A 57,671-nucleotide genomic window follows, 5' to 3' on the forward strand; every position below is an offset into this window, starting at 1 on the left:
GGTATTATTTAAAACTCCTGTAAATACGTTTGATGACTGCCATGTCAATCCTCCGTCTATGGAAAATTCTAATGTTCCACCAGTAGGATTGCTTGCCGTAAGGGTAAGAATATGGTTATCATAAACAATATTCGTAAACTGTGGTAAATCAGGATTGATCAGCTGTGCAGAGAAAGTTTTTGAACAAACTCCGTTACTGATGATCACAGAATACGTTCCGGGAATATTAGTTGTTATCGTTTGAGTGGTTGCTCCTGTACTCCATACATAAGTATAGTTTGGTCCTGCCCCGGCATCCAGCGTTCCTTTATCTCCGGCGCAGACAAATACGTCTTTTAATGTAGAAACAATTGCAGGAACTACTTCAATGGTAACTTTAGCCGGATTCACAGAACTACATCCGTTTCCTCCCAATGCAAATACCGAATATTCTGTTGTTACTGTTGGAGTAACAACCTGTGTATTTCCATTACCGGTAAGCCCTATCCAGTTATAAGTAATTCCTCCTGTAGCTGTTAATGTTACAGATTCTCCTTCACAAATTTTTAATTTTGATGCGGTAAGTCCTGCTATAGGTGGACCTACCTGAACTGTTACTGTTGCTGGTGTTGCAGAAATACATCCGTTAGCTCCAACAGCAAATACGGTATACACAGTTGTTGTTGTAGGTGAAACAACCTGAGTATTTCCATTTCCGGTAAGGCCATTGCCCCAGTTATAAGTTACTCCTCCAGAAGCTGTCAATGTTACAGATTCTCCAACACAAATACGGGGTTGTGATGAAACAAGTGCAGCTATCGGCTGTACTTTATCTTCCTGTACTGTTACTGTTGCAGTATACGTACAGCTTAAGTTTCCTGGTTGTGATATATTAGTAACCGTTAAAGTATATGTTCCCCCAGCGCTTACAACTGGTGTAAGTGTATTGCCTCCTGATACGATAGTTCCTCCGGTTGTGGTCCATGCAATAGTAGATCCCGCAGGAACTACAGATGTTGAAGCATTGAGTGTAATCTGTGGAGTTGTACAGGTAATTGTTTGCGGCGCAGCAATGGTAAGAGTCGTTTGAGCTGTACTTAATAATTGCAGAGACACTACATAGCTACAACCTCCATTACTTGCTAATACATAAATAGTCTGGCTTCCTCCTGGAGGTGTATATGTTGTAGGTGTTACAATAAAGTTTCCGTTAGCAGCATTAGCATCAGCCTGATTGATATAGTAAGTAAAAGTAACTCCTGCAGCAGTTGTAATCTGAGTCTGAGCTTCAGTAAGATTATAAGTTAATCCTGGCTGATAACACTTATGTAATGTTGCGTTTTGGGCTGTAAAAGGTTCTGACACTTCAATTGTTAAAGTGGCAGGGTTTTGAGACACACAACCATTCGCTCCCACTGCTGTTACAGTATAGGTTGTTGTAACAGTAGGTGAAACAACCTGTGTGCTTCCGTTTCCGGTAAGGCCATTCCCCCAGTTATAGGTAGCACCTCCTGAAGCAGTAAGGGTTGCAGAATCTCCTTTACAGATTTTTATTTTGTTTGCCGTAAGCCCGGTAACTGGCGGAGCGCTGTTTCCTGTTACGGTTACAGTTCCTACAGCTGTACAGCTGATATTGCCAGGCTGATAAACTTTTGTAATGGTTAAAGTATAGGTTCCCGCAGCATTGATCACAGGATTTAAAGTAGTTCCTCCTGAAACAATATTTCCTCCGGTAGTCGTCCAGTTGAATGTAGCCCCAGCCGGATAAACAGAAGCTGAAGCATCCAGTGTCGTCTGAGAGCTAGCGCAGGTAAGCACTATCGGTGGAGCAATAGTAGGTACCATTTGTGGGGCTTTTACTAATTGCAGCTGCGCTACTTTTGCACAGAAACCGTTTGCCACTCTTACATACACCGTTCCGCCTGCACTCTGATGAGCTGTTGGATTAGGAACTGTATTTGTATTTCCTGCATTAGCATCTGCCAATGTGGTATAATATGAAAACACAGCTCCCGGAGTAGTGCTTATTGAGGCTTGTGCTGATGTTAAATTAAAAGTTGCATTCCCAGCGGCATAACAGGCCGTCAGTGTAGCATTCTGTACTGTAGGAGATGTTCCGCCAACCACAGTAATAGTAGCTTCTCCCGGACAGCTATTTCCCTGGATGAAAACCTTAACGGTATATACACCAGGCTGTGTTGCAGTATAACTTGCATTAGTAGCTCCTGGAATTGCATTGGTTCCCAAATACCACTGATAGGTTATGTTAGGTCCCTGAACCGAAGCTGTAAAAGTCTGTGGCGTATTATCACACATATTTACAGATGCAGGAAGTTGTACACCTGCCGGATCCAGGATTTTTACCCCGATATCGAATGATCCGGCTTCAAGAAATACGGCTGAATCAAAGTTGGGATCCTGATAATCTGCAAGCACAATTTTAAAATGGTAGGTTTGCCCAGGAATTACCGTTGCTTTTGCAGTAAGCGGAATAGTACGTCCATTGAAATTGGTTTCAACCTGAGCAGTATTGGTACCTCCGTAATAGGCTTCATTTTTAGGCCCGCAGTTTTGATATTGCGGGTGGATATTCGTTACACTTACAGGCCCTGCTCCTCCCGGAAGCACTGCAAGATTGGTATAAGTAGGATCAGATGCTTTTTTTAACAGTAAGGCAAAACCGTCTGTAATAGTACATGGAAAGTTTTGCTGATATTCTTTGGAAGCAAATAAATATCTGAAAGTAATTTCAGTAGAAGCAGCTACAAAGTCAAACTCTATAGATGTTGCATTGGTCAGGTTATTGTTAGCAATCCCTAAGGCATTCGCCAGATCTACATCTCCACCAGTTCCAAGGTCATCACTTAAAGTTCCCTGGAAAGTATTCCCGGCTTTATTGGCATACCCTGTTGAAAGTATAATCCCTTTACTGAAAGGAAAGTTTGTATTTGATTTATTAAAATATCCCCAGCTACGGTTCTGATTGGTGGCAGACAAGTTTGGAGATACTGTCACATTGCTTACCGTTGAACTGGTACAAGTGGTACCGCCCGATATAAGAACATCGTTTATCAGCTGAGTTATAGGATAGCCGGATTCCGGGTAGCTTGGTGCGTTTACATCGATAAAAACACCTGCTCTCAAGGAAGCAGCTTTAGGTTTTGCAGCAATTTCTACCCTTCCTTTATTTTGAGCCAAAACAAAGTTCCCCATGAAAGCTAAAAATAACGCTAAAAATAAATTTCCTCTCCTCCTATTTAACATTTTATATTATTTTGAACAAAAATACTATTTTTTTTGATTGAAATTCAAGTTAACACAATTTACATTATTACTAACGCAAATTTATTTATATTAGAATATCAACTCTGTTTATTTTAAAATAATAAAAAAAGACTGACAAAATAGTCAGTCTTTCAGTTAAAGTTTAAATTATTCTATATTTTTAAGTAATATCCATCCTGTTTTTACAGTAAGTTCTTTACTTGCAGGATCTTCGAAGGTTACCTGATACCAGTAGGTAGAAGTAGGAAGCTTTTTGCCCTGAAAATATCCGTCCCAATATGGATTGATCTTCGCAGCTTTGAACACTTCTCTTCCATATCGGTCGAAAACCTGTCCACTGAAATCTTTATAATTAACCACCCCGCTGAAATCAATGATATCATTAATATTATCACCGTTTGGAGTAATTACATTTTTCATCACGAATGTAAAGAATTCAAGGAAACCTACACAGCTTGTAAATTTAACCCTAACTCTGATCGAAATGATTTTATTTTTAGGGACATTATTAAATATATTCGAAGACTGCCATGTAACCCCGTTATCTACTGAATATTCAAGGATACCATTACTTGGATTACTTGCTGTGACAATCATTGTTCCGCTCTCATTATAATCCACTTTTATCACTTCAGGAATCACGGCTTTAATAACCTGAGTCTTGAACTCTTTTGAACAAACTCCGTTACTGATCATTACCGTATATTCTCCAGGAGTAGCTACTGTAATGCTCTGACTTGTTTCACCAGAACTCCACTGATAGGTATATCCAGGGCCTGAACCTGCATCCAGAACAATTTTATCACCCTGACAGATGTGGCCACCTTTTAAGTTTGAAACAATAGCCGGTACTACTTCAATGGTAATACGTGCCGGCTGAAGAGATTTACATCCCTGTGCTCCGATAGCATATACCGTATAGGTGGTAGTCTGAGTGGGGCTTACCGTTCTTATTCCTCCGGTAGTACTTGCAGAATCACTCCATTCATAGGTAACACCGCCAGAAGCTGTTAATAAAACAGATTCACCGGCACAAATTTTCAATCTCGGAGCGGTAAGTAAAGCTGTTGGTGTTTCTTCTTTTCTTAAGGTTAATGTTGCAATCTTGCTACAGAAAGCTCCATTGGAAACCAGAACATATAATATTTGTCCATCTGTTCCAGCATAGTTGGTCAGATTGGTGATATAACTGTTATTTTGAGCCTGTGCATCAGCCTGGTTGGCATAAAAACGGAATACTGCACCTGGTGTTGTACTGATCAATGGTTTTGCTGTTTCCAAGTTAAAACTGGTAATTGCAGGGCTTGTACAGAGTTTAAGTTCAGCATTCTGTACAGTAGGGCTCGTTCCTCCGACGATCGTAATGGTTGCCTCACTAGGACATTGATTTCCCGGAACCATTACTTTTACAGTATAAACTCCCGCCTGGGTAGCAATATAAATAGCGCTTGTTGCCCCAGGAATAGCGACTCCATCTTTATACCATTGATAAGTCATTCCCGGAATTGCTGCTACCTGAGCTTTCAACTGCCTTGGAGTATTATCACACATATTGATACTTCCCGGTAAAACCACTCCGGTTTCGTCTACAATTTTAATCCCCACATCAAAAGATCCTCCTTCTAAGAAAACCGCAGAGTCGTGGGAAGGGTCTTTTGCATCAGCCAATACCATTTTAAAATGATACGTCTGCCCTGGAATTACATCTGCAACAGCTGTTAGAGGTGTTGTTCTTCCAAAATAATTAATAACCAGATGCGGGTTTGCTAAAGCTCCAAAAAAGGTTGCATTGATAGGCCCGCAGCTGAATCCATTTCCTGCAGGAACAATATTGGTTGCACTTACAGGTCCTGCACCTCCGGGCAATACTGCCAGGTTCGTATAGGTAGGATCTCCAACTTTCTTTAATAAAAGGGCAAAGGCATCGGAATAGCCCAAGCAAGGATAATTGGAAGTATATTCATCAGAAACGAATATGTAATTAAATTTTACCTGGTTTGAATTCGGAACGAAATCAAATTCAAGGGCTACGGCATCCGTTAAGCTAACATTGGCTCCGGTAGCTGCTACAAGATCCGCATCACTTCCTGTTCCCACTGATTGTCCAACCGCTGATACATAATTATTACCTGCTTCGGAAGCATATCCAGTAGTCAGAACAATCCCGTCTGTAAAAGGAAAATTCGTTGTTCCTTTATGAAAATATCCCCAGAATCTGTTGCTGTTTGTCACTTCATGATCAGGAGATACCGTAACATTGGTAACATTGGCTGTTGTACAGTTGGTACCGCCATTGATCAAAATATTCTTTACCAACTGTTCCGGCGTATAGTTTGAAGGTGTATAGGGAGGTACATTCACATCAATGAATGCTCCAGCTCTAAGACTTGCCGCAGAAGGTTTTATCTTTTCTGATTTTCTGACAGGTCTCGTTTGAGAGAATGCAGAAGCAGAAATCAATAAAAAAGAAAAAAGGAAAAAATAGTTTTTTAGTCTATAAATTAACATTTTGTTTTCATTTGTTCAAATGTAGCAAAAATAATTATACTAATTCACCATTGTGTATTACTATTTTCTTATTCCACATCCACATTCACAATAATTTTTTCTTATCGTTACATTTTCCGTAAATTATTGAATATTAAAATTCAAGCATAAAAAAAACAGACCAATAGCATTGATCTGTTTTATATTTTTATTCTCAGTATTTCGGTTATTTATCGTCTTTTTTCAACTGATCAATTTCATTCTGCAGCTGAGAGATAATGTCTTTTAAAGCTTTTATTTCATACTTGTTCGAGCTTACATTACTCTTCAGTATTACATTTTTTGCTCTTTCACTGTGATCCTCTTCATCTTCTTCTTCATTAATTTCTTCAATATCCTCACTGATCTCCTCAATATCTTCCTGGATATCTTCTATATCTTCATTGATCTCTTCAATGTCTTCGCTGATTTCTTCAAGATCTTCCTGAATATCCTCAATGTCTTCACTGATCTCTTCAATATCTTCCTGAATATCTTCAATTTTCTCGTGGCTTTTATTCACTGACATCTGAATGAAGATGGCCAGATAAATAGCTTCCAGAGAAAGTACCGTAGTAAGAATAAGAAGCATTTTGTCAAAATCAACGATATTCAGCATTGGCAGCAAAAACGAGGTAAGGAACAGCAGCGTATGAACAATCAGGGACTGAATAGATCCAATCCATGAAGTAATACTGTCCGCTATTTTTTCAAGAACTTCTTTTTTTTCGTTATATTTTTTCATCCTTTATATTTTTACAACAGTTCTTTGGTTACCCCTAATCCAAACAAGGCAAAGTCATATTTTGCAGGATCTTTTTCATCAAATTTTCTAATGGCAACATCCAGCTCCTCTACCGTTTTCCAGTCATTCTGTGTTCTGGAAACCAATCCCAGTTTTCTGGAAATATTTCCGGTATGCACATCCAGAGGAATGGAAAGATGCTTCTGATCTATTTTTTCCCAAATTCCAAAATCTACTCCCCTTTTGTCTTTACGCACCATCCATCTCAAAAACATAATAATCCTTTTTGCAGAGGAGTTTTTGTAAGGAGAACTGACGTGTTTATGGCTTCTGTGTTTTTCTGTTTCCAGAAATCCGTTTCTGAATCGTTCTATGGCATGGAGAAAGTTATGCTCCGTTTTTTTTACGTCAAATAGACTTTCCAGGCTTTCATTTTCTTTATAAATTCTGTTGAACTGTCTTATAAAATAGGAAAAGTCCTGTCCGTTGAAAGTTCTGTGAATACTTTTATCCTGAATTTCCTTCAGATCCTTTTCAGAATAGTTCATCACAAAATCATAGGGAGAGTTTCCCATAATATCAAGCATTTTATCCGCAGAATTAATGATTGATTTTCTGTTTCCCCAGGAGATTGTAGCTGCCAGAAATCCTGCGATTTCAATATCCTGTTTTAAAGAAAAACGGTGTGGGATCTGGATGGGATCATTTTCAATAAAATCGGGGGCGTTATACTGATCTGCCTTTTCGTTGAGAAAGTCTCTAAGTTCTTCAAATTTCAGCATATTCATTCTAAATCTTTACACTTTCCAATGCTTTGGGCAAAAATGTATTCGGGAAAATTTCTCTGGCCTGATCGGTAAATACGGTTAAATCTCCATATCTGTTTGAAAAATGTCCTAAGATCAATTTTCCCACCTGAGCCTTCTTAGCAATTGTTGCGGCTTCCAATGCTGTGGTATGTCCTGTATAATCTGCCATTTCCTTCAGATCATGTAAAAATGTGGATTCATGATAGAGCACCGTTACATTTTTAATAATCGGAATAACACTTTCAAGATAGCGGGTATCACTGCAAAATGCATACGACACTGACGGAGCAGGCTCAAGAGTCAGAATTTCATTTTTAAGAACATAGCCGTCACTCAGTACAAAATCTTTTCCTGCTTTTATATTATGATAATCACAGGTTTCAATTTCACTGTATTTGGCAATTTCTTTCATGTTAAGATGCCTGTCTTTCTGCTTTTCTTTAAAAAGATAGCCATTACAGTAAATCCTGTGATCCAACGGAATAGTATATACCTCTATCCTGTTGTCCTCATATATTTTTTCAGAATAATCTTTGTCCAGCTCATGATAAACCACTTCAAAACCTCGATGGGTTTCTGTAATCTGGAAAATAGTTTCCAGCATCTTTTTTATTCCTTTCGGCCCGTAGACATGCAGCGGTGTATCTCTTCCCAGAAGACGGAAAGAAGCAATAAGTCCCGGAAGTCCAAAACAATGATCTCCGTGAAGATGAGAGATAAAAATATGATTGATCTTTGAAAATCTTGCTTTTGCTTTCCTAAGCTGTACTTGTGTACCTTCTCCACAATCAATCAGGAAGAGTCTTTCTTCCATTTCCAGCAGCTGTGCTGTAGGCGATGTGTTGATGGTTGGGATAGCAGAATTAAAACCTAATATTGTTAAATACGTACTCAAATCAATAATTTATGATAACAAATGTACAACAGAAAATCTAAATGGGTGGTTCACCCTGATATTTAAACTTAATCAGTTACTTTTAAAAAATCCATAAATAGGTCTAACGCCTGTTTACGGTGGCTGATTTTATTTTTGTCTTCAGGATTCATTTCAGCAAAGGTTCTTTCATAACCTTCAGGAACAAAAATCGGATCATATCCGAATCCTTTGAAACCTTTATTTTCAGTCAGTAAATTTCCGTGAACTCTGCCTTCAAAATATTGAGCCCCATTTTCATCATAGTAGCACAGAACCGTCACAAAATAAGCTTTTCTGTTTTCAACACCCTGCATTTCTTCCAATACCTTTTCGATATTTTTGGCAAAATCATGATCTCCCGCATAACGGGCTGAGAAAATCCCAGGTCTTCCGTCTAAAGATTCAACTACCAAACCGCTGTCGTCTCCCAGACTTGGAACTCCGGTTTTCTCAAAACAGTATTTGGCCTTGATCAGGGCATTGGCATGAAAAGAATCTCCGTCTTCTACAATTTCTTCGTGAATGTTGTAATCGGTAAGACTTTTCACAACACAATCACTTCCCAGGATTTGTTGGATTTCTTCTTTTTTATGTTCGTTGTGTGTAGCTACTAATAATTCCATTTCTATATTCATTTTCAATTTTACTTTTTTAGCCTGGTTACTTACATTTCAGCATAATGTACTTTATACTTTTTCATAAAGAGATAGTAGAATAAAGAGAAAAGTACAATTCCAACAGCCAGAATAAGCCATTCTGAAACATGCAGAACCTTTGCAAAACTCTCATCTTTACCGTAAAGCACCAATAGTGATAGGGTTAAATTATTAAATGCATGCAGCAATATCGGCATCAGTAAAGATTTTGTTTTATGATATACCAATCCCAGTACACAGCCCAGCATCACTGCACTGATAAACTGCCATGGATTTCCGTGAACCACCCCAAAAATAATGGAAGCATATAAAATTGCTTTCCATGGTTCTACTCCTTTATTAATCAATCCTTTCTGAATAATTCCCCTGAATATAATTTCCTCAAAAATGGGAGCCATAATTACCGTCATGATAATCATTACAACAGGATTATCCGTCAGTTGACTCATTAATTGGGTAAAATATTCATAAAAATCGCCAAAAAAAGGCCCGGTAGTCGGAATCTGAGCGGCAATAAATTCAGAAATAAACATCATTCCTGCCATCATGGGAAAGATCAGGAGATAGGTAGAGAAATTAACCGATGATAAATTGAAGTTAAGCCTCTTTTGAGTGGTGCGCCTTACAATGAAAAAGTCAAAAAAGGCAATAGCCGTAAGGAATCCTACAGAATTCGCTAGCATCAGAAACCAGTCTTTCAGTTCAAGATTTTCCCGGAAAACAACTTTCCAAAAAGTGCTGAATAAGGAAACAGCCATTGTTCCCACGAATAATCCAACCACCAAAACGACACCGCCAAACCATGTAAACGTAAACTTTGGATATTTGCTATTTTCCATCCTTTCTCTGTAAAAGTTTATGAGAAACAAAGATAATTTTTTTGACTGCTACAGGCAACTAAAAAAGGATTTTCTTATTTTCGTTCCTTTATCCATGAACATCACAAAATGAATACAGAATTTCCATTCCAAAGAATTGAGTCTACAAACAACAGATTAATGACTGTTGTTCTGAATGGGCTTTTCTTTGTGATCTTTATTCCTTTCACTATACTTTTCGTTCTGGGGCCTGTTTACGGAATTTATAAAAGAGGATTTGAAGCAATGATTTATCCCGCATTGGTAGGTTGGGGAATTTCGGCACTTATTTTAATCCCCACAGTCCGTTATTATAGTAGAAAAAGAAAGAAAATAGAAAGTAAAATTGTGGTTGATGAAACCGGACTTTTATTTTATAATGCAAAAGATGAAATTGCAGACCAGATTCTCTATACAGATCTTCGCCCTTCAAAACAAAACTTTGATATCTATATTGTAAATCCTGTAGGATCGGGTATTTCTCCTTTACTAGAACTTACGATCCAATCAGAGAAAAAAGAAGAAATTACAAAACGTATTGACATGAATCTCCCTTTAAAGGTGGTAAAAAATAAATATACTTTGTATGCACATTTCCTGCACGGCATTGTGACTTTCCGCCCTGACTTAACAGTAGATCCTTTTGTTTTTCGTAACTATTCTATTGATACGGAAACATGGAAGGTGAATAGCAAAGGGATTTCTTTGGGAGGCTGGCTTTTAATTCTGGCCACTCTTAGTATTACAGCACTTATATGCGGGCTTGTTTTTTTATTATCTGAAACTCACAATTAATATGACAGAAAAATTCCAGACCATAGAATCCAAAATCAATAAACCCATTACTTATTTTTTAATGGGGATTATCTGGATAGCTGTCATTTTGATTATGGTAGTAATCGGGGTCGTTTTCGATCTTATATACAATAATTTCAGACAATATTTAGAGAATGATCCTGGTATTTTTTTCACACTTCTTATTGCCCAGCTTCTTCTTATATTTTGCTGTATAGCCTTGATAGTGGCTTTAACGTACCGAAAAAAAGAAAAAGCAAGAAAAGTTCTTGTAGATGAGAGAGGAATTACTTTCTACAACAATCAAAATACCATTATTGAAACCATTCTATACATCGATCTTCAGCCAGCCAAAAATCCATCTGACGATGTATATGTCCGAAACACTCAGACTGTAAAATACGGCAAAACAACATTACAGATCTATGTGAAAAATAAAACAGGAGAAATTGTAGCTTCAAGTGTAGACTTTAATTTTGAATTGGTAATTCTAAGCAACCAATATGATTTGTACCGTCATTTTCTAAAAGGAATCCAACATTTTCGTCCTGATCTGAAAATAAGTATGCAGACTATTGAGCAGTATAACCTTAGTTCAGCACCGCAAAAAACTGAATTTGGAATATTTGAATACGTTATGTCTGCCTTTTTTATAATGATTACTGCCGGATTGATCTATGTCTTCATATTATTAATAAAAATGCTTGTTTGACAGATAAGCCCAACTATTCATGGGTTCGCAGCCACATGTATTATTCTCAAACGTGACTATCCATCTATTCTTCTGCTTAATTAACATTGTCTTAATTAAAATTTGAAAACCTCGCAAAAAATCCCGATTTTTGCAACTTCAAAATACGATATGTCAGACTTAATCAAAGAAATACAAAAAAGAAAGACCTTCGGGATCATTTCCCACCCGGATGCCGGAAAAACAACCCTTACAGAAAAGTTACTTCTTTTCGGGGGTGCGATTCAGGAAGCAGGTGCGGTAAAATCCAACAAAATAAAAAAAGGAGCTACCTCCGACTTTATGGAAATTGAAAGACAGAGAGGAATCTCTGTAGCGACTTCCGTATTGGCTTTTGAATATAGAGACCACAAAATCAACATTCTCGATACTCCGGGTCACAAAGACTTTGCTGAAGATACCTACAGAACATTAACGGCTGTAGATTCAGTAATCGTTGTGATTGACGTTGCAAAAGGGGTTGAGGAACAAACTGAAAAACTGGTTAAGGTTTGCAGAATGAGAAACATCCCAATGTTGGTTTTCATCAATAAACTTGACCGTGAAGGTAAAGATGCCTTCGATCTGTTAGACGAAGTAGAACAAAAATTAGGGTTAACAGTCTGCCCGCTTTCTTTGCCAATTGGTATGGGAAGTGACTTTCAGGGAATTTACAATATCTGGGAAAACAATATTCAGCTATTCTTAGAAGAGAAAAAACAGAAAGTTGGGGATTCTATTAAGTTTGACGACATTAATGATACTTCTATTGATGATGTTATTGGTGAAAAAGCAGCAAAAACTTTACGAGAAGAGCTTGATCTGATCCAGTCTGTTTACCCTGAGTTTAATCGTGAGGATTATATGAAAGGTGATCTTCAGCCGGTATTCTTCGGTTCGGCTTTAAATAACTTTGGAGTTCGTGAGTTACTGGATGCTTTCATTGATATTGCACCAATGCCACAGCCAAAAGAAAGTGATACCCGTCTGGTAAAGCCTGAAGAAAGCACTTTCACAGGATTCGTTTTCAAAATCCATGCGAATATGGATCCTAAACACAGAGACAGACTTGCCTTCGTAAAGATTGTTTCCGGAACCTTCAAAAGAAACGAAAATTATTTATTGGTAAGAGAAGGTAAAAAAATGAAATTCTCCTCTCCTAACGCATTCTTTGCTGACAAAAAAGAAGTAGTGGAAGAAAGTTTCCCTGGTGATATCGTGGGCTTACATGATACCGGAAGTTTCAGAATCGGAGATACATTAACTGGTGGAGAAAAATTAAGCTTCAAAGGAATTCCAAGCTTCTCTCCTGAACATTTCCGTTATATCAACAACAATGATCCGTTAAAAGCTAAGCAATTGGCAAAAGGTATTGATCAGTTGATGGATGAAGGGGTTGCACAGCTATTTACGCTTGAGATGAACGGAAGAAAGATCATCGGAACTGTGGGAGCGCTTCAGTACGAGGTTATTCAATACCGTCTGGAACATGAATATGGGGCAAAATGTACGTATGAACCTCTATCCATGCACAAAGCATGTTGGGTAGAAGCTGATGAAAAGTCTGAAGAATTCAAAGAATTTGCAAGATTAAAACAGAGATTCCTGGCAAGAGATAAATACAATCAATTGGTATTCCTTGCAGATTCTTCTTTCACGATTCATATGACCCAGGAAAAATTCCCGAATGTGAAGCTACACTTCATTAGTGAGTTCAGAGAAAATTAATCTGAAATAAAAGAGCAAAATCGCAAAAAGCCGAAATTGTTTTAAATATAGATCCGCAGAAATTTTCTGCGGATTTTTTTATGATAGGGTTTGAAACCACCCCGTCAAAAATTCGTTGAATTTTCGCCACCCCTCCGAAGGATGGGAATCTTCAGTTTCCCAAACTACTATTGAGTAAAAAGACAAAGCTTTAAAATCATTTCAATACCGCAAACTCGGAAAAACGCTTTGTAAATCTTTTGTAAATCAAATACAAAACACTGAAAATATAACAGTTACTATTTTACCAGTACAATACATTTCATTTACAATCTTTACAAGAACTTCCCTTCTAATTTTACTTCATCAAAAAAATTAAACTTATGAAAAAGTTCATCTTACTCGTTGCTATATCAAGCACTTTCATTATGTGTAAAAAAGGAGAAGTTGCACAGGATACAATACATGAAGCGATCCACTCAGCTGACAGCGCTGCTACAGTGGCAACGGAAGCTATTGATAATGCCAATAAAACAGCGGATAAAGTTCTGGACTCTGCCAGTATCAGAATAAAAGATTTTGAAAATACTAAGAACGATATTCAGCAAAAAATAGAAAATACCTCAAAGATGGTAGATTCTTTATCTGAAAAAATAGCAACAACAAAACTGGAATCCAAAATAGAGAAAAGGGATTCCACGGAGAAGAAACCTGAAAAAGTGGCTGCAAAAGCTCCGGCTCCAAAGATTATTAAGGAAACCAAGATCATCTATAAAGACAAACCTAAAAATGACAGTTATGAGCTGAATATGCCTAAAGATAATATGGTAAAATCAGGATATCTTACCATACAAGCAGAAAATACAGAAACAGTAAAGGAAATCATCAGAGAAGAAGCCCATAAAAATAACGGCTATATCAAAAGTGAAAATCTTTCTTACGTGGAATCTGCAAGTCCTCACGGAGAAGATCAAAAAGTCTACAGCCTGGATATCAAAGTTCCTCTCCAGCATTTTGATGGTTTAATGGATGCTATCAGCAGTAATATCGGGGATATTGATACGAAAGACATTCAGGTTTCAGGGCGAAACTATGCCGACAATACCATCTGTACGATCAATATAAATATCCGTGATCAAGAGAAAACAGAAACAGAACCTAAAACTTTCGGTGGAAAATCGTTAGCAGCCATCGAATCAGGCTGGGATGTGATTACTTCTATCTTCCTGTTTATTCTTCCGTTATGGCCTTTGTTTCTCATTGCCGGTATTGGATATTATTTTTATAAAAAGAGAAATAAAAACATTCCGAATAACGACTCTCATTAGATTTCAATCCGTCTTTGGATAGATTTTTAATATTTTTTTAATGAGGTTTAGAATTAAAGTTCGATTCTTATTTTTAATTTTATCAAACATTCAACGGAAGTATTTGTTTATTACAAAAATTCCTCTTAACTTTAAGTATAAGCAAAAGAGAATGAATCTTTGTTATCAAACAGGGTTCAAAAATAAAATTGGAAATTTTATTTCATATATTAATATTTTGTGATTTGGTGTAAAATAAGGCCCTCAGATTGAGAGCCTTATTTGTTTATTTCATATTCACTACTTTGTCTACGACAAACTTTGTGTTTCCTCTCCACGGAAGAGCACCATTGTACTCTTTGTAATGCAGATCAAAGGTTTTTCCACTGTTCGTTTCCAGTTGTTTGAAAACTTGAGGGTCATCTACAGAAAATTCAAACTCATAGCTTGTAATAGTTCCTGTTTTTCCACTTCCGAAGCCTTCCTGAATCAGCTTACCTTCATATGTTTTGAAGACATAGCCTTTTTTCATAGCGTAGTTCAGATATCCGGATTTCACTCCTTCTCCGAAAACGAAATAGTATTTATACCAGACAAATACGCCCAGTAACAGCAGTACAACACCAAGGGTGATCCACAAAGATTTTTTCATAGGTAGTGTGTTTTATAAAATGTTATTTTGCGATGCTTCTTGAGATCACGATTTTCTGAATTTCAGAAGTTCCTTCGTAGATCTGAGTGATTTTTGCATCTCTCATTAATCTTTCTACGTGGTATTCTTTCACGTATCCATATCCACCATGGATCTGTACTGCTTCAATAGTAGTATCCATTGCTACCTGAGAAGAGTATAATTTTGCCATAGCTCCGCTTTCAGAAATATCTTTTCCTGCATCTTTTTCACAAGCTGCTTTGAAACACAACATTCTTGCCGCAGTGATCTGAGTAGCCATATCAGCCAATTTGAATGCAATTGCCTGGTGGTTGATGATTTCAGTTTTGAAAGCTTTTCTTGTTTTAGCATATTTCAAAGCCAGTTCATAAGCCCCTGAAGCAATCCCTAAAGCCTGGGAAGCAATACCAATTCTTCCTCCGTTCAATACGGCCATTGCAAAGTTGAAACCGAATCCGTCAGCACCGATTCTGTTTTCTTTTGGAACTTTTACGTTATTAAAGATCAAAGAATGTGTATCACTTCCTCTGATTCCCAATTTGTCTTCTTTCAATCCGATTTCAAAACCTTCCCATCCTCTTTCTACGATGAAAGCATTGATCCCTTTGTGTTTTTTCTCAGGATCTGTCTGTGCAATTACAATATAATAAGTAGCTGTACCACCATTCGTGATCCAGTTTTTGATCCCGTTTAAAAGGTAGTAATCTCCTTTATCTTCAGCAGTTGTTTTCTGAGAAGTAGCATCAGACCCTGCTTCCGGCTCAGATAATGCAAATGCTCCGATTACCTGTCCGCTTGCCAATGGGGTAAGATATTTTACTTTTTGCTCTTCAGAAGCAAATTTTTCAAGACCGGCACAAACCAATGAGTTGTTTACAGACATTACAACAGCTGCAGAAGCATCTATTTTTGCAATCTCCTCCATCGCAAGCACGTAAGAAACGCTGTCCATACCTGCACCTCCGTATTTTGGATCTACCATCATTCCTAAAAGTCCCATTTCTCCCATTTTCTTCACCTGCTCTGTAGGGAATTTCTGGTCACGGTCTCTTTCAATCACTCCAGGTAATAGTTCATTTTGTGCAAAATCTCTTGCTGCCTGCTGAATCATCAGCTGTTCTTCCGATAAATTAAAGTCCATAAAAAAAATAATTAGATAGCCGTAAATTTACACTTTTTAAGCAAATCTGAAAAAATTAAATTGAAAGCAGAAAAAAGGCACAGAAAATAGAAGTTAGAGCGAGTTTAATGCCAGTGAATGCGTGTTTTGGGATTCGAAATGGTGAGAGATAAAAACAATACCGGATACCTTCAGAACCATAAACATTCACAAATGATCAGTTCAAAATATAAAATCCCTTTTTCAGGGCTTCCGGCCTCCTTTTTGATTCCATATATTATGGTAAGCATTTAACTAATTCCTAATTATTACATTGAAATGTTTTCAATTAAAAAAAATGCTTATATTTAAATTTCTTTATAAATTACGTAAAAAATCATGACGATCAAGAGATTATTCGATATTCCACACTACGCTTTAGAAAAATATCCTAAAACGGATATGTTTGTAACGAAATATCATGGTGAGTGGAAAAAAACTTCTACCCAGGAGTTTATTAATGAGGGAAATAAGATATCCAGAGGATTATTGAAGCTTGGTATAAAACCAGGTGATAAAATCGCTTTGATTACCACCAATTCCCGTACAGAATGGGCTATAATGGATTTCGGACTTTCTCAGATCGGAGTTGTTTCAGTACCTGTTTATCCAAGTATTTCTCCGGAAGATTACGAATTCATCTTCAATAATGCTGAAATTCAATACTGTTTTGTTTCTGATAAAGAACTGTTGAATAAAGTAATGAAAGTAAAACACAATATCCCGAGTTTACAGGGCATTTTTACTTTTGATAATATTAGTGGCGCTGCCAACTGGAGAGAAATTCTTGATCTGGGTAAAGATGAATCTACACAAATTGAAGTGGATGACCTTTCTAACGCGATCAATACGGAAGATCTTGCAACCATTATTTATACTTCCGGAACTACCGGAAGACCGAAAGGAGTAATGCTTACTCATAATAATATTGTTTCCAACGTATTGGGAGCCATTCCGAGAATTCCCAAGAAAAGAAGTCTGGATTATAAGGAAACAAGAGCATTAAGCTTCCTTCCTATCTGCCATATTTTTGAAAGAATGCTGTTTTATCTGTATCAGTACAACGGTTTTTCTCTTTATTTTGCGGAAAGCATTGAGAAAATGGGTGAAAACGTAAAAGAAGTGAAGCCTCATTATATGACGGTAGTACCAAGGCTGGTAGAAAAAGTATATGACAAAATTTACAATACAGGATCTTCTGCAGGAGGATTAAAATCAAAAATATTCTTCTGGGCACTGAACTTAATCAGTAAGAAGAAAACCATTTCAAAGCCATCCGGACTTCAGGAAATCATTGCAGATAAATTGGTATTTTCCAAATGGAGAGAAGGTTTAGGAGGTGAGATTGTGACATTGGTTTCAGGATCTGCGGCATTGTCTACCAGGCTTAACTTAATGTTCCAGAATGCGGGAATTCCTATTTTGGAAGGGTATGGTTTAACAGAAACCTCTCCGGTAATTTCGGTCAACAGCTTTGATAAGATGAAAGTGGGAACCGTAGGGATTCCATTGGATAATTTAAAAGTTAAAATTCAGGAAGACGGTGAAATTACGGTAAAAGGACCTTCTGTATTTAAAGGATATTTCCAGAATGAAGAAATGACAAAAGAAGCCTTCACAGAAGATGGTTTCTTCAAAACCGGAGATATCGGACATTTGGATGGTGACGGATTTTTACAGATCACGGACCGTAAGAAAGAAATGTTCAAGACATCGGGTGGGAAATATATTGCTCCTCAAACGATTGAAAATTTAGCAAAAGCCTCTAAATTCATAGAGCAGATCATGGTTGTGGGTGATGGTGAAAAGATGCCGTGTGCTTTGGTACAGCCTGATTTTGAATTTGCAAAAAGCTGGGCTATGAGAAACAACCTGAATATCGGTTCCACACCGGAGGAGATTGCGAAAAGCCCAGAACTTAAGCAAAGGATTGAAAAAGAGATTGACGGCATCAACGAGCACCTTGGAAACTGGGAGAAAATCAAAAAAATTGAGCTTACTCCTGAAATATGGAGCATTGAAAGCGGATTGCTTACTCCAACCTTAAAACTGAAAAGAAAAGCGGTAAAAGAGAAATTTATTGCTTTGTATAATAAGATGTACGATCATCAGGATTAAAATACGATCAGCCGCTTCATTTTGAAGCGGTTTTTTTTATGTTTTGGCTAAAGCCGATAAGGAAAGTTTGTTTTTGATTAAACGGGCTGAAGCCCGTTTCTATGGATGACTCTTCATTAAGTTTTTTAATCCAATTACAACACAACCTTTGTCATTCCGAAGGAATCTTTATCATGTTAAAAGAATGTGCAGAGATTCCTACGGAATGACAAAGCCCCTATTAAAGTTGCTTTACTCCAAGAGAGGCAGATTTATATTCAGATCAAATAAAAAAAGCTGTCTCATCTCTGAAACAGCTTTTATATTTTTAAAAATCAATAATTAGAATTTAATTACAGATTTCATTTTTTCGTTTTCCTCGATTACCAATTCGTCATCAACAAGGATTTTCCCAGAGTGCTCATCAATAATGATTTTCTTTCTCTGAGCAATTTCCATCTGCTTTTGAGGAGGGATTGTGAAGAAAGATCCTTTTGGAGCTCCTCTTTCTAATCCTACTACAGCAAGACCGTTGATAGAGTTTGTTCTGATTCTGTTGTAAGAAGCTAATAATCTCTCATCGATTTTACCTGCGAATTCTTTAGACTGCTCTATAAGATATTCTTCTTCTTTCTGAGTTTCAGAGATCAAACCATCCAATTCTTCTTTCTTGAATTTCAAGTGGCTTTTCAAATCGTCGATCTTAGCATTCAGTTCGCTTAAAGTTTCGTTTTTGTGAGCAATTTTAGCTCCGAATTCTTTAATTCTTTTTTCAGCAAGCTGAATTTCCAGATCCTGGAATTCCATTTCCTTCCCTAATGCTTCAAACTCTTTATTGTTTCTTACATTATCCTGCTGAGATTTGTATTTCTCAATTAAAGTTTTAGCATGGTTAATTACTTCATGCTTTGTTTTGATCTGATCGTCCTGATCTTTGATATCAGCATGAAATTTTTCAGCTCTTTTTTCAAGACCTTCAATCTCGATTTCAAGATCTTCAACTTCAATTGGCAATTCTCCTCTAGTATTTCGGATTTCATCCAATCTTGAATCAATGATCTGTAAATCGTATAAAGCTCTTAATTTTTCTTCAACTGAAATATCGTTGGTTTTTGCCATATTTAAATGAAATAATTTACTGGGTTTGTTTTTTCAATAGATTTTGAAATTGCAAATGTACTAAATTTTTGTGATAAAATTTCAAATAATTGTTGAGTAACAAATTGTTCTGACTCGTAATGTCCTATATCACAGATCAACATTTTAGACTCCGCTAAAAAATAGTCGTGATATTTAAGATCTCCGGTAAGATAAGCATCACATTTCTTGGCTGCTGCCGATCGTATTCCACTGGCTCCGGAGCCTCCTAAAACTCCTACTCTTCTAATTTTTTTATTATTGAAGGAGGAATGTTTTATCACTTCCAGCCCAAATTTTTCTTTTACCAATCCAAGGAAATCCTTTTCATCCATTTCCACTTCCAGATCACCATACATTCCCAATCCGGCATGATGATTTTTATTATCAAGACTATACACCTGATGCGCTACTTCTTCATAAGGGTGTGCAGCCTTCATAGCACCTACAATCTGTCCCTGTTTAAAGCTTTCAAAAATCACAGAAATCATATCTTCATCTGCATTTTCACGAATTCCCTGCTGTCCGGAAAATGGATTTGAACCTTCTACCGGCCTGAAGGTTCCGTTGCCATTCACTGTAAAACTGCAATCATCATAAAATCCGATATTTCCTGCTCCGGCAGAGAACATGGCTTCTTTTACCTTTTCCGAATATTCTTTAGGAACAAAAACCGTTAACTGTTTTAAATTATTTTCTTTAGGCTGAAGAATCTTCATATTGCTGAGTCCTAATTGACTGCATATTCCGTGGTTTACCCCAAAGAAATCATTATCAAATGCGGTATGGATGGCATAGATGGCTATTTTATTTTCAATAGCTTTTAAAACAGCTCTCTCTACATAGTTTTTTCCCGTTAAAGATTTTAGTCCGGAAAATATAATGGGATGAAAACAAACAATCAGATTACAATTTCTCTCAATGGCCTCTTCTACTACATTTTCCAGAGCATCATGACAAACCAGAATTCCGGATACATCGCGGTCATAAACACCACACAACAATCCTACATTATCAAAATCTTCAGCCTGTCTGATACTGATCTCTTCTTCAATTTTTGCAATTACAGTTTTTAGCTTCATTAATTTATATTTTACGGTTACAGCGAAGATATTAATTTTACTAAAAATCCGGAAAAATTTCTACAGCAATAAAAAAACCGGCTTTCTCCGGCCGGCTTAATTTGATATTAGAAAGAATTAAATAAGACTGTTAATCTTTGAACAGTGATACCCTTGTAAAGGACTCTACCACAACACTACAGCTTATATCGGATTCCATAAAGAGCTGATACCCTTTCCCCGGATCAAGACTTGCAGGGTCTGCAATGGTATAGAAATAAAAAGTAAGAATGTTACCTGTTCCACTTGATCCACTTGGAACCAACTGGATAGAGTTAACTTCAAAACCGGAATCAGGATTTTTAAAAGTAGCTTTTACTGATCCTGAAGAGTTGGAGCCAGGAGTGATCGTAGAGATTACTCTCCAGACATGGACCTGGCCGTTAATTTCATTTTCTCTCCATTTACCCGTAGCCGAAATATAAATATTGGAGGTCACTCCGGGAAAGGGAACAGTTGTTTCCGGCCAGCTTGTCGTAGGGCTTGCAGCAAAGACTAATGGTACAGCATAGAGAACTTGTTGTCTTGGGCCGTAACCGCTACCTGCAGCACTTAAACTGAATGAGGGTTTTACATTTGCGTTTCCAGAATTTATTTTAACGACACCGTCGTTACCAGCCTGAGAAGATGTGGGAACAAAAAGCTGTCTCCAGAGGGTACCATCCCAATACTGGAAGTTATTCGTTGTCGTATTAAAAATAAGGGTTCCTGCGGTAAGGTTAGCGTTTACGACACCTGCAGGAGGTACTGTGGAAACGTCATTATCAGCCAGGTTGGTATCCCGGTCAGTATCTGTAAGGCGAGGAATGAGGATTCCTTTCTGGTTGGAAACTATATCCAACACTGCAGCACCATTCGGTGATGAAGTATTGATCCCAACCTGAGCATGCACAAAACTGCTTATGAAAAACAGAATAAACAAGGTTAAAATTTTTCTCATGATATAAAGCTTTTGTAGAATAAAATTACGAATACGGCTTATAAGAATGTTAAAAAAAACATTTTTATATGTCATATTTTATTCGTATTTTGTTAAATATAACACTCTGAAAAACACACAATTAAGTACCAATAATTCACTTTTTGATGACGAATTTTATTTTAACATTTGCAGGATTCTTTTAACAGTCATATATTTACCCTATACTTTATAGAAATTATTAACTTCGCTGTGAAATAACCTTATATAAATGGAAAGAGAACATAATCTTATTCCTGAGGACACTCTTTGGAAAAGATTCCTTTACCGGATAATTTATCGCTCCGATACGAAGCTTGGAAAACTGTTCGACATCATATTATTGTCTTTAATTATGGCAAGTACTGCTATTATTATGATGGAAAGTGTCCCAAAGCTTGATAAAAGATTCCATTATACTTTTTTGATTCTTGAATGGGTAATCTCTGTTTTCTTCACCCTGGAATATTCTATGCGGATTGCAGTGGTAAAAAATAAGCGGAATTATATATTCAGTTTTTTCGGAGTTATTGATTTTCTGGCGCTGGTTCCTTTTTTCCTTAGCTTTTTCTTCCCTATTACCAAATACTTCCTGATTTTCAGAATGTTGAGAATGCTGAGGATTTTCAGGATTTTCAATTTGCTGGATTTCATGAATGATGGATATTTAATTGTAAGGGCTTTAAAAAACAGTTCGAGAAAAATTTATATCTTCCTTTTGTTCCTGATTATTTTTTCAGTCATTGTAGGCTCCCTTATGTTTATGGTAGAAGGCGGAAGACAAGGTTTTGAAACAATCCCCCAATCCATTTACTGGGCAGTGGTTACGGTAACCACTGTAGGATATGGTGATGTATCGCCTATTACGCCTTTAGGGAAGTTTTTTGCGGTTGTTCTGATGCTGGCCGGTTATTCCATCATCGCAGTTCCCACTGGTATTGTAACCGCAGAAATGAGAAACAAAAGACAAAACCTTGAACTGGTGTGCGAACGCTGCGGGAATGAAGATATTGATGATGATGCAAGGTATTGTAAGAAATGTGGCAAGAAATTAGCTTAATATTAGTATAAATAAAATTTATTCACCAAATACCACAAAATCATGGAACCGAAACAGAAAAACAAACCCAATAGCTTAGTGATTATTCTTTTTGCACTGATTGTGCTGATGATCATCATCTACTTTATATTAGTCATGTTCTTCCCTACTGTTTTTGATCTTATGAATAAGGGAGATATACAACCCGTACCCAATAAATAAAGAACAATGGGTAATACTCCATCATCAGTGATGGCCACAGGATAAAATATAAAAGAAGAGCAGAATATTCTGTTCTTCTTTTTTTATAAATACTTTCAAAGTCAAAATCCCAGCTCCCATAAAAAAGACGGATCATAATGACCCGTCCCCTTCTTTTTATTTAAATGATGAATTATTTTTTAATCGCCTTGATCGTCTGTTTAGATCCGTCTTTCATTTCCAGTGTTATTAAATAAACACCCTGCATTAGATCTCTTAAATGAATCACAGATTCAGGGTTTGCAATTGTTTTTACCAATCTTCCTGTAGCATCTGTTACTGATACATTTTTCACTTTTTTAATATCGGAGATATTCAATACGTCTGTAAACGGATTAGGATAAACCTGAATACTGTTTTTCGCTACAGCCGTTTCAGCTGTTGCCAGATTCGCGTTGTTAATACTAATATCATCTATATAAAGATTATACTGATCCGGATCTGAATAAGCATTAAATCCAAAGAAATATATTCCTGTTGTAGGAACTGTAAATGTTATAGATTCTGTATGAGCCATTTCATCATTAATTGAAGGATAATCTGCTATAGATCCTGTCATCGCTGATGCATCAGGTGATGTTCCATAGGCAACTTTCAATTTTTCAACATAAGTTGAAGAGTTATTACCATACTTATAACTGATTGTATACTGCACTCCTGCTGTCAGATTCAACCCTTGGGTAAAGAACCATGCATTTCCGGAATTGGAAGAGTTATAATGATAATTTAACACATTGGTAGTGAATCCCTGACTATCAGAAGGAGGATCCATTGTTTCCCAGTTATTTCCTGTTCCTGCATTAACATTGATTGTACAGCCAGGAAGAGCTGGAACGGTAACGTTTTCAAAATCTACCGTATAAGGAAGGTTCACACTTGAACACAATGTCATAAATGTAGCAGAATCACTCCATACACTTTTGCTTGTTGCACTACATGCAGATCTTACCCACACATAATAAGCAGTGGAAGGCGCTAAGCCAGGAATATTATAAGTAGCCGCCGTAATTCCTGTAAAATTAGGTGTACTTGTAGCTGTAGGCGCTGTATTGGTTGTGCTGTAATAAATATCATATCCGTTTGCAGGTACAGGAGTAGCTGCCGTCCATGAAACTGTAGCTCCTCCGGCCGTAATATTTGAAACAACTAAGGCATTAGGTTCACTACAAGCTGGTGCTACATCTATATTAATATCATCCACATACAATTGATTCATATTCGCATCAGAATATGCCTGGAATCCAAAATAATAAACTCCCGTGGTAGTGGGTGTGAAGTTTGCAAAAGCACTTGTTGCTGTACTGGAAACAATATTTGAGTGATCTGCTAATGTATTGGTCATTCCTGCGCCTGTAGCTGAAGTTCCGTAGGCTACCTTTAGCTTTTCTACGTATACCATTCCTTCTGCATTTGCATATTTATATTTAATTCTATAGGTTACTCCTGCAGTAAGGTTAATACCGTTGGTAAAAAACCAGGTATCAGCATTATCGGCATAGTCATAAGAATATTGAAGGACATTTCCTGTAAATCCTTGAGCATCCAGATCACCTGTCTCCCACAGATTTCCTGAACCGTCATTCACTACTGAAGTACAGCTCGGCATATCAGGTGGAGTTATACTTTCGAAGTCCAATGCATATGGCACCCCTACAGAAACACAGGATGTCATAAATGTTGCCATTTGAGACCACGCGCTCTTATTTGAAGTACTGCATACAGAACGCACCCACACATGGTAAGTAGTGGCTGCTGCAAGTGAAGGCAGATCGGCAGTTAATCCACTGCTTGTCCCGGAAACCACTACGGAAGCAGCAGGATATGTACTGGAGGTTGAATAATAATATTCGTATCCGCTGCCCGGAGCAGAAGACGGAGCAGTCCATCCCACCTGAGCAGAATTTGCTGTAACTGCGGATACCGTTAATGCAGATGGTGCAAAACAAGTTGGAACCGCACCAATAACTACTGTATAATCATGAGCTTCTCCATATCCATCAGTATTACAAGGAATAGGATCACTGGAGAACCTGTCTCCCACTCTCATTCTGTAAGTACCAGGAGTAACGGTAGAAGGAATTGTGATAAGCCCTGAGGTAATATTGTTTGCCCCTACAAGAGTACTACTCGCAGAAGCTACAAGTTCCGGAGCTGCATCATCAAAAGTTCCGTCGTTATTAAAATCTATCCAAACACGTACATTCTGATCACTGTAGCCATGTTTAACACTAAAATCATAACTTAAACCTGCACTAAGGTTAATTGTCATAGAAGTGTAATCTCCATATGCATCAGTAGAACAGCCTGTATCAGGATGATCAAATCCGGCACCCGGAATTGCAAAAGAATCTATCACATCTCCTCCACTACACCCACTAGCAAACGCTGGCGTACAGTATGTCTGTGCGGAGGATAAAAAGCCGGCCATTAAGAAACCAACAAGTAAAAAATTTCTCATATAAAAAACAGTATTAGTTAATCAAATCTAGTGAAAATCAGCAATAAAAAAAATATTTTTTTAATTATCTCATAACGAATTAAACTTTTCCTTTAACAAAAGATAATTTCACCTATAAAAAAAGAGACTACTCAAATTGAGCAGCCTCTTCTTCTTATTTTTAAGAAATTATTTTTATCTCTTAATTGCCTTAACGGTTTGTTTAGATCCGTCTTTCATATTCAAAACGACTAAATACAATCCTTCTTTAAGATCTCTCAATTGAAGTTCAGAAGAAGGTTTTTCAATAGTTTTAATCAATCTTCCGGAAACATCAATGATTGAAACAGATTTCACTTTAGACACATCCGAGATCGTTAATGTATCAATAAATGGATTAGGATATACGTTAATCTTATCTGCTTTCACAGAAGTTTCAGAAGTCGCTAAATTAGGATTTTGTTTGATTTCAACATTATCCAAAAGAAGATCATCATAGTAATATCCGTTACCACTTACATTTTTATCAACAGTAAATCTCACCTGAATAGTAGCTCCGATATAAGAAGCAGCTAAAGGAACACTCACTGTTCTCCATTGATTTAAGTTTGTGTTATCTGTAAAAATAACTACCCAACCGTTCCCATCGTTTACCTCTACGGTAAGTTTATTATTATCATAACTTGAAGGCGAAACTGTAGTAGTAGATACTGTAGAATGATTTTTAAACCAATCAAAAGAAACAAGCGGTGCTGTTAAACCTGTTAAATTTACAGAAGGAGTAACCAATTGTACAGTATTTGTACCAGCTCCTGCATAAGGTGAGCTAGCATCTACCCATGCATAGGTACCTGCAGCTTTTCCGTTATTAGCAGGGCTTGCACCATAGTCTGCAGATCCTGCAAATTTCCAGAAAAGGGTTGCATCAGTAGTTGTTGCTGTAGGATTTACATTATTCCAACAGTTTGGTGCTGCTCCATTATCAAAGGTTTGAGTAAAAGGTGCCATAGCAGTTCCACAAAGTGTATTAAATGTAGCAGCAATGCTCCATGCACTCTTATCAGAACCACTACATACTGATCTTACCCATACATAATATGTAGTAGAAGGAGACAGCCCGGCTAAAGGAGCTGAAGTGGTAGTACTTGTTCCTGAAGCTGTAGTAGAGGCAGTAGGAGCCGTACTGTTTGGCGAATAATAATATTCATATCCGTTTCCAGGAGCAGCAGCTGGTGCAGTCCATGAAATACTTGCTCCATTGGTAGTAATTGCAGATACCGTAACTCCTGATGGTTCTGAACAAGTAGGAGTAACATCTATATTAATATCATCAACATAGATTTGATTCATATTAGCAGCAGAATACGCCTGGAATCCAAAATAGTAAACCCCGGTTGCACTTGGTGTAAAGTCTACAAAAGTAATTACAGCAGTTCCTCCGATAATATTCGCATGATCCGCTAAAGTATTTGTCATTCCAGCACTTGTAGCTGAAGATCCGTAAGCAACTTTTACTTTTTCTGGGTACTGTGTTGTTCCGGTTGCATTAGCATATTTATATTTGATTCTGTAGCTAACTCCGGAAGTAAGATTTAAACCTTGTGTAAAGAACCATGTATTGGCAGCATTACTACTGTTATATGAATAGTTAAGCACTTTCCCTGTAAAGCCAGTTGGAGCCGTTGCAGTTTTCCATACATTTCCTGAACCACTATTAATAGCAGTTGTACAATTTGGTAAAGCTGGTGTTGTAACACTATCAAAATCTAAAGCATATGGTAAATTAGATGATGTACACGCTGTTTGGAAAGATCTCACTGTACACGCTGTAGCAGGCCCTGTAATATTAGCTGTATAGGCTGTTACAGAATAATAGTAGGTACTGGAATAATTCAAAGGTGTAGAGAAAACATAAGAGCTGCTAGTTCCACCAGCAATATCCATATCTAAAACATCATTTGCTCCTGAAGTTGTTCCTACTTTTAATTTATAACCTGAAGCCCCATTTATTGCAGTCCAAGTTATGGTAGGCGTTACACTTACTCCTGTAGCACTGGATGCAGGCGCTGTAACTGTAGGACAAAGACCTAATGTTGTGAAGTTTGCTGAACTTGACCATATCCCTTTATCTGTTCCGTTACAATTTCCTCTTACCCAATAATAATACTGAGTTGAAGGAGTCAAACCGGATAAATCTGCAGTTGTTACTCCTGCACCTACAGAACCTGAAGGCGTCACCGTTGCATTAGGGGTAGTTGAAGATGTAGAATAATAATACTCATATCCATTCCCTGGAGGCGTTGTTGAAGCTGTCCAGCTAATCGTTGCAAACTCAGGAGTTAAAGCTGAGGAAGAAAGACCGGTTACTGTACTTGCACAGTTTGGTGTAGTGGTAAAAGATCCTGCGGATGCATATCCACTTCCTGATCCGGCAGCATTTGGAATATGAGAGTAAATAGATTGAGCTGCCCCATTTAAAGCCTGAACCTGAACCTGATAAGTTGTATTCTGAGTCAGTCCATTAATGGTAGCAGTAGCAGCGGATACCGGGTTACCACTGTAATTAGTCCAGTCGCAGCTTCCAATCGCTCTATATTGAACATTATAAGTCGTTGCATCTGTCGGAGCAGTCCAATTGATCGTTGCTGCATTATTGGTTATTGCGGTTGCAGCAGCAAAAGTTCTTACCGGAGCTTGCGTACCAGGCGCCCATGAATATTGCAGCCCAGCCGGGATTTTAACACTTGCATTGGTTGTGCTTGAGAAAATCATAGTACTGTTATTAGCACTCGCTGTAACAGCTTTAGACCAATCGCAGGTAGTTCCAGATGGTACATTTCCAATCATCAGGGAATTTACATTGGATGCATAAGTAGTACTGTTTCCTCTTATCCCTACCTGTGGTGTACTGCCTGAAGTACTGGTACCCGGATCTGTACAGTTTCCGTAGATCACCTTTATTTCACCTGTAGCGTAAACCAACCTGATCTGAAAATTTAATTTTTCAGTAGATCTGTTATGGTAGTTAGCATGATCCTGCCACTGTACCACGAATTCAGTTCCAAGATCCTCATATCTCACCTCATGGTTTCCTGCTGGCTGCGGTGAATCTGTTGATAAAAATCCTCCATCCTGTCCAAAAGCAGAAATTGCTCCTGTAGTTGATCCCAAACTTGACATTGGAGTATAGTTTGTTCCTGAAGGTGCCGCTCCAAATGTTATAAATCCATTGGCGCTCACATAGCATGTTGTCATGGCAACACCGCCAAAGTTAAAAGGCGATGATAGAGGAATTGCGGCAGATACCTCATTGTCATACGTTGTATTAGTTCCGGTAGGGAATAATTTTGTACCTCCCGTAATTGAGGTATAAGCCACCCCGGTACTTTTCGAAAAAGTATAGTTGGCGACATTAGTTTGTGCAAAAACTCCCATACTTAAGGAAGCCAAGCACGATAGTAGTAATTTCTTCATAAAATAGTAATAATAAAAGTTAGGGCGGTAAATTTATAAATATTAATTTAAATTTTAAATGAAAAATTAAAAAATATCATAAAATTTTAAACAAAAACAATTAAAATCAACAGTAAAACCCAATAAAACCAAACGTTTATTTAATTTTAATAACTATTTCATAATTCATGGAAAAATAACAAAACACTGAAAATCAAATATTTAAATTAGCATATAATTAAAATAGACTTCAGAAAATTTTTCTATTTAACATAAAAAATTATTTAAAATTTTTCATCAATATTGAAAATATACAAACAAAAAAAAAGAGTGACATAAGCCACTCTTTTTTGTATAGGTAATTTTTTCTAGTTTAAATAAAACTCATACTTATTAAGAAGTTGAATTTCCTTAATCAGATCTCCATTCAGGTCCACTGAATGTTTCATAGACTGTACTTCGATATGGGAATCATCCTCAAGGTTTTTAATAAAGAATTTCAGTTTCTGATTTCCTTTATTTCTGTCGAGAACCGTTCGGAAGAAGTCGAGATCTTCCGGTCTTACATCCATCACATCCATGACTAACGAGATACTTTTTGCAAATCTTTCGAAAGCTTCCTGAAGCTCTATCACATCATTTACATTCACAAAGACTCTTCCATCTTTAACCTGAGCAAATTTTATTTTAAAAATAACAAATCTCTGAACCTCCAGCTTCTCTTTCAACCTCATATAATCTCTGTCACCCAATCTGAATGAATAAGATCCGGAATAATCTTCCAGCGTAACAAAAGCCACTTTTTCACCACTTCTGAAACCATCTTTTACTACATATTCCGTAATCAGACCAGCAACAGTATATTCTTTTCCGCCGCCACCGTTTTCTCTTTCTTTCTGCATGGTTTTCCAGTCTTTCTTTTTCTCTTCAAACAGCTCTTCCTGCTTATTTGCAAAAGCCTGCTCTTTGTAAGCATCCACCTCATCCAGATTCAGGAACATGAAGTTACCTTTAGGCTCAGCCTTTTTAGTCACTTCTTCCACTACTTCCTCTTCACCTGCCACAACATCATCGGATATAATTTCTGTAAGATCTACAGCGTCATCCTGAGCATCCTGCTCCAAGACAGGCGCTTCATCTGTCACGACTTTCTCTTCCTCATTTTTTTCAAGAACAGATTTTTTGGAAAGCTGCCCCTGCATAAACTTGAACTGGTACTTGAACTCATCCAGCGGATGCGCAGAAAGATAGAAGCCAATGATTTCCTTTTCTTTGTTAAGCTTATGCATATTCGGCCATTCCGGGCAAGGTGGCAGTTTAGGCTGTTCAATCTGAACTTCTTCCGCAAAATCAGCAAATAATGAATGTTCCATCTCATTTTTACTTTCCTGAAAGCTTTGTCCATATCTGATCAACCGTTCAAGATTGGTTTTTCCGGCCATGTCAATATCAAAATACTGTCCTCTGTGAAAAGAGTCCAGTTCATCAAAACCACCGGCAAGCACCAAACTTTCCGCTACTCTCTTATTCATCTGTGAAGGCAATATTCTTTCAAAGAAATCATAAATATTTTTAAACCTTCCGTTTGCTCTTTCTCTTGTAATTGCTTCACTTGGTCCTTCCCCAATTCCTTTGATAGCTCCCAATCCGAAACGGATCTGCCCTTTTTCGTTTACTGAGAATTTATATTGGGATTCATTCACATCCGGACCTAATACATCCACGCCCATACTTTTACAATCCTCCATGAACATGGTAATTGAATCCGTATTGTTAATGTTATTACTCATCACACTCGCCATATATTCAGCCGGATAATTTGCTTTTAAATAAGCCGTTTGATAAGCAATAAATGCATAACACGTGGAGTGAGATTTGTTAAAGGCATATTCTGCAAAGGCCTTCCAGTCATTCCAGATTTTCTCAAGTCTTTCTTCATTCAGGTTGTTTTTTCTACCTCCTTCAATGAATTTCGGGTACATTTTATTAAGAACGTCAATCTGCTTTTTACCCATCGCTTTTCTCAACGTATCGGCTTCACCTTTGGTAAAATTGGCCAATTTCTGGGACAAAAGCATTACCTGCTCCTGATAAACGGTAATCCCGTATGTTTCTTTTAAATATTCTTCTGTTTCCGGTAAATCATAAACAATCTCTTCAATCCCATGCTTCCTGTTAATAAAGTTTGGAATATATTTAATCGGACCCGGACGATACAAGGCGTTCATGGCAATAAGGTCAGCAAAAACAGTGGGTTTAAGTTCCCTCATGTATTTTTGCATCCCGGGACTTTCATACTGGAAAATCCCTACTGTTCTTCCTTCTTTAAATAGCTGATATGTTTTGGTATCATCAAGCGGAATAAGATCCGGATCAATATCTACATTATATCTTGCCTTCACAAGCTTCAATGCATCTTTAATGATAGTCAGAGTTCTCAACCCCAGGAAGTCCATCTTCAAGAGACCGGCACTCTCCGCCACGGAGTTGTCAAACTGTGACACTAAGATATCAGCATCTTTTGCTGCAATGGTTACCGGAACCAGATTACTCACATCTTCCGGCGTAATGATTACCCCACAGGCGTGAATTCCCGTATTTCTGATACAGCCTTCCATCTTTTTAGCACTTGCCAAAACTCCATGCCGTGCATCATCAGGACTGTTAAGAACATACCTCATCTCATCAACGAGCATCTGTTCTTCCGGTTTTAATTTATCATATTTTGCTAAAGCTTTCGCGATATTCATCCCCGGACTCGGAGGAATCAGCTTAGCAATATTGTTTGTATCAGGAATTGGAACATCCAGTACTCTTCCGGCATCTTTAATAGCAGATTTCCCACCCAAAACCGAGTACGTAATAATCTGTGCTACCTGAGTTTTTCCGTATTTCTCAACTACCCATTTGATAATTTTATCTCTTCCTTCATCATCAAAGTCAATATCAATATCGGGCATGGATACCCTTTCCGGATTAAGGAATCTCTCAAAAAGCAGGTCATATTTAATAGGGTCTACATTGGTAATTCCAATACAGTAAGCTACAGCAGAACCTGCAGCAGAACCCCTTCCCGGACCTACCCAAACCCCCATTTTACGGGCTTCATTACAGAAATCCTGTACAATAAGGAAGTACCCCGGATAACCGGTATTGGCAATTACTTCAAGCTCGAAGTCAAGACGTTCTTTAATATCCTCTGTAATACCATCTACACCATATCTTTTCTTTGCTCCTTCATACGTAAGATAGGTAAGATATGCCATTTCTCCTCTTTTTCCTCCGTCTACCTCATCTTCAGCATGGATAAATTCTTCCGGAATATCAAACTTCGGAAGGAGAACATCTCTTTTTAAGGTATAGGGTTTAAACTTTGCTGTAAATTCTTCATACGCATCAAATGCATCAGGATATGCTAAAAAGGCCTCTTTTATTTCATCGGAATTCTTGATATAATATTCACCTGTTGCCAGCCCTCTTCTTTTACCAAACCCTTTCCCAATAGGCGTTGTCAGCTTTTCACCATCTTTGATACAGCTTACAATATCCTGGATATTGGCATCATCTTTATTGGTATAAAAAGTCTCATTCTGCGCTAAAATTTTAACATTATATTTATCCGCGAAATGGAGTAAAACATCATTTAAATGCTCTTCTTCAGGCAGTTTATGATTTTGGATCTGAACATAAAAATCATCTTCAAAAGTATCTTTCCACCATTTGAAAAGCTCCTCTCCTTTCTGTTCACCGGTATTTAAGATGGCATCAGGAATATCACCCATAATTCCGGAGGTGAGTGCAATCACTCCTTCTTTATATTGTGCTATCAGTTCTCTGCTCACCCTCGGAACCCCAAAATAGAATCCTTTCAGAAAACCGATACTGGAAAGTTTTGCCAGGTTTTTGTACCCGTTAAAATCTTTTGCCAAAAGTACTACCTGTGTTCTCCTGTCGGGATCATCTTTGGTAAACTGCTTTTGTTCATAACGTTCCGAAATATAGAATTCACAGCCAACCACAGGAATAAGCGGTTCAGAAACAGGCTCTTCTTCATTGAACTCCGTTCCGTTTTCTTCTGCTTCCTGTTTTTTTGCTAAATATTCTTTATGCTTCTTTGCCCTGTCCCCATTGGCACCTTCCACTGCTGATACGAACTTAAAAGCTCCCATCATATTTCCAAGGTCCACCATACCGACAGCCGGGAAATTTTCGTCAGAAGCTTTTTTAATCAAATCATTGATACTCGATGTAGCCGTCAATGTCGAGAAAACACTGTGACTATTAAAATTGAAATATTTCCCTAAATCAATTTCATCAATACTCCCGAAATCCTGTTGCTTTTTCTTATTATGAAAATCTGCAACCTGCCTTCTGATAACAATATTAAAAGGCTTAATCGGATCAGGATAAAGACTTCTGAAATAAGCAAGCTGATCTTCTGAAATCTTTAAGGTTTCAGCAGGCACAACTCCGATTCTTACCATCTCAAAGAAAGCTCTGGCTGTAGCATTTACATCGGCAGCAGCATTATGGGCTTCATCAAATTTATTCCCATAAAGTTTTTCATAAAGCTCTTCCAATTTCGGAGGTTTGAATCTTCCTCCCCGACCTCCGCCAAGCTGACAGTAGTCGGTTCCCAAAATCATGGTATCTGCTTTGGGTTTTTCCTGAAGATTATCTTTCAGGTTTTTTCTGTAAAATTCTGCTCCTACAATATTATAGTCGAATTCTACATTATGCCCGGAAACCACTCTTACCCTTTCAAGGACTTTAGAGAACTCTTCAAGAATCTCCTGGAGATCTCGTCCTTCTTCATTGGCAATCTTGGTGGTAATTCCGTGAATACGTGCGGCATTGAAGGGAATATCATACCCTTCAGGTTTTATTATATAATCCTGGTTTTCAATTAAGTTCCCATCATCATCGTGCACTTGCCATGCAATCTGAACCATTCTTGGCCAGTTATCCGAGTCTGAAAGCGGAGCGTTGAAATTTTTTGGTAAACCGGTTGTTTCTGTGTCAAAAATTAAATACATATAATGTTCTAACTTTTTTATAAAAGAGAATGTAAAGTTACTTCATTTTTTCCAATTTCATATCAAAAACACAAAGAATCAACCCTAGCCCCAACAACAAAATAACGTGATTTTATTAAAAAAATAAACAATTCAAACAATCATGAAATAAAATATTAAAATTTCATTAAAAAAATTAGAATTATATACTAAAACCAACTAGGTATCAGTTTTTTACCATAGATTTGATCAACTGTATTTTTAACAATTTATTACTCAAAATGAAGAAACAATTACTTTTACTCAGTGTTTTAGCTATTACGCTAATAAATGCACAAAACAATGAAGAATTAAACCGATCATTTGAACGTCAGAGAATAGACAACAATGAAAAATTTGAGGCTTATATATCTAAACGATATAACGCTAACAGAACTCCTGAAGTTTTAAAAGAGATTGAACAGCAAAGAACCAATCTGGCAGGTTTTTTACCTGGCAACAAACCGTATTTTTTCAAGGCTCATGATATGGACCAGATTAAAAATTCCAATGCTGATTTTTTACAGGGAGGAAACATTACGGGCTTAACAGGTTCATTCAATGGAGAAGGTATTAAATTTACTATTTTTGACGGCAGTACTTCCTCCAGTGTTGCGAGAGTATTTGCCGGACACGTTTTTTTTAACAACCTTCCTAACAGAATCACAAACAAAGAAAGCAGCACCGTTAATTATGGAGACCACGCAACAGCCGTTTCCAGCTTTATTGGAGCGAAAGACTATCCATACACCGTAACCTTTACGAACGGAACAACCAGACAAGTCAATTTCAAAGGTATTGCACCTAACTCTACCATTGTAGCCTATGCTTTTGGAACCTCTGTTCTGGATGGAGAAACTACCCAAAGCACGGTATTTCAAAAAATCATCAAGGCACAACCTAATATTTCAAATCACTCCTATGGAAGTAACCAGGGATGGGCAGATCCTCAGCTGATTAACAACGAACCGTCATGGGTCTGGAATGGAGCTTTTACCAGCCCAGGCACTTCTTTTGACGCTCAGGGAACTTATCACACAAATGATCGTGATTATGATCAAATTGTATACAATAACCCTTCTTACATTATTATAAAATCTGCTGGAAACTCTTTTGGCGATGGACCTAGCGCTGCTACAAGTACTTATAAAAAATATTATACAGATAACACTGGAAATTTAGTAGAATTTGCAGCAACAGATACACTTCCTCCCAGCAATTGCGCACAGGGATACGACTGTATCGGGATTGGTTCTCTTGGAAAGAATATCATTGTGGTAGGTGCTGCAGACAGAATTACAACTAATGATGGAAGATATACAGCTTCTTCAGATGTTATCCATTCCAGTTACAGCAGCGCAGGACCAAGGGATGACGGAGGTATAAAACCGGATATTACTGCTGTAGGAACAAGTGTTGCGAGTGCATGGACTGATAATAACGCAACAGGAGGCAGTAAAATTACTATTGGAGACGGGACTTCTTATTCTGCCCCTGTCGTAACAGGTATTGTGGGACTTTGGACACAGATCAATAAACAGTTGTTTGGAGGAAATGTTTTAAATGCTGCATCAGCAAAAACCTTAATGGTTCACTCAGCTAAAGAAGCAGGAAACATAGGCCCTGACCCACAGTTTGGATGGGGCTTTATTGACTCGAAAAAGGGAGCGGAACTTCTTGTAGGAAAATCAAATAACACTATTATTTTCAATGATGAAACTTTAAACAGCGGAGTTGCCAATGTAAAAACAGTAAAAGCATCAGGTTCAGAGCCGTTAAAAGTGACCATATCCTGGATAGATCCTGAGTTCACCAACTTCACCAATCAATGGAGCAATATTTACAATAACAGAAGCTCCAAGCTGATTAATGATCTGGATCTGAAAATTACAGATACAACTACCAACACCGTGTATTATCCGTGGAAACTGGATGCCAACAATCCTATGACTCCTGCCACAAAAGGAGATAATACTGTAGACAACGTAGAACAGGTTGTAATTGATGCTCCGGTTGCCGGAAGAACTTATAAAATTGAGATCACCAACAAAGGCATATTGAAAAATAACTCAGGAGGCAATGCTCCTCAGAACTATTCTGTCATCGTAACAGGATTTACCGAGCTATTAGGAACTAAAGACCTTTCAAATCCTCTTAACAATCTCGCTATCTCCCCAACGATCACAAAAGATGTTACAAACATTCTAAAAGCACCTAAGAAATCTACCTTCAATGTGTATGACCTTACAGGTAAAAAACTGCAAAGCGGCACTATAAATAATGATAAAGAAACGATAGATTTATCTGCTTACACAAAAGGAATCTACATCATTGAAGTAAAAACAGACAAAGATGTTATTTCTAAAAAAGTGATCAAGGAATAACCTATATAAACAAAGATTTTTCACAAAATACTAACAGTTGTTAGTATTTTGTTTTTTTATGTATATTTGCTTCCTATGGAAAATGCACTTCACGAAAAAGTTTCTCAGGATATATTACTCAAAGCGTATAATCATATGATGCTGGCCAAGGCAATGGCTGATATTTATGAAGAAAACAGAAACATATGCAAATATGTTCATAGTACTTCAAGAGGCCATGAAGCCATTCAGCTGGCAACAGCCTATCAGCTAAAGAAAGAAGACTGGGTTTCTCCTTATTACAGAGACGAAAGTATTCTTTTAGGAATTGGTTTTGAACCTTACCAATTAATGCTTCAATTACTGGCTAAAGCTGACGACCCTTTTTCAGGAGGAAGATCTTATTATTCTCACCCTTCAAGTAGGGATGAAAACAAACCGAAGATCGTTCATCAGAGCTCCGCAACCGGAATGCAAACCATCCCTACTACAGGAGTAGCACAGGGAATTAAATATATTCAGGATTTCAATCTTCAGAATTTTGAAAATAACCCTGTGGTTGTATGCAGCCTTGGAGACAATTCGGTTACAGAAGGTGAAGTGAGTGAAGCGCTACAATTTGCAGCATTACACCAACTTCCTATCATATTTTTGGTTCAGGATAATGAATGGGGAATTTCCGTAACGAAGGATGAAGCAAGAACCTGTGATGCTTATGATTTTGTAGCAGGATTCACGGGATTAAGCAGAATGAGAGTAGACGGGACTGATTTCGTGGAAAGTTTCGAAGCCATGAAAAAAGCTGTAGATTTTGTAAGAACAGAAAGAAAACCTTTGGTTGTCTGTGCAAAAACAGTACTGATTGGCCACCATACTTCAGGAGTAAGAAGAGAATTCTATAGAGACGAAGAAGATTTAACAAAACATAGAGCTAAAGATCCGGGAGAAATCCTTAGAAAACATTTACTGGAAACAGGTGTGGATGATGATCTTTTAAAACAAATCACCAAAAAGGCCCGTCTTGAGGCAGAAGAGGCTTTCGAAAAAGCTAAAAATGCAGAAGATCCAAAGCCTGAAACCGTAATGCAGCACATTTTTGCTCCTACTCCAATTACTGAGGAAACAGGAACACGTGAGCCTGCTAACGGAGAAAAAATTGTAATGGTAGATGCAGCCATCCATGCTATACAGGAATTGATGTGGAAACATCCTGAAGCTCTGCTTTACGGACAGGATGTGGGGGAAAGAATCGGTGGTGTTTTCCGTGAAACGGTTACTTTAGGAAAAAAATTCGGAAGTAAAAGAGTTTTCAATACAGCCATTCAGGAGGCTTATATCATTGGATCTACAGCCGGAATGAGCGCTGTGGGATTGAAACCCATTGTTGAGGTTCAGTTTGCAGACTATATCTATCCGGGAATCAATCAGTTAATCACAGAGATTTCAAAATCCAACTATTTGAGTGGTGGAAAATTCCCTGTAAGCAATATCATCCGTGTTCCTATCGGAGCCTATGGCGGCGGCGGTCCTTACCACAGTGGAAGTGTTGAAAGTATACTCGCCAATATCAAAGGAATCAAAATAGCTTACCCAAGTAATGCTGCAGACTTTAAAGGTTTATTAAAAGCAGCTTATTATGACCCGAATCCGGTAGTAATGCTGGAACACAAAGGGTTATACTGGAGCAAAGTTCCGGGAACTGAAGATGCTAAAACAATAGAGCCTGCTGAAGACTATGTGCTTCCATTTGGAAAAGGTAAAGTAATCATTGAGGCTGATAAAGATGAAACTGAAAAAGGCAGAACTTTATTAGTGGTTACTTATGGTATGGGAGTTTACTGGACTAAAGAAGCCGCTAAGAATTTCAATGGAAGAGTTGAGGTGATTGATCTGAGAACATTAATTCCTCTTGATGAAGAACTTGTTTATGAAAGAGTAAAAGCCCACGGAAAGTGTATTGTTCTTACGGAAGAGCAGCTTAACAACTCTTTTGCAGAAGCTTTTGCCCACCGTATTTCTAAGAACTGCTTCAAATATCTTGATGCACCTGTAGAGACAATGGGATCACTGGATGTACCAGCCGTTCCTATCAATCTGGTTCTGGAAAAAGAAATGCTTCCCAATGCTGAAAAGCTCAGCAATAAGATCGAAGAAATGCTGAAATATTAATTTTATATCAACTTAAAACCTCTAAAAATTTTTAGAGGTTTTTTTATGCATTTTTTTCACTACTTTTAATTAAGATTATCAATCTCAATTCTAGCTCATTATAAACTAAAAAAACTTGACTACCCATTATCTGACAGGCATTACAAATTAAAATCTATTATAGTTTGGTATTTATTTTGTCTGTACACGCAAAACACATCCATCTTTATGATCACAACCAAATACGTCAATTATAAACAGGTTCTCAATCTGGCCGGTGTACATCTTATCTTTATATCAATCTGGTGTACCTTAATTGCTGTTTTCTTTTATTTCTTCAACTGGCACTGGATGACGATTCCCTGGGTTCCCGTTGCACTGATTGGTACCGCGGAAGCTTTCCTTGTGGGTTTCAAAAACAACCAGGCTTATGACAGACTTTGGGAAGCCAGAAAAATCTGGGGTGGCATTGTGAATTCAAGCCGCTCATTTGCTTCTATGGTATATGCTTTTGATACTAAAAATGAGGAAATTGGTGTTTTTGATCTTGAAGATCGTAAAAGAAGAATCGTTTATCGTCATATTGCATGGTTATATACTTTCCGTGAGCAGCTTCTGGTACCTACTGAATGGGAACACATCAGCACAGAAAAAAAATTCGGGAATATCAACCTGAGAAGAAACAGACTGATTAAAGCGGGATTCCCGGACTATGGCAGAGCCCCTATTTTCCTTCACAAATACCTTTCGGAGGAAGAATATGAGCTTAAGAATGATTATAAAAACTTTGCCACTTATCTGGTTTCCCAACAGGCAAAAGATATCAATGAGCTGAAAAATATGAATGCGATTACCGATTTCAACCAGACTCAGCTGCAGAATAGTTTAAATGAATTCTATAATTTTCAGGGCCAGGCAGAAAGGATCAAAAAATTCCCTTCTCCAAGACAGTTTGCCAGCACAGCCTTTGTTTTTAACATCCTGTTTATTATGCTTCTTCCACTGGGATTGGTAAATGAATTTGCAAAGCTTGGTGATTGGGGAATATGGACTTCTATTCCTTTCTGTATCATCATTGGATGGATCTATATCATCATGGAGCTGGTGGGAGATTATTCTGAAAACCCTTTTGCAGGATTAATGTTTGATGTTCCTATGCTTTCTATCTGCAGAGCGATTGAAATTGATCTTCTTCAGATGAGCGGAGAAACAGATCTTCCGGATCCTATTTCTTCTAAAAACGGGGTTCTCGTATAACATCACCTGATATCAGAATTACATCAAAAAATATTCGGTAAAATAATTTTAACATCTCATTGTTTTTCATAATTTAGAGGTATTGAAAGTATAAGCTAATTCACTCTATTACGGGTTCGGTTGAGCTTATATTTTTGATCAACTAATAATTTATCCCTTCTTTTTTAAACAATGAGATCCAAGCAAGTACTGCAGGTTTTGACAATGCTATGTCTTACCCTATTCTGCCCTACAGTGAAATCACAGGCAGCATTCAATAAAGAACTGCCCAAAGAATTTACAGACCAGTTCACCAAAGAAATCAATGACAGTATTCCCTCTCTGGGATCTTTTATTGTTTCCCAAAACGACAGGCTTCTGTACCAACAGTATTTTCATGGAGCCAACAAAGAATCTGTTTTCAGCATAAAATCTGTTACCAAAAGCATTGTCTCTGTTCTGGCAGGAATTGCAAAAGATAAAAACCTGCTTCCCAATCTCAATACTCCGGTTTTAAAAATCCTTCCGGAATACAATGTCTCAAGGACCAGTTTTAAAAATATTTCCAATATTGAAGGAAAAGTGGTTCATGATTCCATCAGAAATACCTTAACGTTAAAAAATATCCTGACCATGCAGGGTGGTTTTGATTGGGTTGAAAATTCAAAAATCTCAACGGCAATGTCATTTTCCAGCGACCCTGTGAAGTTTGTTCTGGATTTGCCATTCGAAGAATATCCGGGTACTGTTTTCAATTATAATAGTGGTGAATCCCATCTTTTTGGGGCTGCATTGGCAAAAATTGTAAAGACAAACCTGAAACAGTTCGCGACAGAAAATCTTTTCAGACCTTTAAAGATGAATGTTACCCGATGGGATACGGATTCCATGAACAGAAATCTGGCAGGCTCAGAGATGTTCATGAAACCTGAAGATATGCTGAAATTTGGTTCCATGATCCTTAACAATGGAAAATTGGGCAGCAAACAGATTGTCTCACAGAAATGGGTTCAGGAATCTACAGCTGAACATGTAAAACTGGATTCCTGGGATGTCATGCCGGATGCCAACGGATATGGCTACTACTGGTGGCGAAGAAAAACCAACGGTCATCAGGCTTTCGTAGCAACCGGTTATGGAGGTCAGCTTATCTGTGTGATTCCTGATTTAAAAATGGTAATTGTAACCACTTGCTTTTTGAATGATAAAAACAAAGGGAGATCCGATATTAAAAGGCTTCATTATTTCATTGATAAAATAACAAAGGAAGATCACATCAAATAACCCAATCCGGAATTTTTTAATACGCTACAATACAATCGCCGTGGTGTTTTTCACTTCGGAAATCATAAATGAGCTGTGCGTACTTGCGATGTGCTGAAGCGTCGTCAATTTCGTCAGCATAAAGCTGCGGTAGTCTTCAATATCTTTAACGCCTATTTTAAGAATATAATCATAATCTCCGCTTACATGGAAACATTCTGTAACCTCCTGAAGATCCATCACCTCTTTTTCAAACTGCAATACAAATTCTTTTTTATGCTGGCTCAGTTTTACGTGGCACAGGACAATGAAATTTTTCTTAACTTTACTTTTGTCAAGCAAGGCTACATATTTTGAAATAACCCCTGCATTTTCAAGCTTTTTTACACGCTCATAAACAGCTGTAACAGACAATCCAAGTTTGCCGGACAGTTCTTTGGTGGTTTGCTTACAGTCTTCCTGTAAAAAAAATAAGAGTTTCTTATCAGTTTCGTCAAGTTCCATAGATAATTTTTTGGTAAAAATTTAGCAATCCCGAAGATACTAAATAAATTTTCTAAATAAACAATATTTTACAGTTTTATTTTCTATAAATTCAAATTTATATTGTAATAATTAGCAAATTAATGCAAATTGGGACGATAAAATAAAAACAATATTTATGGAAAACTTTAACGCAGCCAACGAGATCCAGGATCTTCAGTATTTTGGTGAATTCGGAGGAGTGAATCCTTCTATCTCCGATAGCTCTACGTATACATTCCTTTCTGCAAAGACCATGTTTGATACTTTCGAAGGAAATGCCGAAGGATGCTACCTGTACTCCAGACACTCATCTCCAATGAATCTGTATCTGGCCCAGGCCCTTGCCAAAATGGAAAATACAGAGTCTGCCAACGTTACAGCATCCGGAATGGGAGCCATTACTTCCGTTTTGATGCAGGTGTGCAAAAGTGGAGATCATATTATTTCAAGCAGAACGATTTACGGAGGAACCTATGCTTTTCTTAAAAACTTCATGCCTCAGTTTAATGTCGCAACGACCTTTGTTGATATCAACAATTTTGAGTCGATAGAAAAAGCCATTACACCTCACACTAAAGTTATTTACTGCGAAAGTGTGAGCAACCCGCTTCTTGAAGTGGCAGACCTTAGAAAGCTTTCTGAAATCTGTAAAAAACACAGTCTGAAGCTTATTGTAGACAATACCTTCTCTCCCCTTTCTATCTCTCCTACTTTATTCGGAGCAGATGTGGTGATTCATAGCCTGACAAAGTTTATCAACGGAAGCAGTGATACGGTTGGAGGAGTATATTGTGCAACTCAGGCATTTATTGATGACACCAAAAATGTCAATTCAGGAGCATGTATGCTTCTCGGACCTACGATGGACAGCTTAAGATCATCAAGTATCTTAAAAAACCTGAGAACATTGCACATCAGAATCAAACAACACAGCCACAATGCAATGTATCTGGCTGAAAGATTCGAAAAAGACGGATTAAAAGTATCTTATCCGGGATTGCCGTCTCATAAAAACCATGAACTCATGAAGAGCATGCTTCATGAAGAATACGGATATGGCGGTCTCCTGACGCTGGATGCCGGAACCACAGAAAAAGCAAACGAACTGATGGAATTGATGCAGACAGAAAACCTGGGTTATCTTGCAGTAAGTTTAGGGTTTTACAAAACCTTATTCTCATGCTCAGGAAAATCTACCTCATCTGAGATCCCGGAAGAAGAAAGAGCTTCCATAGGTATTTCAGACGGACTGATCAGATTTTCCATCGGTCTTGACCACGATATCAAAAGAACTTACCATAAAATGAAAGAGTGTATGCTGAAAGTTGGAGTTCTTAACCACCATGAAAACATTTCTATCATCTAAATTTATTGTAAAAAGGCTGTTTCATTTGGAACAGCCTTTTTTTTAAGTTATCAAAGAGGTTCTTGAGATTTCCTCGGAATGACAACTATGTGGGCAAGGTAAAAATTATAAATGTTGAATAATTAATAGACATCCTATACCTGCGTCTTTGTCATTCCGTAGGAATCCAGGCTCCCACTTTGATCTACAGTAGGAATTTCAGAGGAATAAGCTTGGTTTGTTGTAATGACAAAAGCATTCATGATCTGGTTTTAATTCAAAGTTCAGTAGATTGTTGAGATTCCTATGGAATGACAAGCTGTGCGGGCAAGGTAAATGCATCGTTAGAATTATAAATGTTGAATAATTAATTAATACAGATCCTATACCTGCGTCTTTGTCATTCCGTAAGAATCTAGACTACCACTTTGATCTGCAGTAGGAATTTCAGAGGAATAAGCTTGGTTTGTTGTAATGACAAAAGCATTCATGATCTGGTTTTAATTCAAAGTTCAGTAGATTGTTGAGATTCCTACGGAATGACAAGCTGTGCGGGCAAGGTAAATGCATCGTTAGAATTATAAATGTTGAATAATAATTAATAAAGATTCTATACCTGCGTCTTTGTCATTCCGTAGGAATCTAGGCTACCACTTTGATCTGCAGTAGGAATTTAAGAGGAATAAGCTTGGTTTGTTGTAATGATTAATGTGGACACAAGCAGCATGCTCGCGCCAGCGGGGAGGGCAAGGTAAATGCATCGTTAGAATTATAAATGTTGAATAATTAATTAATACAGATCCTATACCTGCGTCTTTGTCATTCCGTAGGAATCCAGACTGCCACTTTGATCTGCAGTAGGAATTTGAGAGGAATAAGCTTGGTTTGTTGTAATGATAAAAGCATTCATGATCTGGTTTTAGTTCAAAGTCCAATAGATTGTTGAGATTCCTACGGAATGACAATAACGTATTTTTCACTTAATGGATCAACATTAAAGAACCTTCCTATCGAAGGATCATAGTTCCTCCATCGGTAAGAACTCCAGCCTGTTTCTGTCTGTTTTTCCTGCCCCTGAGAAGAGTACTTGTAATTTGGAGATATTGAATTGGCAGTAACTAGCTCTCCTCCAAACTCTAGCCCGAAAGGATAAAAATGAGTAGCTCTGTCTATTGTAGGTTTTCCGTAAGCATCTTTGTAATACGCTAATCTGATGTTTCCTGCTTGATCGGTATAGTTTATTAAAATTTAGGGTATTGAAATCAATAACCTAAATTATTATAAGTTTAGAAATTACTCATTATTTAATATTTCCTCAGCAATTCTTACCGATTCTAAGGTTTTCTCATATAAATTTTATCATAATCTTCAGAAATCCATTCCTGTAAACCAAAATGAGCTTTTAATGCATTTTCAAAACGAATAGGTGCAATTTCAGATTTATACATTAACTTATTAAATTGAAATTCATCAATATTCTTCAAAATTTTACTTTTATAATCAACCAAACGAGCGTCATCACTTGTTCCTAATCTAAAAAATGGTAAAGAAACTGATTGAATATTGTCTTTATAATTTCCAATTACCTGCCAATCTTTGTAATATAGTTTTGCATCAAAAGTATATCCAAGAAAAATTATTTTTAAATCATTAATATTGATATTTTGAAATTCATCTAATTCAGTAATTTTTTCGTTAAATAGTATGACAATAAATGCATCGGATGTTTTTGGAAAATTGATGATTTGCCCTAATCCAAATTCGCTATTTCCTAAAGGAATTGCAAAAACATCGCCTTTATTTAATTTAAATCTATTAGCCATTGTATGGTTGTTTTGGTAATTTTGGTGGTTTAACTTGATTAGCATTCATTTTCACTTGTACTTATCATTAAACTCTTCCATTTTGTGATTGTAATTTCTACTATTGGTAAAAGCAACATACTTTATACCAGAGCAAAGACTAACATCGCCATCGATCACTTTTGTATATAAAAAAGCGAAGTGTTTCACCTTTTTCAATGGTTTTAACCATGATAATGACTCCATATCTCCGCATCTGGTTAAAATAATCTTTTCCAAATTTTTGCAATACTTTAAATCATTATAATTTGTTAGATTACCACAAGATTCTAAAATAAAAGACTGTAAATTATCTGAGCTTTTTATAAGTCCATCCAATGAAGTTAGTTTACTGCAATAATGCCCTTCAAAGCTCTTTAAGCTTAGAAGGACTAAACCATCAAGGCTTTGAATATTACTCTCGGTAATTTCAAAATTTTCAAGTGATGTAGGAAGTTTAATATAAGAAAAGGATTTGGTTTTTGGTTTGAACTTCCAAATAACTAACTTTTTCAAATGTTTATTTTCTGACAAATCTATTTCCTTATCGTACCAATTTATTGAAAGATACTCTAGTTTCTTAAATTGCGAATAATCTATATTGGGTTTTATTGCCTCTCGATAAATAACATCTAAGGATTTCAGATTCTTAAGTTTGTAAATCCCACTATAATCCATGTCATATTTACTAATGTAAAATTTTTCAATAAAATCAATTTCATCAAAAAAGTTCAAATCCTTAACTATTGAATCTGAATTTATTGAAACAGAAATAATATTTTCCGCCTTTATATATTCAATTTCATCTTTCAAATTATCTCCACCTCTAACAGCCATAGTTTTACCATCTTTAGAAAAATGAAAATCACTTCTAATTATTTCACTCATATTAATTTATTTAGATTATTACGATCATTTTTTTTGAGCATCCTCACTTCTATATCTATCACCAGGAGATCTTCTTTTATTATAATTATTTTCACTCTCGTGCCCTTCTTTTCCTTTTTCTTTATCCGCATCAGTTTCCATTCTTTTAGATTCCTCTTTAAACGCTTCTCTCTCATCTTTGGCTTCAGTCCAGTCTGTACTTTCTAAGGGATCATCATTTTCCTTAGCCTTCTCATCCCCAGATTTTTTTGCTCTTTTTTCATCTCCTTTTCCATGATATTTTTTACCGCTTTGATGAGTATTTGTGTATGATCCTGTTTTCTTCTTCCCACTAGAAGAATCACCATCTTTACTCTTTCTTTTATTATCTCCCTCACTATTTAAGACACGATTGGCAAGGTTTATTCCGGTATAAGAAACCGCCACAAGAACATTAATTTGGGTACCTAAGCCCCGCATTAAGCCATTATAATTATTAATGGCATTACTTTTCATCTGCTCATACACTGCTGATCCTGCTCCCGGTTTTGCAGCATATAGAGGCGGAGGTGTTAAAGCACCAGGAGCAAATATTGGTAATGGTACAAATTCTAGCCCTTCCAGCTCTCTTCCATCAACAACTCTATTTTCTGAGAAGTTATAATGTGATTGATATGCGTATTTTTCACTTAAAGGATCAACATTAAAGAACCTTCCTATCGAAGGATCATAGTTCCTCCATCGGTAAGAACTCCAGCCTGTTTCTGTCTGTTTTTCCTGCCCCTGAGAAGAGTATTTGTAATTTGGAGATATTGAATTGGCAATAACTAGCTCTCCTCCAAACTCTAACCCGAAAGGATAATAATGAGTAGCTCTGTCTATTGCAGGATTTCCGGAAACTTCTTTACATTACGCTAATCTGATGTTTCCTACCTGATCAGAATTCCATTTTAAATTTAGGTTATTGTTTTCAATATCCTAAGTTTAATGACTTAGTAACATTCCACTGATCAATTATTCAATGAATGCATTCTATAAGCATCAGAAGCCAATAGCCTCACTTTATTTTGATTTACAATCTCCTTATTTTCTTTTAAAATGATTTCTGCCTTTTGAAACCATATTCTAGGGACATTATCTACTGCCTTTAAGGGTGTGAATTGAAATTCTAAATCTTCATTATCTTTTTTCTCTTCTATCTTAGTAATTACTTTACTAGCCAATTCATAAAGATTTATAACATCAGAGCTTTTTTCGATATCTTGAATTAATTCAGGCGTTATAAAATTTATTTCGGCAGCTTGCACAGCATTTATAAAGTTATCAAATGCGTTTGGAGAAGTAGCATTCCACCAATTATCCTCCACAACTTCATAGTCATCACCCCATAAACTGATTTTCTCTCTGTCATTTAATAGAAATCCTATTCTTTGATATGAATTCTTCGGAATATCTCCCCATGTACATGACCAACATGTGGTTTTTGATAAATAAAAACTTCCAGTAAAATTTTCCTTTTCAAACCTTGAGATTACCAACCCAAGGCTTAAATATAAATTAGGTTGAATTTTTTTAACAAAAAAACCATCAGCTCCTAAAAATGTTTCTTTAAACTCAACAAATCCTTGTTTGGTTAATCCACGTTCTAGCTCATTTATTAATTTCTTTTTATTTAAATTCATTTCTATTATTTTCTTGGTCCAATATATGTTGGAGAATTCGGTAAATATTTAGGATCTTTTGGATTGTACAAAATAGTTTCAGATTTTTCTCCATTTCTTTTTAAAAGGTTTTCTCTTTTCGTTGCAGACTTAATTCCTGAAGGCGTATTAGATTTAATAATAATGTTAGTTCCATCTTTTCGTACCCCGTCTTTTCGTACTCGAGTACCATCCTTAAGTATTTTAGGTACTTCTATAGCTACTCCTTCACTTTTAAGCCCTTTTTGTATTTGACGATGCGCTTCTTGGCCTATTCTTGCAGAAGAATGTAGTTTCTGTACACTGCTTTTCACTTCTTCTACGCCCTTAAGAATAGGCGATCTCCCTCCTTGAACAGTTAATATTCCTTCAGGTCCACTAGCGACAGATAGAACCATAGTACCCCAATCAAGAGCACCGTTTGCTACTTTCTCTTTGAAGGATTCTTTAGGAACTCCTGTTAACAGAGTTAAACCACCATCTTCACCAACTACAAGTTTATTTCTTACCGCATCATTCGAGAAAAAATTAGCTGTTCTAGCAACATTATTAGCGACTGCAGCTCTTAGACTGTTAATCCCGCCACCAATCATTTCTGCAAATTCTGCAGGATCACCAGGAAGATCTTGTGCTCTTTTTGTGCTTTGCCACTCTAAGCCTTCCAGTTCTCTTCCATCAACAACTCTATTTTCTGAGAAGTTATAATGTGATTGATAAGCGTATTTCTCACTTAACGGATCTACATTAAAGAACCTTCCTATCGCAGGATCATAGTTACCTTGCTGGCGCGAGCGTCTCGCTCGTGTCTACGAACAAAATCATTAAGTTTATATAACTATTCTGAAAATTCAATTACAGATTGAAGCAAAGCTGGTTGTCATCCAAAGTTTAAAATAGTATACACCACCTGCACAAATGCAACGGTTGTTATTTATTCTAATATAGACACGAGCAGCATGCTCGCACCAGCAGTTTTTTTATATTGAAAAACCGCTATCGTCATAAGATAATATTTCTATTACTCTGTTGTGAGTTTTTTCAAACTCTTCATTTTCTTCTTGGGTATAATCATCACTATAAATATAAGGAGCAAATGTTTTCTCAAATTTGCATTTCTGTGCTTCTTTAATATTAATTAAAGCCATTGCACTATCACTGGCATCAGTAATAACAATAAAATTTTTATACACTACAATATCTTTAAACATTTTATCAAAGTGAATTTCATCAGGTTTTGTTTTTATCACAATTCCTTTGGTTAATTCTTTTTTAGTTGAAATTTGATTGATTGTCGCTATTAACTGAAAATAATTTGTAGTAAATTCGCATTTCAAAACAACTTCTATATCAATTTCTTTAAAACGTTTCTTTTTGTGCACCCATTCATTTTTACAACCTCCTTTTTTAAATTCAGTAATTAAGCTTAGAAGATCTTCGAGAGGTATTGGTTTAAATACAGCCGCTTTTTTAAATCCTTCTTCTAGTACTTCTAAATAATAATTACAGTCTTCAGTTCCCTTAGTTTTTTCATAACGGTTTTGATCAAATGGAAGATAAGTTTCAAGTACATCTATGGCAGTTATTTTAGTTGGCTCTAATTTATTTTCAGGCAGTAACGCAATAGAAACCATATTAAAAGTACCATCTGTATCAAATTTATACTTTCTGATAGCTTTTGAAAAGTAATTACTAATAAAACGAGTATGGTATAGAAAATGTGAAGAATATATTTTTCCTGCTACTTCATTTTCAAGCAATAATAATACGTATCTTAATTTCATATTTATGGTCTTTTATGATATTTTTTATCGTTTAACTGTCCTTGGTCTCTCAAATTATCGGCATTTTCTCTTTCTGCTCTCAAAGCCTTTTGTCTTGCGCCTGTTCCTCCTGATTGTATACCCGTTACAACCCCTTTATATTTCCCCAGAGAATTCTCATTTTTATTCCATTTGTTAGCCTGAGAGTTGGCTCTTCTTGAAGTTCCGTTTTGGTTGAGTTTACTACCGCTAATACCTGTTTTTACAACATCATTATTAGAATGTGTATTGACTATGTCATAAGTATGCTGCGGCTTTGTACTTAGCTTAGAATTTCCATGAACCGACTTTACCGCATCTTTTACCTCTTCAAACCCTTTTACAGCAGGTGATCTCCCTCCTTGAGCGGTTAACATTCCTTCAGGTCCACCAGCAACAGATAGAAGTATAGTTCCCCAATCAAGAGCACCGTTTGCTACCTTTTCTTTGAAGGATTCTTTAGGAACTCCTGTAAGCAAAGTCAGCCCGCCATCTTCACCAACTACAAGTTTATTTCTTACAGCATCATTCGAGAAAAAATTAGCTGTTCTTGCAACATTATTGGCTACTGCAGCTCTTAGACTGTTAATCCCACCACCAATCATTTCTGCAAATTCTGCAGGATCACCAGGAAGATCTTGTGCTCTTTTTGTGCTTTGCCATTCTAAGCCTTCCAGTTCTCTTCCATCAACAACTCTATTTTCTGAGAAGTTATAATGTGATTGATAAGCGTATTTCTCACTTAACGGATCAACATTAAAGAACCTTCCTATCGAAGGATCATAGTTACCTTGCTGGCGCGAGCGTCTCGCTCGTGTCCATAAACAAAATCATTAAGTTTATATAACTATTCTTAAAATTCAATTACAGATTGAAGCAAAGCTGGTTATCATCCAAAGTTTAAAAGTAGTAAAATTTGCTCCCTGCACAAATGCAATGGTTGTTCTTTATTCTAATGTGGACACGAGCAGCATGCTCGCGCCAGTGGGGCTCAGTAAGCATGCATCAAACAAGATTCTTCATAAGTCCAAATATTGTTTTTCTCACCTTTATCAAGATATTCTTTAATTGGTTTATACTCAACTTCCTTTGGAATATTTATAGCAATAATATTTCTAGCCAATAATACTTCTGATTCACACTTATGCTCAGATAGCCATTTTCTAGCTCCTTCAATATCTTTTTCATCATCTACATAAACTCTAACAGTTGTATTGCCTGAAACAGCTATAAAATCATCAAAATAATATCTTTTTTCATCTTCATCATATTCTGCTTTTATTGTATCTCCTAAAGAAATTCTTTTTGCTATAATGGGAATATTATCTACAATAAAATTATCCCCGTCAATATCGCACCAAAGAGTTTCTGTTTCATACTCCCCATCTCCAATCTCTTGTACAAATGCAACTTTTACACTATTTTTTTCCATAATTATTATATTTATCTATCACTATTGTTACAACCTCTGCATCGAATTCTTAAATTATCTGGAGTTCCACTTCCTCCTTCTCTTCTTTTTTTAATATGGTCAATTTCCGTCCTATTAAGTGGCGGAGTAACTCCTTTAGCATCTTTTTTAGCAGGAATAGTTTCTGTTCCGCATGTTTCACAAATTGTTTTTCCTTTATTATTAACTTTATTTAAATCAACAGTTGCACTTTTCCCTGCTTTTGTAGCATCCATTCCAGGTCTTTGTTTTATGCTTAATTTAGCAGCACGAGCTTCAATCTTTGAGAGCGATTTTACCTCTTCAAACCCTTTTACAGCAGGCGCTTTTCCTCCTTGTGCCGTTAATGCTCCTTCAGGTCCACCAGCAACAGATAGAAGTATAGTCCCCCAATCAAGAGCACCGTTTGCTACTTTCTCTTTCAAGGATTCTTTAGGAACTCCAGTTAACAGAGTTAAACCGTATCTTCACCAACTACAAGTTTATTTCTTACCGCATCATTCGAGAAAAAATTGGCTGTTCTTGCAACATTATTGGTGACTGCAGCTCTTAGACTGTTAATCCCTCCGCCATTCATTTCCGCAAACTCTATAGGATCATCCGGGAGACTAACTTCATTTACTTTTTTAGGCTCAAGTCCTTCCAGTTCCCTTGCATCTACAACTCTGTTTCCGCTGAAGGCATACGTTGACCAGGAGTGATAGGTTTCTGCTAATGGATCTACATTAAAGAACCTTCCTATCGAAGGGTCATAGTTCCTCCATCGGTAAGAACTCCAGCCTGTTTCTGTCTGTTTTTCCTGCCCCTGAGAAGAGTATTTGTAATTTGGAGATATTGAATTGGCAGTAACTAGCTCTCCTCCAAACTCTAGCCCGAAAGGATAATAATGAGTAGCTCTGTCTATTGTAGGATTTCATGAAGCATCTTTGTAATACGCAAGTCTGATGTTTCCTACCTGATCGGAAAGTGCTTTTATAAATCTAGGGTATTGATTTCAATATCCTAGATTAAGATTCTTAGAAATTAGCCATTTTATGGTTGTTTTGGTAATTTTTGTGGATTTATTACTGATTTCTAAACTCTTCAATTCTATGATTATAGTTTTTATTATCTTTAAAACTAACATACTGAATACCAAAACAAGGGTTTACATTCCCGTCCATTAATTTTGTATTATAAAAAGAAAAATGCTTTAATTTCTTCAACAGTTTGATCCATTTTAAGTCAGGAATATCTCCGCAGTCTCCTAAAATTAATTTTTCCAGATTTAAACAATTTTTCAATTCATTATATTGAATTAATTTCCTACAATAGTCTAATATCAAAATTTCCAAATTTTCACAAATATTCTCAAGTCCCTTTAAAGTACTTAATTGACTACAATAATGTCCTTCGAAAATTTTTAACTTTGAGAGTTTTAATCCCTCAAAATTTTGAATATTACTTTCTGTAATATGTATTTTTTCTAGTGAGCCAGGGAGCTTAATGAATGAAAAGGATTTATTTTTAGGTTTAAACTTCCAAATGACTAATGTTTTCAGATGTATATTTTCTGACAAATCAATTTGTTCATTGTACCAATCAATTGAAAGGTGCTCTAACTCCTTAAATTGAGAATAGTCTATACTTGGTTTAGATTGGGAGTCATGAATATTAACTGTAATTTTTTTAAGATTATTTAATTCATATAAGCCTGAACAATCAATATCAAATTTGTTTAAGTAAATTTCTTCAATAAAAGTTATGTCTTTTAAGAAAGATAAATCTTTAATAGAATCTGAATTGATAGAAATAGAACGAATTTTTTTTGATTTAATGTATTTTATTTCTTCAGACAAACTACGGTTGCCTCTCCCTATGGCCAAAGTTTTACCATCTTCTGCGATAGCATATCCATTATTTATCATAATTTCTTGTTATTATATTTCTTTGTGTCTTGCTCTCTATATCTGTCACCAGGAGACCTTCTTTGATTATAATTATTTTCACTTTTGTGACCAGGAGTCCCCTGATCCTTATCAGCATCTGTTTCCATTCTTTCAGATTCCTGTTTAAATGCTTCTCTATCATTTTTTGCTTCTGTCCAATCTGTCTTTTCTAAAGGATCATCATTCTTCTCTGCCTTTTCTTTACCAGATTTTGCAGCTCTTTTCTCATCTCCTTTTCCATGATATTTTTTACCGCTTTGATGAGTATTTGTGTATGATCCTGTTTTCTTCTTCCCACTAGAAGAATCACCATCTTTACTCTTTCTTTTATTATCTCCCTCACTATTTAAGACACGATTGGCAAGGTTTATTCCGGTATAGGAAACCGCCACAAGAACATTAATTTGGGTACCTAAGCCCCGCATTAAGCCATTATAATTATTAATGGCATTACTTTTCATCTGCTCATACACTGCTGATCCTGCTCCCGGTTTTGCAGCGTATAGAGGCGGAGGTGTTAAAGCACCAGGAGCAAATATCGGTAGTGGTACAAATTCTAGCCCTTCCAGTTCTCTCCCATCAACAACTCTATTTTCTGAGAAGTTATAATGTGATTGATATGCGTATTTTTCACTTAATGGATCAACATTAAAGAACCTTCCTATCGCAGGGTCATAGTTCCTCCATCGGTAAGAACTCCAGCCTGTTTCTGTTTGTTTTTCCTGCCCTTGTGTAGAGTATTTGTAATTTGGAGATATTGAAGTCGCAGTAACTAGCTCTCCTCCAAACTCTAGCCCGAAAGGATAATAATGAGTAGCTCTGTCTATTGTAGGATTTCCGGAGGCATCTTTGTAATACGCAAGCCTGATGTTTCCTACCTGATCGGTATAGTTGTAAAAATACTTATTCTGAACGAAGTCATAATAGCCCTCTGAAGTAGGTACAAAGCTTAATACATTATTGGTATATTGAAATCCATCCAGATAGTCTGTAGCAGAGGTGGTTTCGATATTCGTTTTGCCGGAACCGAAGGTATAGATCTTTTTAAGCTTGGTTCCATCTGCTTTGTATACATATTTTGTATTGACATTGAAAAGCAGATTGTAATAATCCCGTGATTTATATAAAGAATTGAATTCTATTTGATTGGGAAGATTCAGAAAATTGTAATTGATCTTTAATATCCCTTTATCCAAATGGGTAGTCATATTCCCATTACCATCATAGGGAATCTCATTTCCTGAAACGTCGGGGTAGCCAGCATAATTTCCGGAAGTATCATTCACCTTGGCAAGTCTGTTCCCGGTGTATGTATACCCCAAATTATCCATCACTACAGCTCCTCCGTTGGAGAGCAGGTTTCTTTTTAAGGTTTGGATATTCCCGTTGAGATCATAAGTGAGGGATTCGTTGTAATAATTGTTCTGAGGTACAGTGGCATTGGGTTCAGAATAGATTCCGCTTTTGAGCCTGTCTAATCCATCATACTGATAATTATACCTTCTGAATGTTCCGGTATCTGCGCTTGACCAGTCTATTTCTGCAATATTCCCATTGTATTTTCCTGTAGACACCGTAGAATACGCAGGATTATGATATTTCAGCTCATAGGCAAAGAGCTTTCCGTTCAGGTTGGCAGGATCATTCACTTTCGTAATCCATCCACGGATATTGTAGGTTTGATCTATCGACTGTAAAGGAGTTCCGGTGGTATTTCCTGTTTTTTTATTGATAAGCTGTCCAAGATCATTATAAGTATTTTCTGCCAGCAGTTCTTCCATTTGGCTGTTCACCTTGTGGTAGTGTTTCAGCAGTCTTTTCTGGTCATCATATACAAACCTTTCCTGGATGGTAACCTCAGCATCGGAAGTTCCTTTTTTGTGATAGGTATAGCTTTCATCCACAGCCCCGGAAAAATCAAGTTTGAATTCCTTTTTTGTATATCCACCCAGGTGATTCCAGCTTTTCTCCGCTACTTTCTCACTCTTTGTATTGTAGTAGAAATAGGTTTGGGTCCAGTTATCATCCTCAACATTTTTTACATAAGATGCTGTGGGCAGCCCTTGGGTACTGGCTCCTCCGTTAAGCGATTTGTCTTCGTTAATTACATATTGATCGAGGATTTTTGCAGGGGGAAATTCCTTAGTATCTCTTGGATAAGAGTCGTAGTAATTAACCGTTAAAAGTGTCGTAAAGCCGGATAGGAAATTATTGGTGTAATAGACGATGAAGCCATTTTTATCAAATCCATTTGCTGTCTGGTTTTCACTGACCACCTGAGAAGCAAGCTGGCTTTGCATGGCTGCTCTTTCTCCACCTGCCATAAGTCCGGTATAGGCAACACGGCCAAAAGCATCATATTTGGTCAACAGCCATTGACCTTTATTTTTCAGGTTGACATCCTGGGTAAGTACCGGACGGTCAGAAGCATCATATACTACAGATTCCCAATCATCCCTTCCGGGCAGTCTTTTTTCCACCTGCCTGTACTGGCCGTCGTAGCAGTATTGGTAGCAAAGGCTGTTTAGAATATCGGTGGAAACCACATTATTATTCTGCTCAATTTTCTTTACTGCTAAAGCAGGAATGATGAATGCCTTTTGCCCGTATTCATTGTAGACATAATAGGTGTCAATGTTTTGGGTTCCATCTGTTCTGCGTACCAGAATAGCCTCACCACGTCCATTTTGAAACTCAATAACAGGAGTTCCGTCTTCATCGGTTACGGTATTCTTGTATAAAGTTCCCGGAGCATAAAACTCACTGCCCGGCACTATAGATACAGAGGAAATAGTTTTATGATCTGCTCCAGATGTAGCCGTGGTTGTACTCGTGATAAATTTCTTTACCTCTGAACCAAGGTTCACTTCATAGGTAAGCTTTTGTGTATGTCCGCCAGCCATTTTCCAGGGGTCACCAGGCTGAGCCACTTGCTTTAGCCTGTCTAAGGGAGAATTTTCCATCTCCTTTTCCGTATAGGCATTGGCTGTTCCGTAGTAAGAATTAGCCGCAGTTTCATTGGTAATCCCGGTATGAATGGCTGAATTGAGGGTATTGGAAGGAACTGGCAGAATATCCTTTACCTGTCTACCGAAGGCATCATAAGTAATGGGAGTCACCAGGTCTTTTCCTGTTGTTGTAGCTTTTACGCTAACAATTTGCTTGGGTCTTCCCAGTCCATCGAAATAGGTAAGGGTTTCTGTCTTTTTGCTGCAGTCTCCGCTCAGGCAGGTTTGGGATTGTATATAGTTTTCTGAGATACTTTGTGCAGAGGTCAGCATGGCGATCAACAGCAGACCTAATAGGTGTATTTTTTTCATGGGTGTTTTTTTCATGGGTGCTTACTGTTTATAGTGATACCTGAATTCTTTCACCATCTTATAGCGGTAGGTTCCGGTATTATCCCTTTTTCTTACCTGAACCTGTTTCAATCGGTTAGCGCTGTCATAGACATAGAGTTCCCTGATTCCTGACGGTGGGGTTATGGTGGTTACTCCTACCAAAGAATCGTAAGTATACTTGGTGGTCATTCCTGCAGGCTGAAAGGCATCAAGAGCTTGTAATAACTCAGCCTCTTTGGTGGGATCTGCTGCATCTTCATTGGATTGGGTTATAATGGTGGCTATTTGGGTGTCTTTCTGCCACACTACTTCCTGAGCGGGTACGCCGAGGACTGTGCATAGAGTGAATGCACTGAGATCATTTTTTTTCATTCTCGTGTTGTTTTTAAGTTAACATAGTTTATCCTGATAGATCATGGTTAATCCAATTCCTTTTTATACTCTGCTTTTGAGAATCAGATGCTTTTATAGGCTCAGAAATATTTCAAAACTATTTATAATAATATTCTTTAGGGGTGAAAAATATTGTAATTTATGTGCATAAAATCGGGCTTCAATGTGTACACATTAAACTGATATTGAATAATTTAAAAGAAGTTAAAGAATATCCACCGAATGGGTATAACCGAATAAAAATTTCATAGTTATTGCTTTTTAGCCCTAATTGCCGGATGGTAAAAATGTGACCTATTTGTACGAATGTTACTTTGATGTATGCAAAAATATTCTCGTGAAGCAGCAGAATAAAATAACAAAAGATCCGGAGTAATGTTCCGGATCTTTTTATTTCTGCTGAAAAAGTATATAACCTGTCTTTTGCGGTTGGGAAATCCTCCGCTGACGTTCTGAACTTCTCCGTATATGTTTTTAATCTCAATGATGGGCTTATACAACCGGAAATCTGATATAACAGACCTTAACGGAAAGCAAGCACCCCGAAATAGTATGCTGAAACCTCAAACTATAACCTTACCTCCCCGATTTACATATTAATACCCCATACAATGTATTATTTAGGCAGCAGTGAATGAATCGTAAATGGTGTATATACTTTTTTATAGGTTTTGGCTAAAGCCGTTAGAAGATGTTATTTATGGTTAAATGGGCTAAAGCCCGTTCCTACTGCATTTTCTTTTGCAGACAATATCCCTGTTACTTTTTATAGTAGTGATGGGGAAAAGCATCCTCAGGTTTCATTCTGAAAACATTCAGCAAAATCCAGGATTTCAGAAATCCATACCCGTAAGAAAACATTTGAATATAGGTGGAAACAACTGCCATACCGGCAATACTGATATTTTTAGTCAGCAATAAAGCATGAAACAGCACCAAAAAGGTATATAATCCATAGAAGGCAAGGATGATTCCTCTATGCATAATAAAATACTCCAGGAAGCCCATCACATATCCCAACATAAATAAAGTAGGAAACGCAAAAGAAATCTTCACATAATTAGGGTGTCTCTGGTTAAGAATAGGTCTTGCACAACCAAACTGATAGACCTGCTTGGAAAATTTTCCAAAATCAACTCTGCGCTTATGATATACTGCAATATCATCAAAAAAAGCAGTGGTAAAACCGTTTTCCCAAAGGGTCATAGACAAATCCGGATCCTCTCCTATTCTCATTTCAGAAAATCCGCCTACTTTTTGAAAAACAGCCTTTTTCACACCCATATTAAAACTTCTGGGCTGAAATTTAGAAACGGCTTTCTTACTTCCCCTGATTCCTCCTGTAGTAAAAACAGAAGTCATGGAATAGGAAATAGCCTTCTGCATCAGATTGAATCCTTTATGAGCCTTATCTGCTCCTCCAAACGCATCACAGGGAATCGTCAGGATATCGTTTTTAATATGTTCAATATAATCTTTTTCAACGATGACATCACTGTCTACAAAAACCAGCCATTCATGGGCTGCTCTTGCTGCGCCATAATTTCTTGTCAGCCCAGGTCCTGAATTATCCTTTCTGAAATATTTAATATCCAGCCCTTGTTCAAAGTTTTTGATGGTTGGCTTCAGGTCGATCAGAGAACCGTCATCTACAATAATGATCTCAAACTCCTTATCCGTCTGCTGGGTAAGAGAAGTCAGCAGCTCAAAAAGTTCGTCTTTTCGGTTGTAAATGGCAACGACAATGGAAATAGTAGGCTTCAAATTGAAA

43 protein-coding genes and 2 pseudogenes (1 of these 45 only partly in view) are annotated in these 57,671 nt (G+C 37.0%); 12 read left to right on the top strand and 33 right to left on the bottom strand.

The window, feature by feature from the left end; all coding sequences use genetic code 11:
• The 7 genes from ODR02_RS02325 to ODR02_RS02355 form a co-directional block, all read right to left on the bottom strand.
• On the bottom strand, positions 1-3,243 hold the 5' portion of the coding sequence (locus tag ODR02_RS02325) for a choice-of-anchor L domain-containing protein (RefSeq protein ID WP_309511499.1). 342 nt of this gene lie to the left of the window's left edge; only the first 3,243 of its 3,585 coding nucleotides appear in the window; its start codon is at positions 3,241-3,243; its stop codon lies beyond the left edge, outside the window.
• A gap of 168 nt (positions 3,244-3,411) precedes the next feature.
• On the bottom strand, positions 3,412-5,772 hold the full coding sequence (locus ODR02_RS02330; RefSeq protein WP_309511500.1) for a choice-of-anchor L domain-containing protein: 2,361 nt from the start codon (positions 5,770-5,772) through the stop codon (positions 3,412-3,414).
• A gap of 205 nt (positions 5,773-5,977) precedes the next feature.
• Positions 5,978-6,535 carry a DUF1003 domain-containing protein gene (locus ODR02_RS02335; RefSeq protein WP_309511501.1) on the bottom strand — a complete coding sequence of 186 codons (558 nt, stop codon included), beginning with the start codon at positions 6,533-6,535 and terminating at the stop codon, positions 5,978-5,980.
• A gap of 11 nt (positions 6,536-6,546) precedes the next feature.
• Positions 6,547-7,317, bottom strand: coding sequence for a TIGR02757 family protein (locus ODR02_RS02340; RefSeq protein WP_408914923.1), 771 nt, complete (start codon positions 7,315-7,317; stop codon positions 6,547-6,549).
• 7 nt (positions 7,318-7,324) lie between these two features.
• Positions 7,325-8,239 (bottom strand): ribonuclease Z, encoded by a 915-nt coding sequence (locus tag ODR02_RS02345; RefSeq protein WP_309511502.1) that lies wholly within the window; start codon positions 8,237-8,239, stop codon positions 7,325-7,327.
• Between the two features lie 68 nt (positions 8,240-8,307).
• Complete coding sequence (rdgB, locus tag ODR02_RS02350) at positions 8,308-8,883, bottom strand: RdgB/HAM1 family non-canonical purine NTP pyrophosphatase (protein ID WP_408914853.1); 576 nt, start codon at positions 8,881-8,883, stop codon at positions 8,308-8,310.
• A gap of 41 nt (positions 8,884-8,924) precedes the next feature.
• Positions 8,925-9,755: a CPBP family intramembrane glutamic endopeptidase gene (locus ODR02_RS02355; RefSeq protein WP_309511503.1), complete on the bottom strand. Its 831-nt coding sequence runs from the start codon at positions 9,753-9,755 to the stop codon at positions 8,925-8,927.
• A gap of 108 nt (positions 9,756-9,863) precedes the next feature.
• On the opposite strand from ODR02_RS02355, the gene ODR02_RS02360 reads away from it, so the two are divergent.
• The 4 genes from ODR02_RS02360 (at position 9,864) to ODR02_RS02375 (ending at position 14,333) form a co-directional block, all read left to right on the top strand.
• Positions 9,864-10,568 (top strand): hypothetical protein, encoded by a 705-nt coding sequence (locus ODR02_RS02360; RefSeq protein ID WP_309511504.1) that lies wholly within the window; start codon positions 9,864-9,866, stop codon positions 10,566-10,568.
• 1 nt (position 10,569) lies between these two features.
• The gene (locus ODR02_RS02365) at positions 10,570-11,280 is read left to right on the top strand and encodes a hypothetical protein (protein WP_309511505.1); all 711 of its coding nucleotides are present in this window, start codon (positions 10,570-10,572) and stop codon (positions 11,278-11,280) included.
• Positions 11,281-11,430: 150 nt separating this feature from the next.
• Positions 11,431-13,026, top strand: coding sequence for a peptide chain release factor 3 (locus ODR02_RS02370; protein WP_309511506.1), 1,596 nt, complete (start codon positions 11,431-11,433; stop codon positions 13,024-13,026).
• Positions 13,027-13,388: 362 nt separating this feature from the next.
• Entirely contained in the window at positions 13,389-14,333 is a 945-nt protein-coding gene (locus ODR02_RS02375) for a DUF4349 domain-containing protein (protein WP_309511507.1), read from the top strand.
• A gap of 265 nt (positions 14,334-14,598) precedes the next feature.
• Here the strand turns inward: ODR02_RS02375 and ODR02_RS02380 are convergent, their stop codons facing one another.
• Together ODR02_RS02380 and ODR02_RS02385 are read right to left on the bottom strand one after the other, a co-directional pair.
• Positions 14,599-14,964 (bottom strand): hypothetical protein, encoded by a 366-nt coding sequence (locus ODR02_RS02380; RefSeq protein ID WP_309511508.1) that lies wholly within the window; start codon positions 14,962-14,964, stop codon positions 14,599-14,601.
• A 22-nt stretch (positions 14,965-14,986) separates the two neighbouring features.
• A complete protein-coding gene (locus ODR02_RS02385; RefSeq protein WP_209785332.1) occupies positions 14,987-16,126 on the bottom strand; it encodes an acyl-CoA dehydrogenase family protein in 1,140 nt (379 codons plus the stop codon).
• A 357-nt stretch (positions 16,127-16,483) separates the two neighbouring features.
• Here ODR02_RS02385 and ODR02_RS02390 point away from each other — a divergent pair, with 357 nt between their 5' ends.
• Positions 16,484-18,262 (top strand): AMP-dependent synthetase/ligase, encoded by a 1,779-nt coding sequence (locus ODR02_RS02390; RefSeq protein WP_209785333.1) that lies wholly within the window; start codon positions 16,484-16,486, stop codon positions 18,260-18,262.
• Between the two features lie 321 nt (positions 18,263-18,583).
• Here the strand turns inward: ODR02_RS02390 and ODR02_RS02395 are convergent, their stop codons facing one another.
• From ODR02_RS02395 to ODR02_RS02405, 3 genes are all read right to left on the bottom strand, one after another.
• On the bottom strand, positions 18,584-19,360 hold the full coding sequence (locus ODR02_RS02395) for a zinc ribbon domain-containing protein (protein ID WP_209785334.1): 777 nt from the start codon (positions 19,358-19,360) through the stop codon (positions 18,584-18,586).
• A gap of 2 nt (positions 19,361-19,362) precedes the next feature.
• Positions 19,363-20,460, bottom strand: a complete 1,098-nt coding sequence (locus ODR02_RS02400) for a Nif3-like dinuclear metal center hexameric protein (RefSeq protein ID WP_309511509.1) — start codon at positions 20,458-20,460, stop codon at positions 19,363-19,365.
• Positions 20,461-20,590: 130 nt separating this feature from the next.
• A complete protein-coding gene (locus ODR02_RS02405; RefSeq protein ID WP_309511510.1) occupies positions 20,591-21,439 on the bottom strand; it encodes a hypothetical protein in 849 nt (282 codons plus the stop codon).
• Between the two features lie 250 nt (positions 21,440-21,689).
• Here ODR02_RS02405 and ODR02_RS02410 point away from each other — a divergent pair, with 250 nt between their 5' ends.
• Entirely contained in the window at positions 21,690-22,517 is an 828-nt protein-coding gene (locus ODR02_RS02410) for an ion transporter (RefSeq protein ID WP_309511511.1), read from the top strand.
• Between the two features lie 42 nt (positions 22,518-22,559).
• Positions 22,560-22,718: a hypothetical protein gene (locus ODR02_RS02415; protein WP_165791728.1), complete on the top strand. Its 159-nt coding sequence runs from the start codon at positions 22,560-22,562 to the stop codon at positions 22,716-22,718.
• A 172-nt stretch (positions 22,719-22,890) separates the two neighbouring features.
• Here the strand turns inward: ODR02_RS02415 and ODR02_RS02420 are convergent, their stop codons facing one another.
• The 3 genes from ODR02_RS02420 to dnaE all read right to left on the bottom strand — a co-directional run bounded on the left by ODR02_RS02420 (position 22,891) and on the right by dnaE (position 33,683).
• A complete protein-coding gene (locus ODR02_RS02420) occupies positions 22,891-25,215 on the bottom strand; it encodes a GEVED domain-containing protein (RefSeq protein ID WP_309511512.1) in 2,325 nt (774 codons plus the stop codon).
• 174 nt (positions 25,216-25,389) lie between these two features.
• Complete coding sequence (locus tag ODR02_RS02425; protein ID WP_209785339.1) at positions 25,390-28,668, bottom strand: fibronectin type III domain-containing protein; 3,279 nt, start codon at positions 28,666-28,668, stop codon at positions 25,390-25,392.
• A 347-nt stretch (positions 28,669-29,015) separates the two neighbouring features.
• A complete protein-coding gene (dnaE, locus tag ODR02_RS02430; RefSeq protein ID WP_209785340.1) occupies positions 29,016-33,683 on the bottom strand; it encodes a DNA polymerase III subunit alpha in 4,668 nt (1,555 codons plus the stop codon).
• Between the two features lie 260 nt (positions 33,684-33,943).
• Between dnaE and ODR02_RS02435 the strand changes: the two genes are divergently transcribed.
• The 4 genes from ODR02_RS02435 (at position 33,944) to ODR02_RS02450 (ending at position 40,732) form a co-directional block, all read left to right on the top strand.
• Positions 33,944-36,085, top strand: coding sequence for a S8 family peptidase (locus tag ODR02_RS02435; RefSeq protein WP_209785341.1), 2,142 nt, complete (start codon positions 33,944-33,946; stop codon positions 36,083-36,085).
• A 75-nt stretch (positions 36,086-36,160) separates the two neighbouring features.
• Positions 36,161-38,233, top strand: a complete 2,073-nt coding sequence (locus ODR02_RS02440) for an alpha-ketoacid dehydrogenase subunit alpha/beta (protein ID WP_309511513.1) — start codon at positions 36,161-36,163, stop codon at positions 38,231-38,233.
• 207 nt (positions 38,234-38,440) lie between these two features.
• On the top strand, positions 38,441-39,469 hold the full coding sequence (locus ODR02_RS02445) for a bestrophin family protein (RefSeq protein WP_309511514.1): 1,029 nt from the start codon (positions 38,441-38,443) through the stop codon (positions 39,467-39,469).
• 171 nt (positions 39,470-39,640) lie between these two features.
• A complete protein-coding gene (locus tag ODR02_RS02450) occupies positions 39,641-40,732 on the top strand; it encodes a serine hydrolase domain-containing protein (RefSeq protein ID WP_209785344.1) in 1,092 nt (363 codons plus the stop codon).
• 24 nt (positions 40,733-40,756) lie between these two features.
• On the opposite strand, the gene ODR02_RS02455 is transcribed toward ODR02_RS02450, so the two are convergent.
• Positions 40,757-41,215, bottom strand: a complete 459-nt coding sequence (locus ODR02_RS02455) for an Lrp/AsnC family transcriptional regulator (protein WP_105684683.1) — start codon at positions 41,213-41,215, stop codon at positions 40,757-40,759.
• Between the two features lie 157 nt (positions 41,216-41,372).
• On the opposite strand from ODR02_RS02455, the gene ODR02_RS02460 reads away from it, so the two are divergent.
• On the top strand, positions 41,373-42,602 hold the full coding sequence (locus ODR02_RS02460) for an aminotransferase class I/II-fold pyridoxal phosphate-dependent enzyme (RefSeq protein ID WP_309511515.1): 1,230 nt from the start codon (positions 41,373-41,375) through the stop codon (positions 42,600-42,602).
• Between the two features lie 930 nt (positions 42,603-43,532).
• On the opposite strand, the gene ODR02_RS23555 is transcribed toward ODR02_RS02460, so the two are convergent.
• From ODR02_RS23555 to ODR02_RS02540, 17 genes and pseudogenes are all read right to left on the bottom strand, one after another.
• Positions 43,533-43,829 carry an RHS repeat-associated core domain-containing protein gene (locus tag ODR02_RS23555; protein ID WP_408914925.1) on the bottom strand — a complete coding sequence of 99 codons (297 nt, stop codon included), beginning with the start codon at positions 43,827-43,829 and terminating at the stop codon, positions 43,533-43,535.
• An 86-nt stretch (positions 43,830-43,915) separates the two neighbouring features.
• Positions 43,916-44,404: an Imm26 family immunity protein gene (locus tag ODR02_RS02465; RefSeq protein ID WP_309511516.1), complete on the bottom strand. Its 489-nt coding sequence runs from the start codon at positions 44,402-44,404 to the stop codon at positions 43,916-43,918.
• A gap of 51 nt (positions 44,405-44,455) precedes the next feature.
• Positions 44,456-45,310, bottom strand: a complete 855-nt coding sequence (locus ODR02_RS02470; RefSeq protein ID WP_309511517.1) for a hypothetical protein — start codon at positions 45,308-45,310, stop codon at positions 44,456-44,458.
• A gap of 24 nt (positions 45,311-45,334) precedes the next feature.
• Positions 45,335-45,805 carry a hypothetical protein gene (locus ODR02_RS02475; protein WP_309511518.1) on the bottom strand — a complete coding sequence of 157 codons (471 nt, stop codon included), beginning with the start codon at positions 45,803-45,805 and terminating at the stop codon, positions 45,335-45,337.
• A 129-nt stretch (positions 45,806-45,934) separates the two neighbouring features.
• A pseudogene (locus tag ODR02_RS02480) lies at positions 45,935-46,171 on the bottom strand (RHS repeat-associated core domain-containing protein); the annotation flags it as partial.
• A 128-nt stretch (positions 46,172-46,299) separates the two neighbouring features.
• On the bottom strand, positions 46,300-46,971 hold the full coding sequence (locus ODR02_RS02485; protein WP_309511519.1) for a hypothetical protein: 672 nt from the start codon (positions 46,969-46,971) through the stop codon (positions 46,300-46,302).
• A gap of 5 nt (positions 46,972-46,976) precedes the next feature.
• Positions 46,977-47,582 carry a hypothetical protein gene (locus ODR02_RS02490; protein ID WP_309511520.1) on the bottom strand — a complete coding sequence of 202 codons (606 nt, stop codon included), beginning with the start codon at positions 47,580-47,582 and terminating at the stop codon, positions 46,977-46,979.
• A gap of 384 nt (positions 47,583-47,966) precedes the next feature.
• Complete coding sequence (locus ODR02_RS02495) at positions 47,967-48,770, bottom strand: hypothetical protein (RefSeq protein WP_209785346.1); 804 nt, start codon at positions 48,768-48,770, stop codon at positions 47,967-47,969.
• A 2-nt stretch (positions 48,771-48,772) separates the two neighbouring features.
• A complete protein-coding gene (locus ODR02_RS02500) occupies positions 48,773-49,393 on the bottom strand; it encodes a hypothetical protein (RefSeq protein ID WP_309511521.1) in 621 nt (206 codons plus the stop codon).
• Positions 49,394-49,779: 386 nt separating this feature from the next.
• A complete protein-coding gene (locus tag ODR02_RS02505) occupies positions 49,780-50,220 on the bottom strand; it encodes a DUF4265 domain-containing protein (protein ID WP_309511522.1) in 441 nt (146 codons plus the stop codon).
• An 11-nt stretch (positions 50,221-50,231) separates the two neighbouring features.
• A complete protein-coding gene (locus tag ODR02_RS02510) occupies positions 50,232-50,663 on the bottom strand; it encodes an HNH endonuclease (protein WP_309511523.1) in 432 nt (143 codons plus the stop codon).
• 29 nt (positions 50,664-50,692) lie between these two features.
• Positions 50,693-50,815: a hypothetical protein gene (locus ODR02_RS02515; RefSeq protein WP_309511524.1), complete on the bottom strand. Its 123-nt coding sequence runs from the start codon at positions 50,813-50,815 to the stop codon at positions 50,693-50,695.
• 72 nt (positions 50,816-50,887) lie between these two features.
• Positions 50,888-51,142 (bottom strand): annotated as a pseudogene (locus ODR02_RS02520) (RHS repeat-associated core domain-containing protein); the annotation flags it as partial.
• Positions 51,143-51,302: 160 nt separating this feature from the next.
• Complete coding sequence (locus tag ODR02_RS02525) at positions 51,303-52,145, bottom strand: hypothetical protein (RefSeq protein ID WP_209785349.1); 843 nt, start codon at positions 52,143-52,145, stop codon at positions 51,303-51,305.
• Positions 52,142-55,486 carry a DUF6443 domain-containing protein gene (locus tag ODR02_RS02530; RefSeq protein ID WP_309511525.1) on the bottom strand — a complete coding sequence of 1,115 codons (3,345 nt, stop codon included), beginning with the start codon at positions 55,484-55,486 and terminating at the stop codon, positions 52,142-52,144. Before ODR02_RS02530 ends, ODR02_RS02525 begins: the two co-directional genes overlap by 4 nt.
• A gap of 21 nt (positions 55,487-55,507) precedes the next feature.
• The gene (locus ODR02_RS02535) at positions 55,508-55,879 is read right to left on the bottom strand and encodes a hypothetical protein (RefSeq protein WP_309511526.1); all 372 of its coding nucleotides are present in this window, start codon (positions 55,877-55,879) and stop codon (positions 55,508-55,510) included.
• A gap of 780 nt (positions 55,880-56,659) precedes the next feature.
• Positions 56,660-57,664 (bottom strand): glycosyltransferase, encoded by a 1,005-nt coding sequence (locus ODR02_RS02540; RefSeq protein WP_309511527.1) that lies wholly within the window; start codon positions 57,662-57,664, stop codon positions 56,660-56,662.
• Between the last annotated feature and the right edge of the window lie 7 nt (positions 57,665-57,671).

The organism is Chryseobacterium sp. CFS2 (assembly GCF_036543225.1).
Classification (GTDB): Bacteria; Bacteroidota; Bacteroidia; order Flavobacteriales; family Weeksellaceae; genus Chryseobacterium; species Chryseobacterium culicis_A.

Excerpts from the sequence above, each read along its gene's own strand:
- ODR02_RS02370 (WP_309511506.1), top strand. The coding sequence starts at position 11,431 with ATGTCAGACTTAATCAAAGAAATACAAAAAAGAAAGACCTTCGGGATC.
- ODR02_RS02490 (WP_309511520.1), bottom strand. The coding sequence starts at position 47,582 with ATGATTGGTGGCGGGATTAACAGTCTAAGAGCTGCAGTCGCTAATAAT.
- ODR02_RS02335 (WP_309511501.1), bottom strand. The coding sequence starts at position 6,535 with ATGAAAAAATATAACGAAAAAAAAGAAGTTCTTGAAAAAATAGCGGAC.
- ODR02_RS02365 (WP_309511505.1), top strand. The coding sequence starts at position 10,570 with ATGACAGAAAAATTCCAGACCATAGAATCCAAAATCAATAAACCCATT.
- ODR02_RS02440 (WP_309511513.1), top strand. The coding sequence starts at position 36,161 with ATGGAAAATGCACTTCACGAAAAAGTTTCTCAGGATATATTACTCAAA.
- ODR02_RS02420 (WP_309511512.1), bottom strand. The coding sequence starts at position 25,215 with ATGAGAAATTTTTTACTTGTTGGTTTCTTAATGGCCGGCTTTTTATCC.
- ODR02_RS02495 (WP_209785346.1), bottom strand. The coding sequence starts at position 48,770 with ATGAAATTAAGATACGTATTATTATTGCTTGAAAATGAAGTAGCAGGA.
- ODR02_RS02400 (WP_309511509.1), bottom strand. The coding sequence starts at position 20,460 with ATGAAGCTAAAAACTGTAATTGCAAAAATTGAAGAAGAGATCAGTATC.
- ODR02_RS02340 (WP_408914923.1), bottom strand. The coding sequence starts at position 7,317 with ATGCTGAAATTTGAAGAACTTAGAGACTTTCTCAACGAAAAGGCAGAT.
- ODR02_RS02470 (WP_309511517.1), bottom strand. The coding sequence starts at position 45,310 with ATGAGTGAAATAATTAGAAGTGATTTTCATTTTTCTAAAGATGGTAAA.
- ODR02_RS02530 (WP_309511525.1), bottom strand. The coding sequence starts at position 55,486 with ATGAAAAAAATACACCTATTAGGTCTGCTGTTGATCGCCATGCTGACC.
- ODR02_RS02485 (WP_309511519.1), bottom strand. The coding sequence starts at position 46,971 with ATGAATTTAAATAAAAAGAAATTAATAAATGAGCTAGAACGTGGATTA.
- ODR02_RS02475 (WP_309511518.1), bottom strand. The coding sequence starts at position 45,805 with ATGAAAAGTAATGCCATTAATAATTATAATGGCTTAATGCGGGGCTTA.
- ODR02_RS02515 (WP_309511524.1), bottom strand. The coding sequence starts at position 50,815 with ATGAATGGCGGAGGGATTAACAGTCTAAGAGCTGCAGTCACCAATAAT.
- ODR02_RS02465 (WP_309511516.1), bottom strand. The coding sequence starts at position 44,404 with ATGGCTAATAGATTTAAATTAAATAAAGGCGATGTTTTTGCAATTCCT.
- ODR02_RS02355 (WP_309511503.1), bottom strand. The coding sequence starts at position 9,755 with ATGGAAAATAGCAAATATCCAAAGTTTACGTTTACATGGTTTGGCGGT.
- ODR02_RS02395 (WP_209785334.1), bottom strand. The coding sequence starts at position 19,360 with ATGGCAAAAACCAACGATATTTCAGTTGAAGAAAAATTAAGAGCTTTA.
- ODR02_RS02450 (WP_209785344.1), top strand. The coding sequence starts at position 39,641 with ATGAGATCCAAGCAAGTACTGCAGGTTTTGACAATGCTATGTCTTACC.
- dnaE (WP_209785340.1), bottom strand. The coding sequence starts at position 33,683 with ATGTATTTAATTTTTGACACAGAAACAACCGGTTTACCAAAAAATTTC.
- ODR02_RS02375 (WP_309511507.1), top strand. The coding sequence starts at position 13,389 with ATGAAAAAGTTCATCTTACTCGTTGCTATATCAAGCACTTTCATTATG.
- ODR02_RS02405 (WP_309511510.1), bottom strand. The coding sequence starts at position 21,439 with ATGAGAAAAATTTTAACCTTGTTTATTCTGTTTTTCATAAGCAGTTTT.
- ODR02_RS02505 (WP_309511522.1), bottom strand. The coding sequence starts at position 50,220 with ATGGAAAAAAATAGTGTAAAAGTTGCATTTGTACAAGAGATTGGAGAT.
- ODR02_RS02445 (WP_309511514.1), top strand. The coding sequence starts at position 38,441 with ATGATCACAACCAAATACGTCAATTATAAACAGGTTCTCAATCTGGCC.
- ODR02_RS02410 (WP_309511511.1), top strand. The coding sequence starts at position 21,690 with ATGGAAAGAGAACATAATCTTATTCCTGAGGACACTCTTTGGAAAAGA.
- ODR02_RS02525 (WP_209785349.1), bottom strand. The coding sequence starts at position 52,145 with ATGATAAATAATGGATATGCTATCGCAGAAGATGGTAAAACTTTGGCC.
- ODR02_RS02415 (WP_165791728.1), top strand. The coding sequence starts at position 22,560 with ATGGAACCGAAACAGAAAAACAAACCCAATAGCTTAGTGATTATTCTT.
- ODR02_RS02425 (WP_209785339.1), bottom strand. The coding sequence starts at position 28,668 with ATGAAGAAATTACTACTATCGTGCTTGGCTTCCTTAAGTATGGGAGTT.
- ODR02_RS02385 (WP_209785332.1), bottom strand. The coding sequence starts at position 16,126 with ATGGACTTTAATTTATCGGAAGAACAGCTGATGATTCAGCAGGCAGCA.
- ODR02_RS02455 (WP_105684683.1), bottom strand. The coding sequence starts at position 41,215 with ATGGAACTTGACGAAACTGATAAGAAACTCTTATTTTTTTTACAGGAA.
- ODR02_RS02535 (WP_309511526.1), bottom strand. The coding sequence starts at position 55,879 with ATGAAAAAAAATGATCTCAGTGCATTCACTCTATGCACAGTCCTCGGC.
- ODR02_RS02435 (WP_209785341.1), top strand. The coding sequence starts at position 33,944 with ATGAAGAAACAATTACTTTTACTCAGTGTTTTAGCTATTACGCTAATA.
- ODR02_RS02500 (WP_309511521.1), bottom strand. The coding sequence starts at position 49,393 with ATGATTGGTGGTGGGATTAACAGTCTAAGAGCTGCAGTAGCCAATAAT.
- ODR02_RS02380 (WP_309511508.1), bottom strand. The coding sequence starts at position 14,964 with ATGAAAAAATCTTTGTGGATCACCCTTGGTGTTGTACTGCTGTTACTG.
- ODR02_RS02390 (WP_209785333.1), top strand. The coding sequence starts at position 16,484 with ATGACGATCAAGAGATTATTCGATATTCCACACTACGCTTTAGAAAAA.
- ODR02_RS02330 (WP_309511500.1), bottom strand. The coding sequence starts at position 5,772 with ATGTTAATTTATAGACTAAAAAACTATTTTTTCCTTTTTTCTTTTTTA.
- ODR02_RS02360 (WP_309511504.1), top strand. The coding sequence starts at position 9,864 with ATGAATACAGAATTTCCATTCCAAAGAATTGAGTCTACAAACAACAGA.
- ODR02_RS02460 (WP_309511515.1), top strand. The coding sequence starts at position 41,373 with ATGGAAAACTTTAACGCAGCCAACGAGATCCAGGATCTTCAGTATTTT.
- rdgB (WP_408914853.1), bottom strand. The coding sequence starts at position 8,883 with ATGGAATTATTAGTAGCTACACACAACGAACATAAAAAAGAAGAAATC.